56 protein-coding genes and 1 other annotated feature (2 of these 57 only partly in view) are annotated in these 57,671 nt (G+C 46.1%); of the genes, 40 read left to right on the top strand and 16 right to left on the bottom strand.

Annotated elements, in window-relative coordinates:
- From NE665_RS00600 to aspS, 9 genes are all read left to right on the top strand, one after another.
- Positions 1-70, top strand: partial view of a sulfide/dihydroorotate dehydrogenase-like FAD/NAD-binding protein gene (locus NE665_RS00600; protein WP_117441598.1) — the 3' portion only. 773 nt of this gene lie to the left of the window's left edge; the window shows 70 of its 843 coding nt (coding positions 774-843); the start codon falls outside the window, past its left edge; it ends in the stop codon at positions 68-70.
- A gap of 1 nt (position 71) precedes the next feature.
- Complete coding sequence (gene gltA, locus NE665_RS00595; RefSeq protein WP_117441599.1) at positions 72-1,457, top strand: NADPH-dependent glutamate synthase; 1,386 nt, start codon at positions 72-74, stop codon at positions 1,455-1,457.
- 354 nt (positions 1,458-1,811) lie between these two features.
- Positions 1,812-2,054 (top strand): hypothetical protein, encoded by a 243-nt coding sequence (locus NE665_RS00590; protein WP_117441600.1) that lies wholly within the window; start codon positions 1,812-1,814, stop codon positions 2,052-2,054.
- 55 nt (positions 2,055-2,109) lie between these two features.
- Positions 2,110-2,308: a binding site (T-box leader), on the top strand.
- A gap of 43 nt (positions 2,309-2,351) precedes the next feature.
- On the top strand, positions 2,352-4,751 hold the full coding sequence (gene leuS / locus NE665_RS00585) for a leucine--tRNA ligase (protein WP_117441601.1): 2,400 nt from the start codon (positions 2,352-2,354) through the stop codon (positions 4,749-4,751).
- 349 nt (positions 4,752-5,100) lie between these two features.
- Positions 5,101-5,967, top strand: coding sequence for a YitT family protein (locus NE665_RS00580; protein ID WP_117441603.1), 867 nt, complete (start codon positions 5,101-5,103; stop codon positions 5,965-5,967).
- A gap of 168 nt (positions 5,968-6,135) precedes the next feature.
- A complete protein-coding gene (locus tag NE665_RS00575) occupies positions 6,136-7,374 on the top strand; it encodes an acyltransferase (protein ID WP_117441604.1) in 1,239 nt (412 codons plus the stop codon).
- Between the two features lie 206 nt (positions 7,375-7,580).
- Positions 7,581-8,318 carry a YebC/PmpR family DNA-binding transcriptional regulator gene (locus NE665_RS00570; RefSeq protein WP_117441605.1) on the top strand — a complete coding sequence of 246 codons (738 nt, stop codon included), beginning with the start codon at positions 7,581-7,583 and terminating at the stop codon, positions 8,316-8,318.
- A gap of 492 nt (positions 8,319-8,810) precedes the next feature.
- Entirely contained in the window at positions 8,811-10,148 is a 1,338-nt protein-coding gene (gene hisS, locus NE665_RS00565; protein WP_117441606.1) for a histidine--tRNA ligase, read from the top strand.
- Between the two features lie 11 nt (positions 10,149-10,159).
- Positions 10,160-11,902 carry an aspartate--tRNA ligase gene (gene aspS / locus NE665_RS00560; RefSeq protein WP_117441607.1) on the top strand — a complete coding sequence of 581 codons (1,743 nt, stop codon included), beginning with the start codon at positions 10,160-10,162 and terminating at the stop codon, positions 11,900-11,902.
- Between the two features lie 323 nt (positions 11,903-12,225).
- On the opposite strand, the gene NE665_RS00555 is transcribed toward aspS, so the two are convergent.
- The 6 genes from NE665_RS00555 to NE665_RS00530 all read right to left on the bottom strand — a co-directional run bounded on the left by NE665_RS00555 (position 12,226) and on the right by NE665_RS00530 (position 17,003).
- A complete protein-coding gene (locus NE665_RS00555) occupies positions 12,226-12,654 on the bottom strand; it encodes a DUF3021 family protein (protein WP_117441608.1) in 429 nt (142 codons plus the stop codon).
- A gap of 11 nt (positions 12,655-12,665) precedes the next feature.
- Positions 12,666-13,106 (bottom strand): LytTR family DNA-binding domain-containing protein, encoded by a 441-nt coding sequence (locus tag NE665_RS00550; protein WP_117441609.1) that lies wholly within the window; start codon positions 13,104-13,106, stop codon positions 12,666-12,668.
- A gap of 11 nt (positions 13,107-13,117) precedes the next feature.
- Positions 13,118-14,020, bottom strand: coding sequence for an ABC transporter permease (locus NE665_RS00545; protein ID WP_117441610.1), 903 nt, complete (start codon positions 14,018-14,020; stop codon positions 13,118-13,120).
- A complete protein-coding gene (locus NE665_RS00540) occupies positions 14,017-14,940 on the bottom strand; it encodes an ABC transporter ATP-binding protein (RefSeq protein WP_117441611.1) in 924 nt (307 codons plus the stop codon). The genes NE665_RS00545 and NE665_RS00540 overlap by 4 nt, the downstream gene beginning before the upstream one ends.
- A 336-nt stretch (positions 14,941-15,276) precedes the next feature.
- Positions 15,277-16,209, bottom strand: a complete 933-nt coding sequence (locus NE665_RS00535; RefSeq protein WP_117441612.1) for an RNA ligase family protein — start codon at positions 16,207-16,209, stop codon at positions 15,277-15,279.
- A complete protein-coding gene (locus NE665_RS00530) occupies positions 16,209-17,003 on the bottom strand; it encodes a Ku protein (RefSeq protein ID WP_117441613.1) in 795 nt (264 codons plus the stop codon). The genes NE665_RS00535 and NE665_RS00530 overlap by 1 nt, the downstream gene beginning before the upstream one ends.
- 568 nt (positions 17,004-17,571) lie before the next feature.
- Between NE665_RS00530 and NE665_RS00525 the strand changes: the two genes are divergently transcribed.
- A complete protein-coding gene (locus NE665_RS00525; RefSeq protein WP_117441614.1) occupies positions 17,572-18,150 on the top strand; it encodes an HD domain-containing protein in 579 nt (192 codons plus the stop codon).
- Between the two features lie 304 nt (positions 18,151-18,454).
- Here NE665_RS00525 and NE665_RS00520 read toward each other — a convergent pair whose 3' ends face one another.
- The gene (locus NE665_RS00520; protein WP_178759737.1) at positions 18,455-19,405 is read right to left on the bottom strand and encodes a tRNA 2-thiocytidine biosynthesis TtcA family protein; all 951 of its coding nucleotides are present in this window, start codon (positions 19,403-19,405) and stop codon (positions 18,455-18,457) included.
- A gap of 110 nt (positions 19,406-19,515) precedes the next feature.
- Here NE665_RS00520 and truB point away from each other — a divergent pair, with 110 nt between their 5' ends.
- The 24 genes from truB (at position 19,516) to NE665_RS00400 (ending at position 44,055) form a co-directional block, all read left to right on the top strand.
- Positions 19,516-20,346, top strand: coding sequence for a tRNA pseudouridine(55) synthase TruB (truB, locus tag NE665_RS00515; RefSeq protein ID WP_178759736.1), 831 nt, complete (start codon positions 19,516-19,518; stop codon positions 20,344-20,346).
- A gap of 8 nt (positions 20,347-20,354) precedes the next feature.
- Positions 20,355-21,299 (top strand): bifunctional riboflavin kinase/FAD synthetase, encoded by a 945-nt coding sequence (locus NE665_RS00510; RefSeq protein WP_117441702.1) that lies wholly within the window; start codon positions 20,355-20,357, stop codon positions 21,297-21,299.
- Positions 21,290-22,666 (top strand): RelA/spoT family protein, encoded by a 1,377-nt coding sequence (locus NE665_RS00505; protein WP_117441617.1) that lies wholly within the window; start codon positions 21,290-21,292, stop codon positions 22,664-22,666. The genes NE665_RS00510 and NE665_RS00505 overlap by 10 nt, the downstream gene beginning before the upstream one ends.
- Before the next feature lie 61 nt (positions 22,667-22,727).
- The gene (locus NE665_RS00500; protein WP_117441618.1) at positions 22,728-23,288 is read left to right on the top strand and encodes a SpoIIIAH-like family protein; all 561 of its coding nucleotides are present in this window, start codon (positions 22,728-22,730) and stop codon (positions 23,286-23,288) included.
- Positions 23,289-23,327: 39 nt separating this feature from the next.
- Positions 23,328-23,657 (top strand): Asp23/Gls24 family envelope stress response protein, encoded by a 330-nt coding sequence (locus tag NE665_RS00495; RefSeq protein WP_002609026.1) that lies wholly within the window; start codon positions 23,328-23,330, stop codon positions 23,655-23,657.
- Positions 23,658-23,709: 52 nt separating this feature from the next.
- The gene (locus NE665_RS00490; RefSeq protein ID WP_117441619.1) at positions 23,710-24,621 is read left to right on the top strand and encodes a 5'-nucleotidase; all 912 of its coding nucleotides are present in this window, start codon (positions 23,710-23,712) and stop codon (positions 24,619-24,621) included.
- A 66-nt stretch (positions 24,622-24,687) separates the two neighbouring features.
- Positions 24,688-25,065: a transcription antitermination factor NusB gene (gene nusB, locus NE665_RS00485; RefSeq protein WP_117441620.1), complete on the top strand. Its 378-nt coding sequence runs from the start codon at positions 24,688-24,690 to the stop codon at positions 25,063-25,065.
- Entirely contained in the window at positions 25,062-26,390 is a 1,329-nt protein-coding gene (xseA, locus tag NE665_RS00480; RefSeq protein WP_117441621.1) for an exodeoxyribonuclease VII large subunit, read from the top strand. The genes nusB and xseA overlap by 4 nt, the downstream gene beginning before the upstream one ends.
- Complete coding sequence (gene xseB / locus NE665_RS00475; protein WP_117441622.1) at positions 26,390-26,602, top strand: exodeoxyribonuclease VII small subunit; 213 nt, start codon at positions 26,390-26,392, stop codon at positions 26,600-26,602. The genes xseA and xseB overlap by 1 nt, the downstream gene beginning before the upstream one ends.
- Positions 26,595-27,437 (top strand): polyprenyl synthetase family protein, encoded by an 843-nt coding sequence (locus NE665_RS00470; RefSeq protein WP_117441623.1) that lies wholly within the window; start codon positions 26,595-26,597, stop codon positions 27,435-27,437. The genes xseB and NE665_RS00470 overlap by 8 nt, the downstream gene beginning before the upstream one ends.
- Before the next feature lie 13 nt (positions 27,438-27,450).
- A complete protein-coding gene (gene dxs, locus NE665_RS00465) occupies positions 27,451-29,328 on the top strand; it encodes a 1-deoxy-D-xylulose-5-phosphate synthase (protein WP_117441624.1) in 1,878 nt (625 codons plus the stop codon).
- Positions 29,325-30,104: a TlyA family RNA methyltransferase gene (locus NE665_RS00460; RefSeq protein ID WP_117441625.1), complete on the top strand. Its 780-nt coding sequence runs from the start codon at positions 29,325-29,327 to the stop codon at positions 30,102-30,104. Before dxs ends, NE665_RS00460 begins: the two co-directional genes overlap by 4 nt.
- A 4-nt stretch (positions 30,105-30,108) precedes the next feature.
- Positions 30,109-31,770 (top strand): DNA repair protein RecN, encoded by a 1,662-nt coding sequence (recN, locus tag NE665_RS00455; RefSeq protein ID WP_117441626.1) that lies wholly within the window; start codon positions 30,109-30,111, stop codon positions 31,768-31,770.
- A gap of 51 nt (positions 31,771-31,821) precedes the next feature.
- Complete coding sequence (locus NE665_RS00450; protein WP_117441627.1) at positions 31,822-32,823, top strand: SpoIVB peptidase S55 domain-containing protein; 1,002 nt, start codon at positions 31,822-31,824, stop codon at positions 32,821-32,823.
- 184 nt (positions 32,824-33,007) lie between these two features.
- Positions 33,008-33,841: a sporulation transcription factor Spo0A gene (spo0A, locus tag NE665_RS00445; RefSeq protein ID WP_117441628.1), complete on the top strand. Its 834-nt coding sequence runs from the start codon at positions 33,008-33,010 to the stop codon at positions 33,839-33,841.
- Between the two features lie 52 nt (positions 33,842-33,893).
- Positions 33,894-35,075 carry a DNA polymerase IV gene (gene dinB / locus NE665_RS00440; protein WP_117441629.1) on the top strand — a complete coding sequence of 394 codons (1,182 nt, stop codon included), beginning with the start codon at positions 33,894-33,896 and terminating at the stop codon, positions 35,073-35,075.
- Positions 35,076-35,168: 93 nt separating this feature from the next.
- On the top strand, positions 35,169-35,792 hold the full coding sequence (locus NE665_RS00435) for a stage II sporulation protein M (protein WP_117441630.1): 624 nt from the start codon (positions 35,169-35,171) through the stop codon (positions 35,790-35,792).
- 37 nt (positions 35,793-35,829) lie between these two features.
- Positions 35,830-36,492 carry a methyltransferase gene (locus NE665_RS00430; protein WP_117441631.1) on the top strand — a complete coding sequence of 221 codons (663 nt, stop codon included), beginning with the start codon at positions 35,830-35,832 and terminating at the stop codon, positions 36,490-36,492.
- Positions 36,489-37,412 carry a tyrosine recombinase gene (locus tag NE665_RS00425; protein WP_117441632.1) on the top strand — a complete coding sequence of 308 codons (924 nt, stop codon included), beginning with the start codon at positions 36,489-36,491 and terminating at the stop codon, positions 37,410-37,412. Before NE665_RS00430 ends, NE665_RS00425 begins: the two co-directional genes overlap by 4 nt.
- 493 nt (positions 37,413-37,905) lie before the next feature.
- Positions 37,906-38,742 carry an Mrp/NBP35 family ATP-binding protein gene (locus NE665_RS00420; protein WP_117441634.1) on the top strand — a complete coding sequence of 279 codons (837 nt, stop codon included), beginning with the start codon at positions 37,906-37,908 and terminating at the stop codon, positions 38,740-38,742.
- A 291-nt stretch (positions 38,743-39,033) separates the two neighbouring features.
- The gene (locus NE665_RS00415; RefSeq protein WP_117441635.1) at positions 39,034-40,335 is read left to right on the top strand and encodes an adenylosuccinate synthase; all 1,302 of its coding nucleotides are present in this window, start codon (positions 39,034-39,036) and stop codon (positions 40,333-40,335) included.
- 146 nt (positions 40,336-40,481) lie between these two features.
- Positions 40,482-41,738 (top strand): glutamine synthetase family protein, encoded by a 1,257-nt coding sequence (locus tag NE665_RS00410; protein WP_117441636.1) that lies wholly within the window; start codon positions 40,482-40,484, stop codon positions 41,736-41,738.
- 16 nt (positions 41,739-41,754) lie between these two features.
- On the top strand, positions 41,755-42,321 hold the full coding sequence (locus NE665_RS00405) for an ANTAR domain-containing protein (protein ID WP_178759872.1): 567 nt from the start codon (positions 41,755-41,757) through the stop codon (positions 42,319-42,321).
- A gap of 129 nt (positions 42,322-42,450) precedes the next feature.
- On the top strand, positions 42,451-44,055 hold the full coding sequence (locus NE665_RS00400) for a CTP synthase (protein ID WP_117441638.1): 1,605 nt from the start codon (positions 42,451-42,453) through the stop codon (positions 44,053-44,055).
- 430 nt (positions 44,056-44,485) lie between these two features.
- Here the strand turns inward: NE665_RS00400 and purB are convergent, their stop codons facing one another.
- A complete protein-coding gene (gene purB / locus NE665_RS00395; protein WP_117441639.1) occupies positions 44,486-45,916 on the bottom strand; it encodes an adenylosuccinate lyase in 1,431 nt (476 codons plus the stop codon).
- Positions 45,917-45,954: 38 nt separating this feature from the next.
- The gene (gene purC / locus NE665_RS00390) at positions 45,955-46,662 is read right to left on the bottom strand and encodes a phosphoribosylaminoimidazolesuccinocarboxamide synthase (RefSeq protein WP_117441640.1); all 708 of its coding nucleotides are present in this window, start codon (positions 46,660-46,662) and stop codon (positions 45,955-45,957) included.
- A gap of 311 nt (positions 46,663-46,973) precedes the next feature.
- Here purC and NE665_RS00385 point away from each other — a divergent pair, with 311 nt between their 5' ends.
- The 6 genes from NE665_RS00385 (at position 46,974) to NE665_RS00360 (ending at position 51,197) form a co-directional block, all read left to right on the top strand.
- Positions 46,974-48,308 carry a Mur ligase family protein gene (locus NE665_RS00385; protein WP_117441641.1) on the top strand — a complete coding sequence of 445 codons (1,335 nt, stop codon included), beginning with the start codon at positions 46,974-46,976 and terminating at the stop codon, positions 48,306-48,308.
- Position 48,309: 1 nt separating this feature from the next.
- The gene (locus tag NE665_RS00380; RefSeq protein ID WP_117441642.1) at positions 48,310-49,050 is read left to right on the top strand and encodes a glutamine amidotransferase; all 741 of its coding nucleotides are present in this window, start codon (positions 48,310-48,312) and stop codon (positions 49,048-49,050) included.
- A 337-nt stretch (positions 49,051-49,387) separates the two neighbouring features.
- On the top strand, positions 49,388-49,708 hold the full coding sequence (locus NE665_RS00375; protein WP_117441643.1) for a PadR family transcriptional regulator: 321 nt from the start codon (positions 49,388-49,390) through the stop codon (positions 49,706-49,708).
- A gap of 4 nt (positions 49,709-49,712) precedes the next feature.
- Positions 49,713-50,072 (top strand): DUF6120 family protein, encoded by a 360-nt coding sequence (locus NE665_RS00370; protein WP_117441644.1) that lies wholly within the window; start codon positions 49,713-49,715, stop codon positions 50,070-50,072.
- Between the two features lie 272 nt (positions 50,073-50,344).
- Positions 50,345-50,785, top strand: a complete 441-nt coding sequence (locus NE665_RS00365; protein ID WP_117441645.1) for a LytTR family DNA-binding domain-containing protein — start codon at positions 50,345-50,347, stop codon at positions 50,783-50,785.
- A 10-nt stretch (positions 50,786-50,795) separates the two neighbouring features.
- Positions 50,796-51,197 (top strand): DUF3021 domain-containing protein, encoded by a 402-nt coding sequence (locus NE665_RS00360; RefSeq protein ID WP_117441646.1) that lies wholly within the window; start codon positions 50,796-50,798, stop codon positions 51,195-51,197.
- 216 nt (positions 51,198-51,413) lie between these two features.
- On the opposite strand, the gene NE665_RS00355 is transcribed toward NE665_RS00360, so the two are convergent.
- The 7 genes from NE665_RS00355 to NE665_RS00325 form a co-directional block, all read right to left on the bottom strand.
- Complete coding sequence (locus tag NE665_RS00355) at positions 51,414-51,719, bottom strand: DUF3795 domain-containing protein (protein ID WP_117441647.1); 306 nt, start codon at positions 51,717-51,719, stop codon at positions 51,414-51,416.
- Between the two features lie 81 nt (positions 51,720-51,800).
- Positions 51,801-52,991 carry a hypothetical protein gene (locus NE665_RS00350; protein ID WP_117441648.1) on the bottom strand — a complete coding sequence of 397 codons (1,191 nt, stop codon included), beginning with the start codon at positions 52,989-52,991 and terminating at the stop codon, positions 51,801-51,803.
- A 313-nt stretch (positions 52,992-53,304) separates the two neighbouring features.
- Positions 53,305-54,009 carry a zinc metallopeptidase gene (locus NE665_RS00345; protein WP_117441649.1) on the bottom strand — a complete coding sequence of 235 codons (705 nt, stop codon included), beginning with the start codon at positions 54,007-54,009 and terminating at the stop codon, positions 53,305-53,307.
- A gap of 171 nt (positions 54,010-54,180) precedes the next feature.
- Positions 54,181-54,465 carry an HU family DNA-binding protein gene (locus NE665_RS00340; protein WP_002609057.1) on the bottom strand — a complete coding sequence of 95 codons (285 nt, stop codon included), beginning with the start codon at positions 54,463-54,465 and terminating at the stop codon, positions 54,181-54,183.
- Positions 54,466-54,584: 119 nt separating this feature from the next.
- A complete protein-coding gene (gene spoIVA, locus NE665_RS00335) occupies positions 54,585-56,063 on the bottom strand; it encodes a stage IV sporulation protein A (protein ID WP_117441650.1) in 1,479 nt (492 codons plus the stop codon).
- 93 nt (positions 56,064-56,156) lie between these two features.
- Entirely contained in the window at positions 56,157-56,339 is a 183-nt protein-coding gene (locus NE665_RS00330; RefSeq protein ID WP_117441651.1) for a (2Fe-2S)-binding protein, read from the bottom strand.
- Positions 56,340-56,494: 155 nt separating this feature from the next.
- Positions 56,495-57,671 carry the 3' portion of a peptide chain release factor 3 gene (locus NE665_RS00325; protein WP_117441652.1) on the bottom strand. It continues 416 nt past the right edge of the window, so 1,177 of the gene's 1,593 nt are visible here — the last part of the coding sequence; its start codon lies beyond the right edge, outside the window; its stop codon occupies positions 56,495-56,497.

Genomic DNA, 57,671 nt, shown 5'->3' with positions numbered 1-57,671 from the left:
AACGTATCGTGATTTTGAAGCACATGCCAGAGATGCTGCCTGCAATCTGATGAATAAGGAGGTACGCTGATATGCCGAACATGTCATTAAAAAAAGTGGAAATGCCTGTCCAGGACGGAGAGGTCAGAAGAAATAATTTTGAAGAGGTAGCTTTGGGCTATACAAAGGAAATGGCGATGGAGGAGGCGCAGCGCTGTCTGCACTGTCCGACAAAGCCATGTATCAGCGGTTGTCCAGTCGCTGTTAATATTCCGGATTTCATCGAACGGGTGAAGGAAGGAAGCTTTGAAGAAGCCTATCAGATCATTCATGAAACTAGCTCACTGCCTGCTGTTTGCGGACGTGTGTGTCCGCAGGAGAAGCAGTGTGAGGCAAAATGTGTACGTGGTGTTAAGGGAGAAGCTGTGGCAATCGGACGTCTGGAGCGCTTTGTGGCTGACTGGCACAGAGAAAACGTGAAGGATGAGCTGCAAAAGCCGAAGAGCAACGGACATAAGGTTGCTGTCGTAGGGGCAGGACCCGCGGGTCTGACCTGTGCCGGAGATTTGGCGAAGAAAGGATATCAGGTATCCGTGTTTGAGGCACTGCATGTTGCCGGTGGTGTATTGATGTATGGAATTCCGGAATTCCGTTTGCCAAAGACTGTCGTGCAGACGGAAATCGAAGGGCTGAAGCAGATGGGCGTCGATATTCAGACCAATATGGTCATCGGACGCAGTGAATCTGTCGATGATCTGTTTGATGCTGGATATGAATCCGTCTTTATCGGAAGCGGTGCAGGACTGCCAAGCTTTATGAATATGCCGGGTGAAAACCTGAAGGGTGTTTACTCCGCAAATGAATTTTTGACCCGCTGCAATCTGATGAAGGCTTATAAGGACGGTGTGGATACGCCGATCCAGCATCCAAAACGGGCTGTTATCGTCGGCGGTGGTAATGTTGCGATGGATGCGGCACGCTGTGCAAAGCGTCTGGGTGTTGAGGAAGTGACCATCGTATACCGCAGAAGCATGGAAGAGCTGCCTGCCCGTAAGGAAGAGGTGGAGCACGCCATGGAAGAGGGAATCATCTTCAAGCTGCTGACCAACCCGGTTCGTGTGCTGGGAAATGAAGACGGCTGGGTATGCGGCATGGAATGTGTATCCATGGAGCTGGGAGAGCCGGATGCCAGTGGAAGAAGACGTCCTGTGGAAATCAAGGGCAGCAACTTCGTGCTGGATGTGGACTGCATGATTATGGCCATCGGAACATCGCCGAATCCGCTGATTCGCTCCACTACAAAGGGGCTGGAAACCAATCGCAAGGGATGCCTTGTAGCGGACGATAACGGAGCAACTACAAGAGAAGGCGTATTCGCCGGTGGTGATGCTGTCACCGGTGCCGCAACGGTTATCCTCGCAATGGGAGCTGGAAAGACAGCGGCAGCAGCTATCGATGATTATATCCAAAAGAAATAAAGAAATCAGATAAACCCGGGAATTGTCTCTTCTTCCCGAGTTTTGTGGAAAGAGAAAGAAAAAACGTGGAAGGGTTTACAATCGGAGTAAAAAATGTTATTATATAGATAGGAAATAAGTACCTTATTTCTGTTATCATGATATTGGCTCTATTGTGATAACCTTGAAAGTTGTGTATTCTTTACATTCCTTCCTTTTATTGTAAACTACACGATTTCAATTACTTTTATTCATATCGATTTCCTTTCGATAACCTAATGAAAAAGGACGTGGTGATGCGCGTCCTTTTTCAGTTGTATGCAATTACGGTTGTTTTTCTTTCCGAATTCTGCTATTCTAGTTTCAGGTGATGCTATGAAATCCAAAAGAAATAAACTGATCATCGGCGGTGTGGCCGGGATCGTCGCTATGTTTCTGCTGTCGCTTTTCCTTCCTGCTTTCCAGCCGGTTGCCAAGGCAGGGGCATTGCTGATCTATGCACTGGTAAACTATGTGCAGATCAAAGAGATGAAGCAAAACGGACAGGATATCGAAAAACCGGCACTTTTTACGGCAGCGGTGTTGATCATCATCGGATATCTGTTGTTTTTCACCTAGAAAATGTCCGAGAACGATTGACAAAGGATACGCAAATTGGATATACTAATGAAGTATAAAGGCTGAGAATTAAAGTAGTACCTTGTGGAAGTGTCACAGAGAGTCGATGTTGCTGAGAATCGATACATGAAAGCTTGCGGAACTTGTTAAGGAGCTGATAGCTTGCTATCCGTTTAACTTCGCGTTAAGAAGAAATGAAGGGCACTTGTACAAGTGAACTAAGGTGGTACCGCGTTAATTATGACGTCCTTAGAGATAAGGGCGTTTTTTATTTGATATGTAAAGGAGAATGCAGTTATGAATTACAACCATCAGGAAGTAGAAAAAAAATGGCAGAGCTACTGGCTGAACAACAAAACCTTTGCCTGCGATGCATGGGATTTTGATAAGCCGAAGTGCTATGTACTGGATATGTTCCCGTATCCAAGCGGAAACGGTCTTCATGTCGGACATCCAGAGGGCTATACCGCAACGGATATCGTATGCCGTATGAAGCGTATGCAGGGGCACAATGTCCTGCACCCCATGGGCTGGGATGCCTTTGGCTTACCGGCAGAACAGTTTGCCATCACAACAGGAAATCATCCTGCAGAATTCACAAAGATGAATATTGATCATTTCCGTGAACAGATTCGCTCGCTGGGCTTTTCCTATGACTGGGACCGTGAAATATCCACGACGGACCCCAGCTACTACAAGTGGACACAGTGGATTTTTCTGAAGCTGTATGACAAGGGACTTGCCTATGTGGATGAAATCCCTGTTAACTGGTGTCCGGAGCTGGGAACCGTGCTTGCCAATGAAGAGGTCATCGACGGCAAGAGTGAGCGTGGAGGCTTCCCGGTTATCCGCAAGCCGATGCGCCAGTGGGTGCTGAAAATCACAGAATATGCAGAGCGTCTGCTGGAGGATTTGGAGCTGTGCGACTGGCCGACATCTACCAAGGAAATGCAGATCAACTGGATCGGAAAGTCCAAGGGTGCTAATGTGGTGTTCAAAATCAAGGATACCAAGAAGGAATTTACCGTGTTTACAACACGCTGCGATACCCTGTTCGGTGCTACCTACTGTGTCATGGCACCGGAGCATCCGTATGTGGATGAAATCACGACACCGGAGCAGAAGGAAGCAATCCATGCATACAAAGCGTCCTGTGCTACGAAGTCCGATCTGGAGCGTACGGAGCTGAACAAAGAAAAAACCGGTGTTTTCACCGGAGCATATGCAATCAATCCGGTAAATGGAAAAGAGGTTCCAATCTGGATTTCCGATTATGTACTGGCGAGCTATGGAACAGGTGCCATCATGGCGGTACCTGCTCATGATACCCGCGACTGGGAGTTTGCCAAGAAGTTTGGTATCGACATCATTCCTGTACTGGAGGGCGGGGATGTGACGCAGGAAGCTTATACAGAGGATGGCGTACATATCAATTCCGAATTCCTGAACGGTATGGGAAAACAGGAGGCAATCGACACGATGATCGCCTGGCTGCAGGAGCATGCATGCGGCTGTGCTAAGACAACCTATAAGCTGAGAGACTGGCTGTTCTCCAGACAGCGCTACTGGGGAGAACCGATTCCCATCATTCACATGGAGGATGGTACCACACGTACTGCTGATATCGACGAGCTGCCGCTGGAGCTGCCGGAAACCAAGAACTTCAAGCCGAGTGGTTCCGGAGAATCACCGCTGGCACATTGTGAGGACTGGCTGAATGTGGAAATCGATGGTGTCAAGGGAAAACGCGAAACGAATACGATGCCGCAGTGGGCAGGGTCCTGCTGGTATTATCTGCGATATATCGACCCGAAAAACGATGATGCAATCGCCGCACCGGAGCTGCTGAAGCACTGGCTGCCGGTCGATTTGTATGTCGGTGGAGCCGAGCATGCCGTTCTGCATCTGCTGTATGCACGATTCTGGCACAAGGTGCTGTATGACTGTGGTGTTGTGCCGACGAAGGAGCCGTTCCAGAGACTGTTCCACCAGGGAATGATTCTGGGGGAAAACAATGAAAAAATGTCCAAATCCAGAGGCAACGTTGTAAATCCGGATGACATTGTAGAAAGCCATGGTGCCGATGCACTGCGTGTCTATGAAATGTTCATGGGACCTCTGGAAGCAGCTCTGCCTTGGAGTACAACCGGTCTGGACGGAGCAAGAAGATGGCTGGATCGTGTATGGAGACTGTATACAGACTATGATAAATTCACAGACACAAATGATGGAAGGCTGGATAAGGTTTATCACGCAACAGTCAAGAAGGTAACCAGCGATATTGAAACGCTGAATTTGAATACTGCCATTTCACAAATGATGATTTTTATCAATGAATGCTATAAAGCAGAAAGCATCTATGTGGAATATGCCAAGGGCTTTGCCAAGATGTTTGCCTGCTTTGCACCGCATATGGGTGAGGAAATCTGGAGCAGGGTATTTGGCGGAACCGGAACGATCACCTATGAGCCATGGCCGACCTATGATGAATCCAAACTGGTGGAGGATGTCATTGAGGTCATTGTGCAGGTAAATGGGAAGCTGCGCGGAAAGTTCACGACAGATGCCGGAAGTGATGAGGAAAGCTTGAAGAAGCAGGCGATGGCAATCAGTGCAGTTGCGGCTCAGATCGAAGGGAAAACCGTTCGGAAGATCATAGTGGTAAAGGGCAAGGTCGTTAATATCGTTGCCAATTAAATACATCGCGCTTGCTGGATTCATGAGAATGCAGGAGGATGAAAAGCGGAGAGACTTCATGAGATAAGGGAGAACTCCGCTTTTTTGCGTTCCTTCTTCAAACGTTGAGAAGCGCGTGCTGTTTCTTAAAGGAATGCAGGATATCGTTTACCGATAAACAGGAAAATTTCAAGGGTTTCATTGGCTGCTGAAACCCTGTACACAGCAATGCATGTTGTATATCTGCCTTAGAGCCATCCAACATATTCATACGCAATGAAAAAAATATACCGGAAGCAAATAGAAGCACCCCCTGCAGGAATACTAAAAAGAGATACATTTAGTTTCTTTCAGAATAGGAGATGGCGATATGAGAAAACAAAAGACAGAGCTGTCAAAAGCGGCTGTTACACTGGGCTGTGTCCTTGCATCTGCTTTGCTGCAGACCTATGTCATTCAATCTATGATGCAGCCGACGGGGCTGTTATCGGGTGGCTTTACCGGGCTGGCCATACTGCTGGATCGCATTGCCGGCGTTTTCGGCTTTCCATTCTCAGTTTCCGCTGGTATCCTTATGCTGAACATACCACTAGCACTGCTGTGTTATCGAAGGCTCAGTAAACGCTTTACCCTCTATTCCAGCATTCAGTTTATTTCCTCCAGTGTTTTTTTACAGCTGTTTCATTTTCAACCGCTGTTTCATGATCTTTTGCTGCAGGTGATTTTCGGTGGTTTTTTGTACGGCTTCAGTGCTGTGATTGCCCTGCGTGGGAACGCCTCTACCGGTGGTACGGATTTTATTGCCCTGTATGTATCCAATCGTCTTGGTACATCCATATGGAGCTATGTGTTTATCGGCAATACACTGCTTTTGTGCATATCCGGTCTGCTGTTTGGCTGGCTGTATGCCGGCTATTCTATCATTTTTCAATATATCACAACCAGAACAATCGAAATGTTTTATCACCGCTATGAACGCTTGACGGTTGAGATTATGACAAGGGACAAGCAAGCGATACGGGATGCCTATATTCAGCAGTACGAGCATGGCATCACAATCATACCGGCCTATGGCGGCTACAGTCACCATCGCATGTATCTGCTACGAACGGTAGTGTCCGCATATGAGGTGTATGACATCATACAGCTTGTCAGAAAAACAGATCCGAATGCGCTTGTCAATGTCGTAAAAACAGAGCAGTTCTACGGAGCCTTTTACCAGCAGCCGCTGGAGTAGGTTCACAAGAGGGAAGAGCTGTGCTCACAGGAATCCAAGAAAATACAGAGCCCGCTATTGACAGGAATTCCAATGTTGTGTATGATTGTATTAGTTACTTAATACAGTTGAATGGATGCCGATTGATTTCAGCTTGTTGAATACAAAGCAAATAGCGGAGGGCAGTGTATGACTTGGAGGAAAAGAAATATCATAATCATCAGCATGAGTATACTCGTACTGATGCTGTATATGACGAATATTCTACAGAAGGAAAATCAGCTTGGTCAGCCACTTGCTGTGATTCTGCTTGCCGCTGCAGGCTCTCTGCTTGTCATACGCATGGAAACGCATATGGCATATCATGCGCAGACAGGGCAGCTCCAGTATCAAAACCTTGACCTGTTTCGTTTTATTTCCTCCATCATGATCATCATTCTCCATGTGCGACCCTTTTTTGCAGTTTCCGCTGAGGCGGATATGGCTATCAATAATATCATTGGCAGAATCTGCGTACCGTTCTTCTTTTTGATCAGTGGTTATTTCGCCGCAAAGCAGGAACAGAAAAAACCGGATTACATACGTTCCTATATCCGTTCCATGATTCCGGTATATCTGCTGTGGAGTGCAGTGTATCTGCCATGGTCGCTGTCGCTGGCTGCCCCTTATATAGAACAGGTACAGGGCATGCTGCCTGCTGCTCTTCCTTTCGTTGTGCAGCGTCTGCTTCTGCTTTTGCTGATTCCTCTGGCGGTGATAATCGCCCTGCTGTATTCCGGCGTGTATTATCATCTCTGGTATTTCCCGGCGCTTTTGCTTTCCATGCTTGTTCTGCGCTGGTGGAAGAGGAAGCATTCCCTGAAGGTATTGCTTGCTGTATCCTTTGTTTTGCTGCTGTTTGGTGCTACGGAAACCTATTACGGCTTTTGCGGTCAATTCTTCCAATCCCTGCTTCACTATTATTATGCCGTCTTTTTCACGACACGCAACTTTCTATTCTTCGCTTTATTTTATGTCACGCTGGGCTATTATATGGGAAAGCAACAGCAGCCGGCCTCATCCCTGTGCTTTTTAAAGCTGCTGCTCAGTATTGCGGCTTTAATCGGGGAAGGACTGCTGCTGCAGACAACCGAGCGATTGGACAGTAATATTCTGCTGGCTTGTGTACCGCTGGTCTATTATTTATTTTCCTGCCTGCTGTATACGAATATCAGGCTTTCCTGGATCTCAGAGCTTCCGTTTCGGACGATATCAAAATACTATTATCTCGTGCATCCGCTGATGATTCTATTTGTCCATGCCTGGTTTCCGCAGGTTGATTCCATCTGGCTGGCCCTCATCAAGGTAGTATGTGTGCTGTGCTGTACACATGTATGCTCTTTGCTGCTCATGCAAATGAAAAAGCGCTTTCCTGTGATACCACTGTGAGTGTGCAGCCTCTAACGTCATAGCATCCCATGTGTTAAGAAGCATACCTTGATTATGAAAAGCAGCAAATTTCGGTGGAAATTGCTTATGGAGCGATGCATCGTAACCTATTCCGCACGGTCAATCCTGCATCTTTTTGATATTTTATTGTCACGATATATAAATTCTGCTATAATGGTAAAGGAAATTTGGAAGGTGATTAAACAATGGGTAGACATTTTGAAGTGCGTGCCGCTTCCATGGCAAAAACAGCAGCGGTAAAAGCTAAACTATATTCCCGTTATGGAAAAGAAATTCTGATGGCGGCAAAAGCAGGTGTACCTGACCCTGACATGAATGCGTCTTTGAAAAAAGTAATCGAGCGTGCCAAGGCGAATCAGGTACCGGCGGATGTTATTAAGCGTGCGATTGAAAAAGCCAAGGGTGGTACCAATGAGAACTATTCAGCTGCTACATATGAAGGCTTTGGTTCCGGTGGTCAGGCAACGATTATTGTGGACTGTCTGACAGATAATGCAAATCGTACAATAGCCGACTTACGTGGCTGCTTTAATAAATCTCATGCAAAGCTGGGTGTCAGTGGCTGTGTTTCCTTTAACTATGAGCATGTGGGATTGATTTCCATAAAATATGACGATGAAGAAGCGATGATGGACGCGTTGATCATGGCGGAGGTCGATTTAAAGGATATTGAGGTTGAAGAAGGGCAGATGACCATTACGGTTGAGCCTACAGAGCTGAACAAAGCTAAGGATGCCATCGAAGAACTGATTCCTGAAGTTACGTTTGATATTCTGGAGGACACAATGCTTCCTAATGAATATGTAGAGCTGCAGGGTGAGGAGCTAATGCTGTTTCAGCGTTTGGTAAACCTGACGAACGAGGTTGATGATGTACAGCAGGTATATCACAATGTTCGTAATATAAACGATTCTGTGGAATAGAAACAAAAGACGGTAATGCACAGGCATTACCTTTTTTGATATCGTTTGGATACAACACAAAAAGGCGGGATTGCAAATGGAAGGCTGCATACCTTTTTGATAACGCAGTTTCATGATTTTCGATATGCTGGATCAGGAATCGCAGCAAAAAAGAGGAAGGGGAACATAATCTTTTCAATAAATTATTGACAAAAAAAGATGAAATGAGTACACTATAGGTACATCCGATGAAAAAGAGAGACTTTGTGAAGCATAGTGCAGAGAGAGGGACGGCTGGTGAAAGTCCTTTCTATAAGTAACACAGTCGGACACTTTGGAGGAATTATCAGGAAATGGATAATCGTATGCAACCTGCGTTAAAGGTAAAGCTGCACTCCGTGTGAGTGAAATAAGGTGGTACCGCGTTCCCGACGTCCTTTGTTGGTGGCGCGTTTTTATTTTAATCTGTCTGATTATGGGCAGAATCATAGAAGAGATATAGGAGGAAACCATATGAGCTATCAGGTACCAAGAGGAACACAGGATATTCTGCCGGAGGAAATCGGCAAATGGCATCGTCTGGAGGAGCTGATTCGTCAGTTTACATACGTTTACAACTATCAGGAAATTCGTACACCGATTTTTGAACATACCAATGTATTTAAAAGAGGAAATGATTCCAGTGATATGGTGAATAAGGAAATGTATACCTTTCAGCTGGAAAACAGTGCTACCTCACTGACCCTGCGTCCGGAGGGAACGGCGGGTGTTGCCAGAGCTTTTGTTGAACATAAGATGTTTGGCTATGCCGATCTGCCGATGAAAATGTATTATGTTGGACCGCAGTGCCGTCATGAACGTCCGCAGAAGGGAAGAATGCGTATCTTTAATCAGTTTGGCGTTGAGGTTATCGGGGCAAAGAGCCCGTTGCTGGATGTGGAAACGATTGCCCTTGGCTGGTCGTTTATATCTGCACTGGGATTACAGGATATGAAGGTGCTGATCAATACGCTGGGGGATGATGCCTCCCGTGCAGCGTATCGTGCAGCCCTGAAGGAGCATTTCAAAAACGATATCGACAGCATGTGTACCGACTGCAAGCGCCGTTATGAGCAGAATCCGCTGCGAATTCTGGATTGCAAGGTGGATCATGAGCTGGCAGTTATGAAAAGTGTTCCGAAGATGGCGGATTATCTGAATGAGGAAAGCAAGGCCTATTTCCAGCAGGTGCTGGATGGTCTGGATGCCCTTGGTATCCCTTATGAGGTGGATGACAAGCTGGTGCGTGGGCTGGATTACTATACGCACACCGTATTTGAAGTCGTATCCGTCAATAAGGAGATGGGTGCGCAATCAACGGTATTTGCCGGCGGACGCTATGATGGTCTGGTGGAATATTTCGGAGGTCCGGCAGGAATGAGCGGCATCGGCTGGGCGATGGGTCTGGAACGTCTATTGATTGCCCTGGAAGCGGAAGGAATTTCGCTGGCTGATGAGGAAGGTCTGGATGCTTATGTCCTCTGTCTGTCTCCTAAGGTTGCGACCATCGCATTACAGATTGTAACGGAGCTGCGTGCTGCAGGCTATCGCTGCGATACCGATTATCTGAACCGCTCCTTCAAGGCACAGTTTAAAACCGTGGATCGCAAGAAGGCGAAGGTGGCTATCATGGTTGGCGAAAAGGATATCTTAAACGGCACCGTGACAATGAAAAACATAGAAAAGCAGGAACAGAGCAATGTGGCGCTGGATGCGGTTGTCGATACGATGGATGCCATGTTTGGTGAAACAGAGGATGCACATATTTGCACATGCGGGGAAGAGAACTGCACCTGCAATCATGAAGAATAGGGAGTGAGGATATGAACAGAACACATACAAATGGAGAACTGCGTTTATCCGATGCAGGCAAAGAGGTGACCCTGATCGGATGGGTTGCGAAACGAAGAAATTTCGGATCGCTGGTATTTATCGATCTGCGGGATCGCAGCGGAATTACACAGCTGGTGTTTGATGAGGGGATTGCTGAACAGATTCGGGATGTCCGCAATGAGTATATTTTGGAAGTGAAGGGCTGTGTCAGTGAGCGGAAGGATAAGAATCCGAAGCTTGCGACAGGAGATATTGAAATTAAGGTCAGCGCCGTAGCCATTATCAATCGGGCAGAGACAACGCCGATCATTGTTGCGGATGAGACCGATGCGCTGGAGGATACCCGTTTGAAGTATCGGTATCTGGATTTACGAAGACCTGTGATGCAGCAGAAGCTGGTCCTGCGTCATAAAATCACACATAGTATGCGGGAGTATCTGGACAGCAAGGAGTTTATCGAAATTGAAACGCCGATGCTGGGAAGAAGTACGCCGGAGGGTGCTCGTGATTATCTGGTGCCTAGCCGTGTACACCCAGGAAGCTTTTATGCACTTCCGCAGTCGCCGCAGCTTTACAAACAGCTGTTGATGGTATCCGGCTTTGAACGCTATTATCAGTTTGCCCGTTGCTTCCGTGATGAGGACTTGCGTGCCGATCGACAGACAGATTTCACACAGGTCGATCTGGAAACTAGCTTTTTAAGCGATGTGGAAATTCAGACAATGATGGAGGAGATGCTGCAGAAGCTGATGAAGGATGTCAAGGGAATGGATATCAGCATTCCATTTCCGCGCCTGACCTGGACAGAAGCCATGAATCGTTATGGAAGTGACAAGCCGGATAATCGCTTTGGCATGGAGCTGCAGGAAATAACAGAGCTGTTTGAAGGCTGTGGATTCAAGGTGTTTGCGGATTGTATTGCAAGCAAGGGCAGCATCAAGGCTGTTGTGGTTCCTGGAAAAGCCGGCATGACCAGAAAAGAAATTGATAAGATTACCGAACTGGCGAAGAAAAACGGTGCCAAGGGTCTGGTAACGCTGAAATACAAGGATGAGGAATTGAGCGGACCGATCGTGAAGTTCTTAACAGAGGACGAAATACAGGCGCTCGTTACGCGTTTAAGCCTGAAGAATGAAGACCTAGTTCTGATTGTTTCCGATGCATGGAGAACGACCTGTGAGGTACTGGGCGCATTGCGGAATCATTTCGGTGCAGAGCTTGGCTTAAAGAAGTCGGATGAATTTTCATATTTGTGGGTAACGGACTTCCCAATGTTTGAGTACAGTGAGGAAGATGGCCGCTGGTATGCAATGCACCATCCGTTCACGAGACCAAGAGATGAGGATATGCAGTATATCGACAGTGATCCGGGTAAGGTGCGTGCCATTGCGTATGATGTCGTATTAAACGGATATGAGCTGGGAGGCGGGTCTTTGCGTATTTACGACGGTGCCATGCAGGACAAGATGTTTGAGGTGCTGGGCTTTACCGAAGAGAAGATACAGGAAAACTTCGGCTGGTTTGTGGATGCTCTGAAATACGGGACACCACCGCATGGAGGTCTTGCGTTTGGGCTAGATCGTATCGCGATGATTCTTTCCGAGAGTGAGTCCATCCGTGATGTGATCGCCTTCCCGAAAAATGCAAATGCAAAATGTCCGATGAGTGATGCGCCGACACAGGTGGATGCGGCACAGCTGGAGGAATTGCATATTGCAATTACCGAGGAGTAAAGTAAAAAGCGCCTTCATATAGAACGTGTTGCTTGACCAGTACGATAAAAGGAAGAGATTTCAAATGTTATTGTTTGCATTATGAAACAGCATACGAAATCTCTTTTTTTCTTTGCCATATGCCTCCCTTACAGCCTGTATGCTCAGGCAACATGCACTGGGAGCAAAGCTAAGGTGTACAGGTATGGCGAAATAGAGGAATGTCTGAAGAAAGTAAACGATTTTCTTTTCCGTATGTAAAAGGAAGGCGCAGCTATGGTAGTAAAAAAGCGGCAGATATGAGTGAAATCCTCACGAATTCGGAACTCATTTGCCGCTTTTTGTCATGATGCTCTCTTTTTATAATACGTTTGCAGACGTTCATTCATAAGCATCGTATCCCGTTTTGATCGAAGCTGCAGTGTCGTGTATACAATCAGAAAGATACAGGCAATCATCAGCAGCATACTGAGAACCATCTGTATGCTGTTAAGGTAGAACCATTCAAAATACAGTCCGCTCAACAGCACAACTGTGTTGATATACAGATAATGCAGGAAAACGATGCCATAGTACAGCCGTCTGCTTTTGGGTTCTTTGCGGAACAGCAGATTGCCCAAAGTGCACAATAAGCTGCAGACGATAATCTGCCACAGAATGGCACTGCTCAGCTCGGGATTCTTCCAGAATATGCTGATATAAATGGCAGCACCGATAACGGTACAGGTAGTAATTGCAGAAAATGTAAACATCAGTTCTTTTAAAACACGCATAAGCAACCTCCCTATATTTTCAGCAGCACTTTGAGTGCGGCTACATATTGTCTTGATATTATGATTTTTTCATCGTTGAGCAGGGTAGCCTCCAAACGGCTGCCGAGAACAGGAGAAAGGAAGCGGATTTTACTTAGATTTACAATGGTGGATTTCGAGCAGCGGAAGAAATCAAGTCCGGCATAGCTGTCTTCGATTTCGTACAGCTTCTGCCGTATTTCATAGATATCTTTTTCCGTATAGAGGAAGGTCTTGTTATCAACGGATTCAAAATAATAAACATCATCCGGCCGGATTCTGGCGATGGTTCCGTTTTTTGTACAGGTGATTCGCTCATCACCGGCTTTCAGCTGTTGGAGGAGCTTCAGAACGGATTCGTTTAGAGAAGCACATCGGACGATAATGAGGTCTTCATCCTCTCTGGATGTTTTTTCTTCGATGATGATTTTCAAGCTGAGGCCTCCTATCTGTTGAATGTCGTATGTTTGTTCAATAAATATACGGTTATAGCTAAGGCTATTATACCACAAAGCAGCAAAGCGACAATCTGGATGTGGATGGAAAGCGTCTGATTGTTCAAAGAGACTGTGATTCCCATTGCTTCACGATAGGTATTGAAAAGGGAAGCAGGCAGCGTATGAAATAGATCACGCAGGGCTGATGCCGTAAAAATATCACGCATAATTGCTGTTTCATGCAGAAAGGGAAGACTTTTCAAGACGCCCTGTACAGCGCTTGGCAGCATACCGACAGGAAGATAGATGCCACCCAGAAAACCGATGAGAGTACCTGCCAGCGTGGAAAAGGCACCCCAGGCATGGTCACTGTTCACCCAATGCGCAATCAGTGCAACCAGAGCGCTGGATACAAAGGTGCATAGCAGCAACAGACCACAGACCTGCAGGGCCTGAGAAAGATTGAGAAAGGCATAACCGGAAAAGCTTACATAACAAAAGGACAGCACCAACAGCAGGATGCACATGACAAAGCCCATCACCACAGCAGAGAGCAGATAGGACAGCATCAGAATCGAGCGGGGAACACAGGAGCAGTAAAAGCTTTCCAGTTTTTTCTGTTCCTTATCCTGAATGAATATACCGATCATGGTAATAGGGACGGTAAAGGCATTGACAACGAGTATACCCGCGATTGTCCACATGGTAATCAGATGCATAGCATCCGCTTCCTGAATGCTGCCCTGCGCTTGCTGAACCAGCTGCATCAGTTCATCTTTATTCATATCGCCCAGAAATACAAGCATCAGCAGCAGGACAATCAAAACAGAAAGCATGGAAAAGAATACTGCGGAGCGATCACGGACATATAGCAGGATATGTCGTTTGGTTAGCGTATATAACGTTGTCATTGGGCTGCCTCCTTCTCCAGTGCTTTCCCGGTGATATTTAGGAATACATCATCCATCGTCCCCTGCAGCACCTCAAAGCCTTCGATATAGGGCTGTACCGCTGGCAGAATATGCAGGGCGTCCATGGTATTGTTCAACTCTACCAGATAACGTTGGTCATGGTGCTGATAGGAAACCTGCAGACGAGTCAACAGCTTTGCCAGCTTTTCTTGCTTTGCTGCGATGAGGATGAGTCTGTCTTTTGCGTAGCGATCTTTTAATTCATAGGGTGTTCCATATTCCATCAGCTCCCCCTGATCAATAACGGCAATATGGGCTGCCTTTGCGGCCTCCTCCATATAATGCGTTGTGAGAAAAACAGTCATATTGCGGTTTTTCTGCAGCTGCTCAATACAATTCCATACCGACTGCCTCGTTGCCGGATCAAGTCCGGTAGTCGGTTCATCCAGAAATAAAATCTTAGGCTCATGCATCAATGCTGCGGCAATTTCACAGCGCCGCTTCTGTCCGCCTGAAAGATGAGCGTACCGCTTTGCCGCAATTTCCTGGAGTTCTAGCAGCTCACACACCTGTTTTCCGCGCTGTTGTAAAGCGCTGCGGCTGTTTTCATATAAAGCGCCGCGGATCAACAAATTCTCCCGGACACTCAGCTTATCATCCAGACTATTCTGCTGCTGCACGACACCAATACACTTGCGTATTTCCTGATTGTCCTTGCCAAGTCTATGATTGCATATCAGCGCTGTACCCTCATTGGGTCGTAAGAGGGTAGTGAGCATGTGAATCGTCGTTGACTTTCCGGCACCGTTGATACCCAGAAAGCCAAACAGCTCCCCCTCCTTCACGTGAAAGCTAATATCCTTCACTGCAGTAAAATTCCCGTATTTTTTATTCAAATGGGATACGTCGATTACGTTCATAATCATTCCTCCTTGCAGTACCACCTTACAATGAAACCGATATTATATGCAATACGGATAACGGTAAGTGGCACAGTGACAGGGGTAAGTAGGGAAAATTTAGGGATGAGCTGCACAAGAGAAGCTGCGGCATATCATATAATCAAAGCGTACAGGAGAAGGGGACCGCCTTATCTGTGCGCAATAAAACAAGGGATCTTTCCGCATGAGCATTCGCAAATCAACAAACAGCATAAACAAAAAAAGACAATCTATAGGGATGAAAAAGCATCCGGATTCAGATTGTCTTTATTTCAGTCCTGATACATCGTTTGTATGCAGTGTTGCCTTACGTGGTTAGAGCTTGCTTTGACAGTCCGCAATTGCTTTATCCTCACGAAAGCCTTTGAATACCGGCTGTCGCAAGCCGCCCTGTTCTGTATACTGCATGAATTTTACCGTTCCTACCAGTGGCGGATCGATCCATACGGCTTCTTCATTTCCCTCAGGGATCGTTGTTAAAAAGCTGGTATCGGTTTTTTCACTATGTTCCATCAGATAGGGAAGTGATGCACCCATGGTCACATGTCCCTTGTATACCACCTGATGGTGCTGGTCATACTGTGCCAGAATGAGAGACACAATGCCTTTCTCCTTGATAATATAGCCGCAGATGATGAAGTCATCATCCAGCAGATTCTTGCATTTGATCCAGTCCTTCGTGCGCTTTCCACACACATAGCGGCTGTCTTTGCGTTTGGCGACGATTCCCTCAAGACAGCGCTGCTTTGTCAGCTCAAACAGCGCAATACCGTTGGTTTCGATATAGCGGGAGATCGAAAGCCGATCATTTTCCTGAACTGTCTTTTCCAGCAGCTGTTTGCGTTTCATGAGCGGCTGATCAATGACGAATGCATCCTTGTAATAGAGGATGTCAAAGGCGGTGAAGCTGGCAGGGAACTGGCGGGAATGCAAACGGATTTTAAATGGGTCCGAGGTCAGTGTCCGCTTCTGTACCTGAAAGAAATCAGGCTCTCCATCATGAAAAATATACAGCTCACCATCCAGAATGCAGCGCGTTTTTACCTGCCGGTGCAGCTGTGACAGCTCCGGAAATTTAGCATTCAGCTTCAGATTTCGTTTGTTTCTCAGCTCGGTGCTGTCTTTATCCAGATACAACAGACAGCGTACACCATCCAGCTTCCACTCATAGATGTAATCCTCATCATCGAAGGCCGGCTGCTCCAGCCCGATAAGCATCGGAGAAGCATCTCTGGCAGCAAAGTCCATCAGTGCTTCACGCTCCTGCGTCTTCCCTTGGGCTTCATTTCAGAAAGAGACTGCTGCAAGGCCTCCATCAAATCGACTGGAGTCGCAGTATCCTGCTTGCGGTCACTGGCATGTACAATATGCTGACCACTGATTTTTTCTTCGATTGCAGAGCGCAGTCGTTCCTGAAATTCATCATGGTAATCACTGGGGTCAAAGGGCTTGGTCATCGACTGAATCAGCTGCTTTGCCATATCACTTTCTGCCTTGACCAGCTTGGGACGGGCGAAAGCCTTTGGGTTTTCGGCAATCTCTTCCTCATAGAACAATGTCTTCACCAGAATACCGTCATCATCGGGACAGAGCGCCAGCAAAGTTTCCTTTGTGCCGATCACCGTTTTTGCGATTGCGACAACAGACAGCCTTGCCATGGCATCCCGCAACAGCTCATATGCCTTTTCCGCATGCTTTTCTGGCACGGCATAATAGTTTTTCTCATAATAGATATCATCGATTTCCTGCAGCTGTGTAAACTGTAGAATCGTAATCGTGCGATCCTTTTCTGCCTTTAAGGCATCAATCTCTTCATTATCCATAATGACATACTTATCCTTTTCATACTGATATCCCTTTACGATATCGGCTGCCTTCAGCTCCTTATCGCAATGTCCGCAGTATTTTTTATAATGCACACGTTCATGTGTCTTCTTACAGAGCTGGTTGAAGGAAATATCCACATCTCTGGTGGTTCGATACATTTGAATGGGAATATGTACCAGACCGAAGGAAATAGCTCCCTTATGTGCAACTGCCATCATTATCACCTCATCATTAGGTTGTGAAATATCAGTAAAACCTATACAAAAAATGCAGGAAGCCAAATATTTGCATTTTGTATGCAATTCTGATAAAATATCCGATTAAAAATCCTCGAGCATAAGCGGATACAGACAATGAAAATGGAACAACAAAAAAAATAAAGTCAAGAGTATTATTTCCATCAATCCATGATATACTATAGATGTCCAGGAGGTACAAATTTTTCCTACACTTAGAGATAAGGGACTCCGGATGTTGTATTTTGGTGTGAATACCTGCACATCCTAGGTAAGACTGTAGGGATCCTAAAAAATTACACAGGGGACCCACCTGTATTTACAGGGAAAGATCTCTCCTCCTGGGCACTATAAAGCAGATGATGAAAATTCATCTGTTTTTTGTTTTTAGCTATGAATGTCAGAACACTTCAGAAGCCTGCAAAAGCAGCTTAGAGCATTCACGAGATACAATTTGTTTTGTGCTTCGCAGCGTTTTCCTGCTTTTTGTAATTTTCACAGGTAAGAATACCTGTTATAATATTAGTATACGTACGGAGGAACGCTTATGGAGAACAAGGAACGGTTTTTATCAATATACAGGGAGCATATCCATCGGGAGGGCAGCGAGAAGCTACTGGAATACCTGCTGTCGGAGCATAGTGATTTCTTTCGGGCACCGGCAAGTACCCGCTTTCATGGTGCTCATACACAGGGACTGCTGGAGCACAGCCTGAATGTGTACGACTGTTTGAAGGATTATCTGAGCCGTCCAAGGGTAAAGGAATGCTATCATATGGATTATAATGAGGAAACGATTGCTATTGTGGCATTGCTGCATGATATATGCAAGATCAACTGCTATAAGGAAAGCACGCGCAATCAGAAGGTGAATGGACAGTGGGTACAGGTTCCCTATTACGAATATGATGACAGGTTGCCGTATGGTCATGGCGAAAAGAGCGTCTATATCATCACCGGTTTTATGCGACTGAGCAGAGAGGAAGCCTTTGCCATTCGCTATCATATGGGATTCAGCGGCAGTGAAGAGGTGCGAAATGTCGGCGCAGCCTTTGAAATGTATCCGCTGGCATTCGCTCTAAGTACGGCAGATATGGAAGCGACGTACTATCTGGAAGAGAAGTAGGCTGTAAAAAGGGTAAAAAGCAGGGAATAAAGACAGGGGGCTGCCATTCGCCGTATGATTTAGGCCTGCCAGCTTGCTAACAAATTACTCCGAGCGCATCCATATGCATTTTCCTGACGCAATATGCGTGGGCTTATCGCATAAGATTTGCATCGCTGCAATAGCAATATATTCTGCTGCAGGATAGAAGCGTTCCATGTATCAGCAGGACATGTCAGTATAGAAAAAGGAACGATCAAAAGGTAAGGGAACATCTACACATTGTGAACATAGAAAAAAAACGTCTCTGACGTTTTTTTTACTATCAATCCTTCCCAGGAGCATATGCCTCAAAGATTTCCCTGATTGCTGTTCCATCCATGATGGCTTTGCTTTCCTCTTCACGAATTTTCAAATGACGGCGCTGCTTGGGGGTGTCGCTGTGCGAATAGACGATAAAATAATGAACCCCATGGCGTGTCAGCTGCAAATCTCCTTCCTCCTTCAGAAGTACGGACATAGCTTTCGCTTTCTCTGCCTTGTGGTCACCCTCTCTATGCCACAGCTCTACCTGATCCTCGTTGTAAAGCATCCGGATGAAATTTTTCTGTGCCATTGGATAGCTCCTGTAAAATTTCTGCAGCATGTCCTTCATCGCCTGTCGCTCCGTATACCCGTCATTGGGACAGGTGCTTTTCACATACGGAATCTGATTTCGCTCCAGCGCAGATAAAATCTCACTCTCATAGGAATAAACCAGCGGACGGATAAAGGTGGTGTCAGTTCGTGACATATACATCTTGGGTAAAAACGTTGCCAGCTTTCCGCCGTGTATCGCATTCATCAGCAGGGTTTCCACAGCATCATCGCTGTGATGGCCGAATGCCACCTTTGTGCAGTTCAGCTTCTTTGCGGCCTCGATGACCGTTGCCTTTTTAAATTTGGAACAGAGACTGCATTTGATGTTGCCCTCCTTATCCGGATTCCGCTTCAAAATCTCATATACCTTGGAATCAAACTGGTGAAAGGCGATACCGTGGTTTTGGCAGAAAGCCACAACCTCGCTGAAATCCATATTCGGGAAGCCGAGCTTAATGTGAATGCCGACCACCTCGAAATTTCTGTCTGCGAATTTTGAATACATGTGCAGTGCAGTCAACAGCACCATGCTGTCCTTACCACCGCTCACCCCTACGGCAATGCGATCACCGTCATCGATCAGCTGGTAATCCTGATCCGCTTTTCGTATATCCCCTAATATTGTATGTAGCTCCATTTTTTCACATCCTTTAGAAACCGTTTTATTATACCATGCTTTTTTTCACTTTCACATATTCCTCTCATGTTTTGTGAAAAATCTATGGTATAATTAGTGACGGTGATAAGATGGACGGTATTTTACTAATAAACAAGGAACAGAATATGACTTCGCATGATGTGGTGGCACGTCTGCGAAGAATTTTACATACAACGAAAATCGGACACAGCGGCACACTGGATCCGAATGCGACCGGTGTGCTGCTGGTTCTGATTGGCAAGGCCTGCAAGGCACTGCCGTTTCTGGAGGATACAGACAAGGAATACGTTGCGACACTGCAGCTAGGAATGCGTACGATCAGCGATGATATATGGACGGACCCGCTGGAGGAAGCACCGATTCAGCCGATTGATGATTTTCAGGGGGTTCTGGACAGCTTTCGCGGTGTGCAGAAGCAGGTGCCGCCTATGATTTCCAGTGTCCGTGTAAACGGAAGAAAGCTTTATGAATATGCACGGGAAGGGAAAGAGGTAACGCGTCCTGAGCGTGAGGTAACCATTTATGATATTGAAGCACTGGATGCATCGAAGCTGATGTTCAGAGTCAGCTGTAGCTCGGGCACCTATGTGCGCTCTTTGTGTCATGATATTGCACGGAAAACAGGAAATCTGGGATGCATGTCCTCACTGGTACGAACGAAGGTCGGACGTTTTTCCCTTTCTCAATGCGTCACATTACAGGATGTCATGGAGGGACGGTTCCAGCTGCACACACTGCAGGAGGTACTTTCCCATTATGCGCCTGTGGAATATGAAAAGCCTGCGGATATTTATAACGGAAAGAAAATCACACTGCGTTGTGAGGCGGATGATGTCGCCATTACGCATAACGGCAGCATCGTCGCTATCTATCAGCGTGAGGATGCAGAGGTGTTTCGCTGTGTCCGCGGCTTATGGTAGGTGAAGATATGAAGGTACTGCATATAAATGAAACGCAGACTGCGGCTGTGGAAGAACCACTGACAGCCTGTATCGGCTATTTTGACGGTCTGCATCTGGGACATCAGAAGCTGATTGAGGAGGTGAAGCGTGTTGCGAAAAAGCGCAATACCCGCTGTGCCCTGATCACCTTTGATCCCGATCCCTGGTGTGTGATCAAGGGACTGCAGGATATCCCGCACATCACCCCGATGAAGCAGCGGATGCGGATTGCAGAGACGCTGGGGATCGAATACTGGATCGTTCTTGATTTTTCCAAAGAGATGGCGGATTTATCCCCGCAGGAATTTCATGAGAGAGTGCTCAAGCCGCTGCGACTGGATACTCTGGTTTGCGGATATGATTTCCATTATGGAAGAAAAGGGGAGGGGGATGCACAATCTTTGCTTGCACAGACGGATTTTGATGTGCATGTCATCGATCAGGTCAGTAGTGAGCATAAGAAAATCAGCTCCTCGCGTATTGAAGAGCTGATTCAGGAGGGCGATATGGAAAAGGCGGCTCGTTTTATGGGACGCTGGTACGATATGGAGGGAAGTGTCAAGGGGGGCAGTCACGTAGGAAAAAAGAATGGCTTTCCTACGGCCAACCTGCGTCTGAAGGAGCTTTATGTCATGCCGAAAAAGGGGGTTTATGTGGGGGCGGTCAAGGTGCTGGGAACATGGCACAGGGCGATGATAAACGTCGGTAACAACCCAACCTACAATTATCAGGAAACAGGGTCCATTGAAGCACATCTTCTGGATTTTGATCAGGATATCTATGAGTTGCCGGTCATCTTCCGGTTCCTGTCCTATATTCGCAAGGAACAGAAATTTCCGGATGCATGCGCACTTGGTGAACAGCTGAAAAAAGACCTGGCAACGACACGTTCCTATTTTGAAAAGGGAAAGGAGTCAGCCCTATGCGATTAAAGGTATTTGACACGATTGATGAAGCATTAGCCCTGCTTTCAGAAAATAATGAATTTTATCATGGAATTGAACGGGAAATCGAGCAGTATCTGATTGCGGTATTCAAGGAGTCCAGTGAAATGATCGTCGATATCAATTCACGTGTGAAGTCAAAGGAAAGCCTGCGGGAAAAGATCATCCGCAACCGCTTTTATGTGGAAAATGACAGTGCGCAGGGGATTCTGGATAATCTAAGCGATTTGATCGGCTTTATTATCGAATGTCGTTTCATTGAGGATGAATACAATGTGCTCAACAAAATACGGGAAACGCTCACTATCCGCAACGAAGAGGATGGCTTCTATTATAATGAAATCAATCCGAATTTCTTTCTGGACTGTGCCTCACGACAGCCCCAGATTCAGAAAAACGGCTTTGCCATCTACCGCATTGACGGCTATTATCTGAAGGACGGACAAAAGGTCAATGTGGAGCTGCAGATCAAGGCGCTTGTGCATTCCTTCTGGGGTGAAATCGAGCATAAGCTGGTGTATAAGAATACAAATTATTATGTGTATGATGACTTCATGAAGGATCTGCTTGCCAGCATCAAGGCCAATCTGACGATTACCGACCGGCAGCTGAACATCATTTACAATCAGATGCAGGAAACCTCACTGAGTGATGCGAGTATTACGGAAACCAGCTTTGAGAAGCAGATTTCCAAGGCCATCAACGATCTGTTTGCATTGAAGATGAACGAGTCCATCGGCTTTACGATGAATCTGAAAAGTGTGTCTACCATTCTGGGACATTATATCTTCATTAAGGATATTCGCTTTGACGGCGGTAATAATGATCGCATATCCTCTTTATTCCGGACCTTCAAAAAGCTGAATTCCATCCAGATGGATTTTGAAAATGAAATTCTCATGGATGCGGATTTCTATTCAAAGGATGTCTTTGTGCATATTCTGGGGAATTATCTGATTTCCGTGCTGAACCGCGATTATGACTGGTTTGTCTTCTTTAAGATGCTGTTCGCCATCGAGCCGGGAAATAACATGGAGGATTTCTGTCTGTTTTTAAACGTCATCAAGAATTATCTGGTCGACAATTACTGGCTGAATACAAGCTTTGTCCGTCTGCCGATGGATCAAAGCGATCTGCTGCATGAGGAATGCGCCCGCATTCTGGCGAACTCACTGTGCGGAATTGGTACGATTGATATCATTCACGACGATAAAATGGTTGCCATCAACAAGGCGTTTGTACGCTTTATCGAGGAGCTGGAGAACCGTGTGATCTCCTATTCCGACTTCATGCAGTATCGCAGCGCCTATTATGAGGACTGGATGCAGCGCATAAACAATATTTTTCAAAAGTGAAATAACTGGTATAAGAGGTGTTCTTCCTGCATAGGGTGTAATAGCAAGGAGGGCACTTTTTATGAATAAACAAGCACTTGCATTTCTGACCATGTTCTCTCTGATTCTGATGCTGTCTGTCTACTATGTGACACTGCCGGCGGATTCCACCAGTGTCATGGAGGAGCAGGCTCCCCAGTCTGATCAGAATGCAGACAAGGAAAACACAGCTTCAACAAAGACAGAGGATGCGCAGGGCAAGACGGAAGAAGCACAGGAACAGAAGAAAGATACATCAGAATCGGCAGAGGATTCGGCAAAGCTGCAGGATAGCATCGACCAGAAAAAGGAAGAGGAGATCAACCGCAATTCCAGTGTTGTAGCGGATACCAAGAGTGATGACGGCGCAAAGAAAGAAGCACTTGCGGCAATCGATGAGCTGAAGGATGAGAAAAGCATGCAGAAAAGCGTGGTTGACCTGTTGAAGAAGGACGGCTATCAGACAGCAGTGGAAATCAACGGAGATACCTGCATCATTTCGGTTTTTGAACAGAAGGATGACAAAAATATTGCGAAAACGATCATGCAGAAGGCACAGGATGCTACAAATCACAAATATTTGATGGAAGTTACTTTCAAATAGGAAATCTTTTTGGTATAATAAGCCTAGAAGGTGATGAAAATGGCTCAAGAGTATATTGCATTAAAGGAACGAAACAATGCAGGTGTAATCGCACTCAGCAAATCTGCATTCCAGACGATTGCGAAAATCGTTGTCGAAGAGGATGAAAACATTCGGCTGGCGGACAGCGCTACACCGTTTAAATATCCGATCAGCTGCAAAATCGTGAACGATCAGCTGATCTTGTCCATCGACATAAAGGTAAAGTACAGCGTAAACGTAAATGAAGAATCAAGCAAGGTACAGAGTAAGATCTTTGAAAATATTGAACATATGACCGGGTATACACCGGATATCATCGATATCCACGTCGTTGGCTTTATCTTTTAAAGAAATCCTTACGGATTTCTTTTTTTTACTTGAACAGAAGGGATGTGTATACATGGCGGTAAGTCTTGAAGACTGCCTGGTAATCGGGATATCCAGCCGGGCATTGTTTGATCTGGATGATGAAAACTACATATATGAAACCAAGGGATTACAGGCGTATAGTGAATATCAGCTGGCGCATGAGCAGGAAATTTTGAAGCCGGGCAGTGGGTTTGCTCTGGTAAAGGCTTTGCTGAAGCTGAATGAGATAAGTAAGAAGCGAAGAGTTGAGGTGCTGATCATGTCACGCAACAGTGCGGATACCTCTTTGCGCATTTTCTCTTCGATTGCCCATTACGGACTGGATATCACACGGGCAGTATTAAGCGGCGGAGGCGGGTTAACCGGGTATCTGGATGCCTTCGGTGTGGATTTGTTTCTAAGCGCCAATGAGGAGGATGTACGTGCGGCACTGGCTGCCGGCTTTGCGGCGGGACGTATTTATACAAATGCCACTGAGGGCTATGATCCGCTGCAGGATATTGAGCAGATTCGGATAGCCTTTGACGGGGATGCCGTTCTGTTTTCCGATGCGAGCGAACAGATTTATCAAAAGGACGGTCTGGAAGCATTCGCGGAGCATGAAAGAGCCTGTGCCCGTCAGGTATTGCCGGAGGGTCCCTTTGCACATTTTCTCAAGACGATAGCTGCACTGCAAAAGGAATTTGAAGGGCATGCACCGATACGCACCGCTCTTGTGACCGCCCGCAATGCACCGGCGCACGAGCGGGTGATCCGTACGCTAAGAGCCTGGGATGTTCGCATTGATGAGGCCTTCTTTCTGGGCGGTATCACAAAGCGCGAGGTGCTGAAGGCATTTGGTGCGCATATCTTCTTCGATGACCAAAGCAGTCATACGACGCCTGCCAGCAGTGTCGTGCCGAGTGCACAGGTTGTGTATGGCAGCGAAAAGTGTAAAAATTAGCAGGAGCTAAGACTTAAAAGTAACAGTCAAATATGATAAAATAAGAAAGATGAATGGAGGATTTCTATGAACAGCAGACATAAACTACGGGAACTGGCGATGACCAGCCTGTATCAGCATTTTTTATTACAGAAGGATATCAAGGAGTGTGTATACGACAACAGTGAAACCAATGAGATCGATCCGTTTCTATACACGGTGACCATCGATGCCATCCGTTATCAGGATGTCTACATCGATAAGATCAATGCGGCACTTCGCCAGGATTGGACGTTTGCGCGTCTTGGCTTTGTGGAACAGGCCATTTTGATCATGGCAGCATGTGAGCTGGATCTGGAAACGGCACCGAAGGCGATTGTCATCGATGAGGCCATCACGCTTGCGAAAAAATACTGTGACGATGAAACCTATCGTCTGATCAACGGGGTACTGGATCGTCTATGAGTCAGAATGTTTATAGTGTATCCTCGCTGGTTCACTATATCAAGCAGACGCTGGACAATGATATCCGTATCCAGTCCATTCTCATCAAGGGGGAAATCAGCAATTTTACCAATCACCGCAGCGGACACTGGTATTTTACCCTAAAGGATACCCGTGCCAAAATCAGCTGTGTTATGTTTTCTTCCCATGCCAGACGCTGTCATATTCTGTTAAAGGAAGGCATGAAGGTCATCGTAACGGCCTCTGTTTCCATGTATGAGGCAGGGGGAAGTGTTCAGCTGTATGTGACAGCGGTACGCTCGGATGGTCTGGGCGATTTGTTTCTGCAGCTGGAGGAAGTCAAAAAGAAGCTGGCTGCACAGGGCTTGTTTGATCCGCAGAAGAAAAAGCCGCTTCCCTCATATCCGATGAGCATCGGTGTGATCACTGCGAAAACCGGAGCTGCCGTGCAGGATATTCTGACGACGATTTCCCGGCGCTGGCCGCTGGCTGAGGTTGTGGTCTATCCGAGTCTGGTACAGGGCATTCAGGCAAGTGAGGCCATTGTGGATAATCTGCGCAAAGCGGATCAGGGCGGACACGATGTTGTCCTGCTGGCAAGAGGCGGTGGACCGATTGAGGATTTGTGGTGCTTCAATGAGGAAGCAGTCGCCCGCGCCGTGTTTGCCATGCAGACGGTCATCGTAAGCGGTGTCGGTCATGAAACGGATACGACCCTGGTGGATTATGTGTCCGATGCCCGGGCGCCGACACCGACTGCTGCCGCAGAGCTGATCACGCCAGATCTGGAAGAGGTGCGCATGAACGTATCTTTGATGCGGCGGCGTTTAATAAAGGACATGGAAACGCGTTTGCATATGGCAAAACAGGCCCTGGAGCCGATTCGTTCACACCGCTATATGCGCGATCCATTAAGCTACATACGGGAAGAGGAAATGAAGCTTGCCATGCATGTGCAGCAGCTGAGCATTGTGGAAACTACGGTTGCTTCTCTGGCTATGCGGCTGAAGCAGAATTCCCATAAGCTTGCCATACATAGTGAACGCCTGTTTCAAAAGAACACACGCAGCATTGCGGAAAGCAGACTTCGTTTAACACAGGCACTGCACAATTACGATATCCAGCGGAAACGCCAGATGGGAAATATCAGTGCACTGCTGGATGCCTATTCCCCGCTGAAAAGCCTGTCTCGCGGATATGCCATTGCCTATCATGGTGATGAAGTGATATCCAGCGTGGAGGATGTAGAACAACACGATCAGCTGCGCTTGCGCATGCAGGATGGATATTTATATACCAATATTGAGAAGAAGGAGAAACTATAATGGAACAGAAACTGCCGTTTAAGCAATCCATGAGCCGGCTGGAGGAAATCATCGCCGCACTGGAAAAGAATGAAATTGAGCTGGAGGATGCTATCGCCCTGTTTGAAGAGGGCTTACAGCTGGTGAATTCCTGTGATTCACAGCTGAAAAATTTTGAGAATCGTGTGCAGGAGCTGTTAAATACCTATCAGGAGGGCAGCGACAATGCCTGATTTTGAAAGCTATCTGTCCCATTGTCTGGATACGCTGGAGCACAGCAGAGTCCGTGAGGCGATGCAGTATTCCTTGATGGCAGGCGGCAAGCGAGTACGCCCCAAGCTGCTGCTGGCAGTGCTGCGTGCCTATGGTCTTGAGGAGTCGATCGGCTATCCTGTAGCCGCTGCGATTGAAATGATCCATACCTATTCCTTGATTCATGATGATCTGCCGGCGATGGACAATGATACACTGCGCAGAGGCATGCCGACCTGTCATGTGAAATATGGCGAGGATGTTGCCATTCTGGCAGGGGATGCCCTTTTGACGCAGGCCTTTCATACAGCAGCAATGTGTACTTGCCGCGCAGAGGTGCTTGTAGAGATTTTAAAGCTGCTTTCCGATTTCAGCGGAGCAAACGGCATGATACTTGGACAGATCAAGGATCTGGAGGGTGAGGCAAATCCAAGCATTGATCACGCAGGACTGCAGGATATCCATTACTATAAAACCGGAAGACTGCTGAGTCTGCCGCTCGTCTGTGCCGCGTTGATTGCGGAACGCAATGAGGATGTAGCGGTGTGGGAGCGCATTGGGGCGGATACCGGACTATCCTTCCAGATACAGGATGATATATTGGATGTTACCAGCACTGTTGAGGAGCTTGGAAAAAACATCAACAGTGATGCGGAAAATGATAAAACAACCTACGTTACGCTGATGGGAATCGAGGCTGCCCAAAAGGAAGCGGACGTCTATTACCAGCGGGCCCTTGCGCAGCTCGCTACGCTGCAGTTGGATGCAGCACCGGTAAGAAAGCTGTTTGACCAGCTGATGAAACGAAAGAACTGAGAGGAGCGGTTGCATGAACATCTACGATATCAAACAGCCAAAGGACATCAAGGAATGCTCCATCGCGCAGCTGCAGGATCTGGCACAGCAGATACGTGTCTTCCTGATTCAAAGCATTGCCAAAACCGGAGGACATCTGTCCAGCAATCTGGGAGTGGTGGAGCTGACGCTGGCCATGCATTATGTCTTTGATTCTCCAACGGATAAATTTATTTTTGATGTCGGTCACCAGTCCTATGTACATAAAATTCTGACCGGTCGGGGAAATCAGTTCGCAAGTTTGCGACAGTATAAGGGAATCGCCGGTTTTCAGAAGCGCAAGGAAAGCGAGCACGATGTCTGGGAGGCCGGACATTCCTCCACCTCGCTGTCTGCGGCACTGGGCATGGCGGTAGGACGCGATCTGCATAAGGATACCTATCAGATCGTACCGGTCATAGGAGATGGTGCATTGAGTGGTGGTATGGCGATGGAAGCATTGAATCAGATCGGCAGTGAACAGCGTAATATGGTCATTATTTTTAACGATAACAATATGTCCATATCACAAAATGTGGGTGCGATGGATGAAGCGTTTACCAAGCTGCGGACCAGCAAGCCCTATACGACATTAAAGGAAGACTTAAAGGGTGCATTATCCACCTCCCGTATGGGTTCCTCGTTACTGCATACCATGAAAAGCATGAAGAATGCGGTCAAGGAAAATGTGGTGGATACCTCTATATTCGGTGATTTTAATCTGGATTATATCGGTCCGGTGGACGGGCATGATTTAAAGATGCTGATCAAGGTGCTGAAAATTGCCCGACAGCATGAGGGTCCCATCGTCGTCCATGTGATAACAAAAAAAGGCAAGGGCTATCGCTATGCGGAAGAGGATCGGGAAGGGAAATGGCACGGTGTCAGCCAATTTGATCCGGAAACCGGAGAATCTCTGGCAAAGCTTCCAGCCGGACACAAAAGCTGGAGTGAGGTCATTTCTGCAACGCTGATGGAGCTGGCCGAACATGATGAACGCATTGTCGCCATTACGCCCGCTATGAAATCCGGCAGTAAGCTATCTGCATTCTTTGACCGCTATCCGATGCGTTCCTTTGACTGCGGTATTGCAGAGGAGCACGCAATGACATTTGCGGCAGGGCTTTGTACGCAGGATATTCGTCCGTTTATCTCTGTGTATTCCTCCTTCCTGCAAAGAGCCTATGACCAGATCAGTCACGATGTGGCACGTATGCAGCTGCCGGTTGTCATCGGTATCGATCGCTGCTCGCTGGTCGGTGAGGATGGTGAAACGCATCACGGTGTTTTCGATATCGCCATGCTGCGGCCCATTCCAAATATGATACTGGCCCAGCCCAAGGATGCGCTGGAAGCACAGAATCTGCTGTATTCTGCGTTTGCGCAGAACGACCATCCCTATGCGATACGCTATCCTAGAGGAAATGTATCCTATCAGCCTGTAAAGCAGTATACGTATATATCATCGGGAAGCTGGACACAGACTGTGATTCGTGAGGATTATGAGCTAACGATCATCACCTACGGACCCGATGTGGATCGCATCATTTCCAAGGCAAAAGTGAATCAGCTGCCGATTCGGGTAATCAATGCACGCTTCTTTAAGCCGCTGGATGAGGAACTGCTAACCTCTGTCTGTGAGGAGGATCAGCCGGTGATCATCTTTGAGCCGGATATGCTGTGCGGCGGCTTATCCAGTGCCATCACTGAATTCGCCAATGACCATCAGTATACGACGCATTTTGTACGAATGGGCATTGATGATCATTTCGTAGAGCACGGCTCTTTGCCGCAGCTGCGAAAGCTGGAGCATCTGGATATGAATACCCTGTTTGAAATCATCACAAGCTATCTGAGGCCTGGAAAGCAATGAGACTGGATGTATATTTAAGTACGCAGGGTCTGTGTGACAGCCGTGCAAGAGCACAGGATGCCATACAGGAGGGAAGAGTGCTAGTGAACGGGAGGGCTGCTAAAAAATGCAGTATGCCGGTGGATGAATCCATGGATATTCAGCTGGAAGAGGCGGAAACAGCCTTTGCCTCCCGCGCAGGCTTTAAGCTGTATGACGTACTGGAGCCCTTTGCTATCGATTTGAAGGGGCGCGTTGTTCTGGATGTCGGCGCAAGTACCGGAGGCTTCAGCGATGTCTGCCTGCAAAACGGAGCACGTCTTGTCTACGCTGTGGACGTTGGAAGGGATCAGCTGCTCGAACGGCTGAAAAACGATGCACGCATCGTCAATATGGAGGGCATCAACTGCCGCTATCTGAACAAGGATATGTTTGATCCACGTCCGGATTTTGCCTGCATGGATGTATCCTTTATCTCCATACGGCAGATTTTGCCGGTGCTGGCGGAGCAGTTTGCCGATATGGAAATCGTTGCCCTGGTAAAGCCGCAGTTTGAAGCAGGCAGAGCAAACGTCGGCAAGCATGGAATCGTAAAAAATGAAAAGGTGCATATCGAGGTTTTACAGTCCATGTGTGACTATGTGAAAACGCTCGGCTTGTATGTACATCATCTGTGTGCCAGCAGTGTACTGGGCAGGGATGGCAATAAGGAATTCGTCATGCATTTAAAGCATACGGAAGCACATAAGGTTTTTCCCATTCGGGAAATTGTTAAAAACTATACAGTAAAGAGGTGAGAATATGCTTACACAGATCTATGTGAAAAATTTCATACTGATGGATGAGGTGCAGCTGGAGCTGCATGACAACATGTCGGCCTTTACCGGAGAAACCGGTGCCGGAAAATCTCTGTTAATGGATGCCATCGGAATTCTGAAGGGAGATCGTGTCAACAGCGACATGATCAAGGAAGGCTGTGACAGGGCAGTGATTGAAGGCGTTTTTGAAATTGCAGCGCAGCATCCCGTGCTGCAGCTGCTGCAGGATGCCGGTTATGAAAGCGAGGATGGCCTGCTGATCGTTACCCGTGAGGTAACGAAGGAGGGAAGAAGCATTGCGCGGATCAATCAGCGCACGACGACTGTTTCCTTTTTAAAGCAGATTGTTTCTCAGCTGATCGATATTCATTCCCAGCATGACACACAGTATCTGCGTAATGCGGCTTCTCACCAGCTGCTGCTGGATCGCTTTGCCCAGGATGAAGATTTGCTGGCAAAGACAAAGCAAAGCTATCAGCTTTATCGTTCGATGAAGGATGCACTGGAGGAAGCACTCCATAGTGATTATAATGAGGACGATCTGGAATTTCTGACCTTTCAGCTGAATGAAATTGATGATGCACAGCTGCAGGAAGAAGAGCTGGAGGAGCTGGAGCAGGAACAAAAGCACATGATGGCCTATGAAAAGCTGAGCTCCTCAGCTGCCCAGGCTGTTGCACTGCTGGATGAGGGGACGATTTCTTCCATTTACGAAAGCTATCGCCTGCTGCATCCGCTGACGGAGGATGAAACCTTCACGGACGCGGCTGCACAGCTTTTGGATGTATACTATGCGCTGGATGAGCAATGCTCGCGTGTCCGTACCCATCTGGAGGAGCTGGAATTCGATGAAGAACGCTTCCATGAAGTTCAGGAAAGAATTTTTCTGATACACAAAATTCAGCGAAAATATGGCGGCAGCTATGCGGCAGTCATGGAAAAGCGCAGCTTTCTGGAAAAGAAAATTGACAGTATTCTGCACCGTCAGGATTTTATCACAAAATCCGAAAAAGAGCTGGAAAAGGCTAAAAAGGTATATGAAGCAGATTGTGCCCGTCTGCATCTCCTGCGTGAAAAAAAGGCGAAGGAGCTGGAGCAGCTGATTCTGCAGCAGCTAAAGGACTTACAGCTGCCCAATGCACGCTTTCACGTCGCACTGGAGCCCTTTGATGGGAATGCACAGGGAAACGACAGGATCACCTTTCTGGTATCCATGAATGCCGGCGAGCGGCTGCGTCCTTTACAGGCTACAGCCAGCGGCGGAGAACTTTCCCGCTTCATGCTGGGGTTGAAAAGTGTCTTCACCAGGCTGACGGGAATCGATACGATCATCTTTGATGAAATTGATACCGGCGTCAGCGGCAGTGTTGCTTTTTCCATCGGAAAGAAAATGCGTCAGCTCGCCCAGCAGACACAGGTGTTCTGCGTAACGCATCTGGCAAGTGTTGCGGCCTGTGCCCAGCAGCATTATGTTGTTGAAAAGCATCAGGAAAGCGGACATACGGAAACAACGATACGTCTGCTGAGCGAGGAAGAGCGCATACAGGAAATGGCAGTGATATCACAGGGCAGTGCCAGTGACAGCGCTTTGCGCGCATCAAGAGAGCTGTATGAGCTTGCGTGCAAGGAAACAGGTAATAATTAACTGACATGACCATCTCCCGAAGAACCACACTATCTTCAGGAGGTGAGCGTTTTGTATAAAAAAATAGTTGCTTTTTTATGTGCTCTGTCCCTATTGCTGCCAACCGGCATTCATGCCAGTGATGAGCTGTATCTGGGCGGAGACAGCATCGGTATCCAGCTGAATTATGATGGCGTGATGATCACGGGTACCTATCCGTTTGTCGTACAGGGGGAAACCTACGACCCCAGCGGCACGATCCAGCCCAGTGACATTCTTGTTAAGGTGAATCAGGTGCCGATATCCTCCATGGATGACTTGTATCAGCAGCTGTCTGCCTTTCAGCAGGCTGTCAATGAAATACCGGTCGAAATACGGCGCGGTTCCAGCACCATACCGATTACTTTGAAAACTACGTATGATGCCTCCACACGTTCATTCAAAAGCGGCTTGTATGTAAAGGATAAAATCGTTGGCGTTGGAACTCTGACCTATTATGATCCCTCCAACAACACCTATGGAGCGTTGGGGCATGAAATTATGGATTCCGACTTAAAGCAGATTGCAGAGGTTCCTTCGGGAAGTCTGTATCCGGCCAATGTTGTATCGATTACGAAGGCACAGGATAACATACCGGGAGAAAAGCATGCGGAGATCGATTTCTCTTCAGCCTTTGCCAATGTGCTGGCAAATACCAATATCGGTATTTATGGACACTATGATTCCATGCTGCGCAATGTGGAGGCTCTGCCCTGGGCGAAGCATGATGAGGTGCATACAGGCGAAGCTGTCATGTATACCGTGCTGCAGGGTAACACGATTGAGCCCTTCACGATTAAAATCACAAAGGTGCATCGGCAGAATACAGCAGATGTCAAGGGTATTGAATTTACGATTGCGGATGAGCGGCTGTCCACTGCATCAAACGGTATTGTGCAGGGAATGAGTGGATCACCGATCGTGCAGGATGGTAAAATCATCGGTGCTGTTACGCATGTGATCACCTCACACCCTTCCAATGGGTATGGTGTCTTTGTCGAATGGATGCTTCAGAAATCCAGAAATATGGCTTAAAATCCGCATAAAACGACATATTTTGAGCAAATGTTATGCTTTGAAACAAAAGGAACGGCGTTTTCGTCGCTCTTTTTCATTTTTTGGAACTTTTTGTGAAATTCTTTTCTTCATTCGACATTTTATCTGAATTTCTGCATCCTGAGGTTCGTATAATGGATGTCAGTAAGGAGAGAGGAAATGTATGAATAACAAAATGAATGTATATTTGGTGGATGATAGCATGGAGATGATCCACAGCATGAAGGAAGCGCTCACAAAGAGCGATGGGTATCAGGTCATCGGAAGTGCCACCAATGGCGAGCAGTGTGTCAATGAGCTGCGCGGCAAGCATCTGGATGTTCTTGTGCTGGATCTGATCATGCCGAAGAAGGACGGCATCAGCGTTTTGCATGATTTAAAGAAGAACCATATTCAGGTGGATCACATCATCTGTACAACACCGTTTGTAAATGATCTCATTGTAGCAGGTGTGCAAAATTACCGTATCGATTATATTCTGATGAAGCCCTTTGAAATTGAGCAGCTGTGTGATAAGCTGAATTTCATCGTTGGCTATACACGGAAGGAGCATATGGCCAGCAATGTGGTGAAGGTCAATCTGGATGATGATGAGAAGGAGCGTCTGCAGAAGCTGGAGCTGGAAAGCGAGATAACAGAGCTGTTGCATGAAATTGGTATTCCTGCCCATATCAAGGGGTATATGTACCTGCGTACGGCAATTCTGGAAACCTATCTGAATGTTGACTTTCTGGGGCAGATTACAAAGGTGCTGTATCCGGAAATCGCCAAGAAATATGCAACCACGGCATCCCGTGTGGAAAGAGCCATTCGACACGCGATCGAGGTAGCATGGAACAGAGGGAATATTGATGCGATTGATGATATCTTCGGATATACGATATCTGCGAGCAAGGCAAAACCGACCAATTCCGAATTCATCGCCATGATTTCCGATAAGCTGCGCTTAGAGCACAGACTGCGCAACAAAAACAATGTGATCAAGACATTCCGCTAGCTTTTCCCCTGAAAATCCAGTATACTATACTGTAAGACAAGGGAGTAGTTTTATGGCAGGAAGAGTTATCTTACATATTGATTTAAATTCCTACTTTGCAAGTGCGGAGATATTGAAAAACTCTGCACTGGAGGGGCAGCCGGTCGTTGTGGCAGGTCTGCACAGGCGAAGTGTGGTATCAACGGCAAGCTATGAAGCCCGAAAGTACGGGGTACACAGCGCGATGCCATTGCATATGGCAATGGAGAAGTGTCCAAATCTTGTTGTTGTTCAGGGCGATTACGGCTGGTATGAGGAATTGAGTAATCGTTTTTTTAAATATCTGCGGCGTTTTTCAAGCCTGATTGAGCCGGCCAGTATCGATGAATGCTATATGGATGTCACCGATGTTATCAAGGACTATAAGCGTCCGCTGGACCTCGCATGGCAGATACAAAAGAGCGTGCTGGAAGATTTGAAGCTCCCCTGCAGTATCGGTGTTGCTCCGAATAAATTTCTGGCAAAAATGGCAAGCGATATGCGCAAGCCGATGGGAATCACGATTCTGCGAAAACAGGAGGTCCAAAAAAAGCTTTGGCCGCTTCCCATCAGTGACATGTGGGGGATCGGAAAGAAAACGGTACCGCTGCTGATGCAGCATGGAATCACAACGATTGGTGATCTTGCGAATCCAGAGAACGAGTCCAAAATCATGACGCTGCTCGGCAAGCATGCCTATACGTATATCCAGAATGCACGCGGTAATGGAAGTGCGCAGCTTTCCTTTAATACCAGTGTGCAGTCCATCTCACAGTCCACAACGCTGGATCGGGATATTACGGATTATGAGGAGGTCAAAACCGTATTGAAGCGCCTGGCGATCACGTTGAGCTTGCGGGCAAGGGCAGAGCATATCAAGGGTTCTCTGATATCCATCAGTATCCGTTATTTTGATTTTACCAATGCCGTTCGTTCCACCAACATCCATTCCTACACCGATGATGCGAATGTACTGCTGGAGCATGCGCTGCTTTTGTTTGACCGTCACTACAACGGCAGGGAAATCCGCCATCTGGGCATCGGTTTGGGATCCCTGTATTCCGCAGAGCGTACGATTGATCAGATCGATTTGTTTCAGCATGAGGTAAAGCCGTTAAACGATGTGGAGGATGTATTGAAGGAGCTGAATGCACAGCTGCCCGGCGCACATTTGATGCGTGCCAGTGATATTCATCCATCCAAAGGGAAGAAATAGGCAGGTAGCTTACATGCGGGCAGGAAGAAGTTTGTCGATAAGTTGGCAGCAAGACTGCCTTCTTTTTTTCATATAGTGTAATGAGGTGACAATATGAAAAAAAACATCCCTCTAAAAAAGAGGCAGGGCTATCATGGATTTCTCAAGAAATACCATAATGTATATCTGTTTATTGCAATTCTTGTCGGCTGCGGGATACTGATGGGCATCATTGTATCCAATTATATCGATGTATCGGACATCAAAAGCTTATCCAGCTATTTGACGACCATCGATTCCGGTGTTGATAAATACGATTACTTCGTATCGCAGTTTTTCAGCGGTATCGTGTTTATTCTGTTTGTGTTTCTTCTGGGAACCTCCCTGATTGGAATTCCCATTATCAGCTTCATCGCATTTACAAAGGGTATGCAAATCGGCTTCTCCTGTGCGCTGTTTGTGTATACATATCATTTGAAGGGAATCGCTGGCATTATCATGACTCTGCTTCCACAGGTGACGATGGATCTGATTGCGACCTTTCTGATCTCTGCCAGCGCCATTCAGCTGTCGATGTATATCATCTATTCCACAACGAATCGGGAGCGGCTCAATTTCAAGCAGCTTGGCAACAATGTATTGAACGATATCTTTATCTGCTTTCTGATCATCCTGGCAGGCAGCTACCTGAAATCGACACTGGTAATCGAATTTATAAAACTGTTTAATTTGATGTGATCTTCCGTTATAATAATAGGGTCAGGGAGGTCGCAGTATGGAAGATTATACGTATGATTATATCAATGGAACGGATCTATATCTGTATCAACATAAACAGATGTTTCGCATCAACACAGACACGGCGCTGCTGGCGCAGTTTATGAGAATCAAAAAAGGGGAACGGGTACTGGATATCGGTACAAACAACGGCGCATTGCTGATTGCGGCACATCGCTATGCCCCCGCATATCTGTATGGTATCGATATCCAGAAGGAGGCTATTGCAGTCGCAGAAAAAAACATGCAGCATCATCACATAACAAATGTAGCGCTTATTGCTCAGGATATTTGCGAGGCTGCTTTGGAAAAGGTAGATGTCATCGTCTGCAATCCGCCATATTTTAAGGTGGATCAGGAAAGCAATCTCAATGAATCACAAAGTCTTCAGATGGCGCGCCATGAACGCTTCCTTACGCTAGAGACCCTGTGTCAGCGGGTCAGTGAGCTGCTGGATGAAAAGGGACGCTTCTATATGGTGCACCGGGCGTCCCGCATCTCGGAAATTGCCTATACCCTGAAACAGCATCGTCTGGAAATTCGCACGCTACAGTTTGTCTACGATGTCAACAGGGAGGAAGCAGTCAGTGTATTGGTGGAGGCGGTAAAGGATGGCAAGGTAAACGCCCATGTGTTGTTGCCGCAAATCATACAGCGATGAAGCTACAGGAGGCTCTGCAGGACTATCTGCATTACATACAGGCGGTCGATCAGAAATCTCTGGCGACGATTCATTCCTATACACAGAATTTACAGGAATACCACAGCTGGCTGCAAAAGCAGGGGAAAAAGGAAATAGAGGATATTCTGCCACAGGATATTCAATGCTTTTTATCCGATATGGAGCAGGGGAAAGGCCACGAGGAAGGACTGTGCTACAAGCGCAGCAGTGTCAATCATATGCTGACCAGCATCCACATGTTTCATCGCTATATCTCGATGAATTATCCCTCGATTCTTGATCCTTCCATCCATCTGCGGGGAGGAAAAAAACAACAGAAGCTGCCGCTGTATTTCAATCCGCATGATATCGAGCTGCTGCTGGACAGCTTTGGACAGGATGCGCAAGGTCTGTATCAGAAGGCAATTCTGGAGCTGCTGTATGGCTGCGGTCTGCGTGTCAGTGAGGTTTGTGATCTGCGAATCAACCAGGTACATCTGGAGCAGGGATATCTGCGGGTGATCGGTAAAGGGGATAAGGAGCGCATGGTGCCCATGCACACACGCTGCGTTCGTGCGCTGCGTGCGTATCTGACACAAATTCGTCCCACATGGGAAAAACGGAAAAGTACACGTGTTTTCCTAAACAGCAGAGGAAATGTCCTGACACGGCAGTATGTTCATACGCTGATCAAGCAGCGCCTGCAGGAATTGGGGCTGGATGAGCGCCTGTCTGCACACAGCTTTCGTCATAGCTTTGCGACACATCTGCTGGATGGCGGGGCAGATTTGCGTGTTGTTCAGGAACTGCTGGGACATAGCGACATTGCAACTACACAGATTTATACCCATGTCCAGAATCGACGGCTGAAGGAAGCTATCGATCAATACCATCCCCGCTCCGTTAAAAAAAAGAAATGATAACGCTAAAGATTTTGTACATGCTATCTACGAAATGGGAAGAGTGCTATGTTTCATTTCCTCTCGTTCTTGCACGGCATGGGTTGGCAGAAACATCTCGTGCAGCCGGGCGAGGAAGCGGTTTGGATACATATGTAGATGGTTGCAGCAGCAATCACTTCCTAGCGTTCATGGAGACATTGGATGCTCTTAAGGCTTTGCTTGGAATCTCGATTCTTGGTGAAATGTTAGCTTATGAGCTGCTGTATAGCGCTGTGAAAATCATAAAGCCTAAAAGAACGATTGTTACATAAAGTGGTTATAAGCAAAGGGGTATGATAAGCTAGGCTTTGCCTGTGAGCATGATAATACATGGGCTTATGCCTTGGTTGATTGCTTACCTGCAGCTTATACCTTTCATTTCACGTAAAAAGTGAAGCGAAACCATTGGAAAACAACACAAAAAGATGTAAAATAAGATAGGTTATACAGGATAATATAAGGAGAGCTGAATATGAGTAACTGTACATCATGTCCCAGCAAGGGAACCTGCGGCAAGCAGGCTGACAGCTGCGGCATCCAGAATAATGAACGTAATAAAATCCGTCACGTCATCGGTGTGATGAGCGGCAAGGGCGGTGTAGGAAAATCCAGTATGAGTGTACTGATGGCAAAGGAAATGGCCAGAAGAGGCTTCCGTGTCGGAATTATGGATGCGGATATTACAGGGCCGAGCATTCCACGACTGATGGGATTGGAGCATGCACAGGCATTTGGTACGAATGATGCTATTGAGCCGGTTGTGGATAAGGATGGTATCAAGGTCATGTCCCTGAATTTTCTGATGGAGGATGAAAACCAGCCGGTCGTATGGCGTGGCCCGATTGTAGCGAATGCAGTCAAGCAGTTCTGGACAGACGTCGTATGGGAGGAACTGGACTATCTGTTCATCGACATGCCTCCAGGAACCGGTGATGTTGCACTGACTGTGCTGCAGAGCTTACCGGTCAGCGGTGTCATCATGGTCTCCACCCCTCAGCCGATGGTATCCATGATTGTATCCAAGGCAATCAACATGTGCAAGCAGGTCAAGGTTGAGGTACTGGGTATTATTGAGAATATGAGCTATGTCGTTTGTCCGGATTGCGGTAAGCGAATCGAAATTTTCCAGCATCGCAATGTGGAGGATTTTGTAAAAGAGAATGAGGTTCCTTTATGGGCGGAGCTTCCTATGATGGATAGCATTTCCAGAATTTACAAGGATGATGATTTCGATGCAAAAACGGCACAGCAGATGTATGCATGGATTTCACCTGCGGCAGATCAGCTGATCAAAAAAATGGGAGATTAATGAAATTCTTTCACAGACATAAAGTGTGATAAAAAAGAAGGATGATGAACGCAGCACGAAAGGGGAAGGTGTTGACTGCCATCACCTTCTTTTTTTCGTGAGCTTTGCTACGATTAGTGACCCTACCATACAAGGTTTTTACGTATATAGCTGGAAATCCTTTCACTCATCTTAGATGAAACAATTTTCAAAAAAAGATGTTTATTTTTTACATGAAGTGTGCTATATTAGTAAAGGATTTTTTTAAAAGTATCAAACTGCTTTGAAAATACCCGTTAGGAGGAATTTTTTATGCCAGGATATGTAGTCGTCGGAACCCAGTGGGGAGATGAAGGAAAAGGCAAGGTTGTAGATTATCTGGGATCACGCATGGATGCGGTCGTGCGTTTCCAGGGAGGAAACAATGCGGGCCATACTGTCGTTGTACAGGATATACACACAAAACAGAATCAGCAGGTGGTGCTTCACCTATTGCCAAGCGGTGTGCTGCAAAAGGCTGCCTGCATCATCGGTCCAGGGGTTGTCGTTGATCCGTTTGTCTTTTTGGAGGAAATCAAACAGCTGGAGGAGCGCGGATTCAATACAGATCATGTCAAGCTCAGTGATTGCTCTCACATCATTATGCCCTACCATGTACGGCTGGATGCGATGATTGAAGCGAGTCTAAAGGATCACAAGATCGGAACAACCAAGCGGGGAATCGGTCCCTGCTATGCGGATAAATATTCCCGTCAGGGACTGCGTATCGGAGACTTGCAGGATTTTGAAAGCTTTAAGAAAAAGCTGAAGCTTGCAGTGGATATGAAAAACATCACCTTTCAGAAGGTATATGAGGATCCGGGCTTTTCCTATGAGGAGCTGGTAAAGCAATTTGCACAGATACGGGAGGCACTGCTGCCGCGTATCATCAATGCACAGATTGTAATCAATCAGGCTCTGGATGCACAGAAGCAGGTGTTATTTGAGGGTGCACAGGCCGCCATGCTGGATATCAACTACGGCAACTATCCGTATGTGACAAGCTCCTCGCCAACCTCTGCCGGTGTTTGTACCGGTGCCGGCGTTTCACCAAAGAAGCTGGATGTCATCATCGGAATCGCAAAGGCGTATTCCACAAGAGTCGGAGAGGGACCGTTTGTGAGTGAGCTGTTCGACGATATGGGGGCGTGGCTGCGTGAACAGGGACATGAGTTTGGGGCAACCACCGGACGTCCAAGACGCTGCGGCTGGCTGGATGTGAATGTTGTGCGTCATGCGGCTATGATCAATGGATTGAGCGATCTGGTCATCACCAAGCTGGACATTCTGAGCGGTCTGAAGAAAATACGTATGTGTGTTGCATATGATATTGACGGTGTCCGCTATGATTATATCCCAAGCAGCATGGAAGAGCTGCAGAGGGCAAAGCCGATATATGAAGAGTTTGACGGCTGGGAGGAAGATATCTCCACGATGAAGACCTACGAGGAGCTGCCTGAAAACTGCAAAATCTATCTGCGACGCATCGAAGAGCTGTGCAATACGCGAATCTCCATGATTTCTGTTGGCCCGGAGCGTAACTGTAATATTTATCTTCATGAAATGCTGAAATAGTTGACAGCAGCACAGCATTTTTGTAATATAATACTGGTATCGGAACAAAGGCGTTCTACAGGCGGAAAACATAGCTTTTCCAGGTTTGTAGACGTCTTTTTCGTATAAGCGATCAGATGCCACACAGGATAGTAAGGAGGATGCATATGGTGACAAGAGAACGTGAAATTATGGAATTCATCGAGGAATACGATGTAAAATTTATTCGGCTTGCTTTTTTTGATTTGTTCGGCAAACAAAAAAACATCTCCATCATGCCGCAGGAGTTGAAGCAGGTATTTGCCCATGGCTTGAGTTTTGATGCAAGCGCGATCCATGGATTTTCCCAGGGATCACGATATCCGCAGGAGCACACATCTGATTTATTTCTGTTTCCGGATATATCCACGCTGACTATCCTCCCATGGCGTCCGCAAATCGGGCGCGTTGCCCGGATGTATTGTGAGATACGAAATCCTGACGGAAGTGTGTTTGCTCTGGATGCGCGCTCCCTGCTGCACCGTATGATCAAGCAGGTGAGTGGCAAGGGTGTGCAGATCATGGCAGGCACAGAATGCGAGTTTTACCTGTTTGAGCGTGACGAAAACGGAAAGCCGACAACGATTCCCTATGATGAGGCCGGGTATTGTGATATTGCTCCTCTGGATAAGGGAGAAAATGTCCGCCGGGAAATCTGTCTTGCTCTGGAGGAGATGGGCATTCATCCCGAAAGCTCGCATCATGAACAGGGACCCGGTCAAAATGAAATCGACTTCCGCTTTGACGAGGTTATGACCTGTGCCGATAATCTGATGACCTTTCGCAACGTCGTGGATATGGTTGCTCTTTCCAGCGGTCTGCATGCAAGCTTCCATCCGAAACCGCTCCAGCAGCAGCCGGGGAACGGCCTGCACATCAATCTGTCTCTGTTTCAAAACAAAGAAAATCTGTTTGCTCAGGAGCATGGGCGATACATGGAAGCTTTTCTTGCTGGAATACTTCATCGTATCCGGGAAATCACTCTGTTCTTAAATCCTGAACCAGCATCCTATCTGCGGCTGGGGGAGGAGAAGGCACCGAAATATATTTGTTATTCCCGCAGTAACCGTTCCGCACTCATCCGCATACCGGCAGCAGATGAGCATCGCACGCGCATTGAGGTGCGCAGTCCAGATCCTTCCTGTAATCCCTATTTGGCACTGGCATTGTTGATTGCGGCAGGTATGGAAGGGATAGACAAGGGAGCAAGGGCAGAAGAGGCTTATGGAAATATTTATGTACAGCATGAGGGTCTGCTGGAGCTGCCCAACTCGCTGCAGGAGGCACTGCAGCTTGCACAAAACAGCAGCTTTGCGAAACGTGTTTTGAAAGACGAGCTGCTGCAAGGCTATCTGAACGCGAAGAAAAAACAGCTGCGTATATAAGGAAGGGGGGCTGGTCATGTTAAACGTGCTTCTCGTCAGCGCAAGTGAGAAAACCACAGAATTTCTAAAAGAATATCTGAATATGGAGGATGGGATGAATATCACAGCCTGCAAAACGGCATCCAGGGCACGCCGAACAGCTCTGGAAACAGCCTTTGACATGATCATCATCAATTACCCACTACCGGATGAAACCGATTATGCTCTGCCGCAGGATTTAGCAGAAAAAAGTGATGCCTCTCTCATGCTTATGGTATCAAGTGAGGTCTTCGATATCATCACAGACCGTATGGAAAAAGCGGGAGTCTTTGTATTTTCAAAGCCCGTCAATAAAACGGTATTACTCTCTGTTTTACGCTTTGCTGTTTTGACGCAAAAGCGCCTTCGCGGCTTGCGTACAAAAAACCGCTCGCTGCAGGATAAGCTGGGAGAAATCAAAATCATCGATCGGGCAAAATGTCTGCTTATGGAGCAGGAGCAGCTCAGTGAAGCACAGGCGCACCGGTATTTGGAAAAGCGTGCTATGGATTCACAGATGAGCCGGCTGCAGGTGGCAGAGCAGCTGTTAAAAAAATATAAGTAGCCCTGACTGTTAAGAAAGCGTTGCATTATCAGCGTTTCTTTTTCTGTTGACTGTTTTGCATATTGCGGTCAGCAGGTATGTTCAGTAGTAGTATCAATCAAGGAAGCAATCGAAAAAGGAAGGTCATATATGAGTAAATTTATATTTGTAAGCGGCGGTGTCGTATCCGGACTGGGAAAGGGTATCAGTGCGGCATCCCTTGGCAGACTATTAAAAGCAAGAGGACTGAAGGTCAGTGCAATGAAGCTGGATCCCTATATCAATATCGATCCGGGAACGATGAGTCCCTACCAGCATGGTGAGGTATTTGTGACTGAGGATGGAAGTGAAACGGATCTGGATCTTGGTCATTACGAGCGTTTCATTGATGAAAATCTGAATCGTTACTCAAATGTGACGAGTGGCAAAGTATATTGGAATGTCTTAAACAAGGAACGCGAAGGGAAATATCTGGGAGAAACCGTACAGGTTATTCCGCATATCACCAATGAAATCAAGGATTTTATATATAAGGCACAAAAGGAAAGTAACGCCGATATCATGATCTGTGAAATCGGAGGAACGACTGGTGATATAGAGAGTCTGCCTTTTCTGGAAGCAATTCGTCAGGTTGCACAGGATAAGGGCAGAGAAAACTGCCTCTTTCTCCATGTTACACTGATTCCTTATTTGGAAAGCAGTCAGGAGCATAAGACAAAGCCTGCCCAGCACTCTGTCAACCAGCTGCAATCCTATGGAATCTTTCCGGATATCATCATCGCGCGCTGCAGTCGACCATTGGAGGAGGGGATTCGAGATAAGCTGTCGCTGTTTTGCAATATACCGAAGGATTGTGTATTTGAAAACAGAACGATGCCTTCTCTGTACGAGGTGCCCTATATGCTGCAAAAGCAGGGGCTGGACGATGTCGTATGCCGTAAATTTCACATAAATGCCCCACAGGCAGATTTGCGCTCCTGGAGTGCGCTCATGGAGCATGCAGGGGATGTGAAAGAAGAGGTTACGATTGCTCTGATTGGAAAATATGTTCGCCTGCATGATGCCTATCTGTCTGTTGTAGAAGCGCTGTATCATGCGGGATTGAAAAACAATGTAAAGGTCCGAATCAAGTGGATCGATTCGGAGAAAATAACGGATGGCAGTATCCGGGAGCTGCTGCAGGATTGCAGTGGCATTCTGATTCCGGGAGGCTTTGGTACGCGCGGAATTGAAGGGAAAATACGGGCAGCCACCTATGCCAGAGAGCATGATATCCCTTATCTCGGTATCTGTCTGGGTATGCAGATTGCCGCAATCGCCTTTGCAAGAAGCGTACTGGGCTACAGCGATGCCAATTCCTATGAATTTCAGCCTGACAGTTCTCATCTTATTATACATTATATGGCGAATCAACATGATGAACAGGATATGGGAGGTACCATGCGTTTAGGTGCATATCCATCCAGAATAAAGGAAGGAACACAGCTGTATCGCGCTTATCAGACAACTGAAATTTCAGAGCGTCATCGTCACCGCTATGAATTTAATAATCAGTTCCGTGAGGAATTCATACAAAACGGAATGGATATCACAGCTACCTCACTGGACGGTTCTCTGGTGGAAGCTGTAGAGTGTGGCAGCAATAGCTTCTATGTCGGTGTACAGTTTCATCCGGAATTCAAAAGCAGACCAAACCGTCCACATCCGTTATTCATCGATTTTATCGCCTATGCTAAGGCAAACAGATCACGCTGAGTCTGCTTTTCTTTCATATGCTTGCTGGATACGCGTATGGCATGGTGAAGGAATGAGGCAGTGTATGAAGCGCCTGCAAAAGCTCTCCGAATTGCGGAGGCTTTTTTATCCATAGCATACAGTCCGCAAAATGTTTTTGTTCTTCATAAAGGACTTCGTTTTCTTGTCTTCCTGCTGTTTGTGTGATATGTCCGTTTTCTGTAATCGAAACAGGGAAGGGAAGTACTAATCAAATACGAGGCATCGCTTCCTGCAAATCTGAAAAGGGGTAAAAGACTCTGATCTGTTTTCATTCTTCTTTGGATAGGGGTATGGATGCCGCAGAAAAAAAGAAGAAATAATACTCCTGAATTAGGGATTTATTTCTTCTCTTTTCGCTTTTTTATATTTTTTATACCTGTCCCCTGATACAATCAACGTCGTCCATCCGTTATACGTTGATCTCCGCATGGAGCCCCAGCGCATCCTTTTCTGCTTCCAGAATCGGATCTATGCATTCACTGAAAAATTCAACCGTCTGGCTTGGGGCGCGTCCAACAAAGTTGATGGGAGACATGATAGCCTTCAGCTGTTCCATATTCATAGGGAACAGCGCATCCTCAGCAATACGATTAAGCAGATCATTTTCCAATCCCTCTTCCTTGACAACTCTACCGGCAGCCATGGAGTGAACACGGATTCGCTCATGCAGCTCCTGACGGTCACCACCAGCCTTAACAGCATCCATCAGAATCATTTCCGTTGCCATAAACGGCAGCTCCTTCATCAGGTGGGATTCGATAACCTTCGGATACACAACCAGACCATCGGTGATATTCAAATATAAATCCAGAATACCATCCACTGCAAGGAATGCCTCCGGAATGCTGATACGCTTGTTTGCAGAATCATCCAGCGTACGCTCAAACCACTGTGTAGCTGCTGTAATTGCCGGATTCAAGGTATCTGCAATCACATAGTTTGCCAGCGAAGCCATACGTTCACTGCGCATTGGATTGCGCTTGTAGGCCATCGCACTGGAACCGATTTGTCCCTTTTCAAACGGCTCCTCCACTTCCTTCAGATTCTGAAGCAAACGGATATCGTTTGAGAATTTATGTGCACTCTGCGCAATGGATCCAAGTGCATTCAGAATACGGGAATCCACCTTACGAGAATACGTTTGTGTGGAAACCGCAAAGGATTTTTCATATCCCATCTTTTGAGCAACCATCTGATCCAGCTGCTTCACCTTTGCTTCATCATTGTCAAACAGCTCCATGAAACTTGCCTGTGTACCTGTTGTCCCTTTACAGCCGCGCAGCTTTTTGTTTTCCAGAAGGAAGCACAGCTCTTCATAATCCAGCAGCAGATCCTGTGCCCAGATGGCAGCGCGCTTTCCTAAGGTCGTAGGCTGTGCAGGCTGAAAATGTGTGAAGGCCAGCACCGGCAGATCCTTGTGCTCCAAAGCAAACTTTTTCAGCTCGGCAAGGACGTTAACCAGCTTCTTCTTCACCAGCTCCAGCGCTTCGTACATGACAATTAAATCCGTATTGTCACCGACAAAGCAGGAGGTTGCGCCCAGATGAATGATTCCTTTCGCATTTGGACACTGCTGTCCATAGGCGTATACATGGCTCATGACATCGTGACGGACAATTTTCTCCCGCTCTCTTGCGACATCATAGTTAATGTCCTCTGCATGTGCCTTTAATTCATCGATCTGTTCCTGTGTGATAGCAAGACCCAGCTCCTTCTCGCTTTCTGCCAGGGCAATCCACAGCCTTCTCCATGTACGGAATTTCTTGTCATTGGAGAAAATGCGCTGCATCTCTTCACTGGCATAGCGCTGTCCCAGAGGGCTTATGTATTTATCGTTCATCTGAAAACATCCTTTCTATGTATGCGTGTGTTGTTCGATTATTCAATTCCCAGTCTTCTATAGACTTCCTGATATGCGTCCTCTACATTGCCAAGATTTCTTCTGAAACGATCCTTATCCAGGTGATCATGCGTATGAATATCCCAGAAGCGGCAGGTATCCGGAGAAATTTCATCAGCTAAAACGATACCGTCCTGAAAACGACCAAACTCCAGCTTGAAGTCAATCAGCTCAATATCAACCGCTGCGAAGATGCTCTTCAGCTCTTCATTTACAGCAAAAGCCAGCCTTGTGATCTCATCGATTTCCTCCTGTGTGGAAATACCGACAGCAAGAGCCATGTAATCATTGATCATTGGATCTCCTAAATCATCATCCTTATAGCTGAATTCCAGAATCGGACATTTCAGCTCCATGCCTTCCTTCAATCCCATACGCTTTGCGAAGCTTCCGGCAACCTTGTTACGGATAATAACCTCCAAAGGAACAATTTCCACCTTTTTAACAAGCGTTCTGCGATCGTCCAGTTCCTCAATCAGGTGTGTTGGAATTCCTTTATCCTCCAGCTTTTTGAACAGGAAGTTTGTCATTTTATTGTTGACAACGCCTTTTCCGAGAATCGTACCTTTTTTCTGACCGTTGAATGCCGTAGCATCATCCTTATAATCTACGATGACCTGATCCGGATTCTCCGTTGCGAATACTTTCTTTGCTTTACCTTCGTACAGCATTTCTAACTCTTTCATTTTGTTCTTTTCCTCCTGCTAGTTAAATTTAACTTCAGCGCAAGAATGGGCAGATTCTGCCTTTTTTTCTTACCATATTATTATAGGTCAGCCCCTCATGCAAGTCAAGAATGCGCAGGATATTTGAAAACATTTTTCAAGCCCCTGCAGCATGCCTGTAAAATTCTTGTGCATCCATTGAAAAACTTCACCAAAACAGCTATTTTTCCTGTATAATAGAGAGGTGTTTTAAACATATGCAGGAGTGGACATCCTATAGATAGATGCTATGGATCGATTTGCCCTGCGGGGTATATATAGGAGGCTGATTTATGACGACGTTTGCAATACTGATAACAAAACTGGCCGGTGCTATGCTGCAGCTGATTCATCGCGGCGGCTCGCTGCCGGGACAGATTGGGCTGAAGCTGTGCCCGGATATACTGAAAAAGCTGCGCATCGACTGTCCGCTGATTCTGGTGACAGGAACCAACGGCAAGACTTCAACCAGCAATATGATAGCGGCTATGCTAGAGCAGGAGGGCCGCACTGTCGTAAACAACCGTAAGGGAGACAACCTGAAGGAGGGTATCACAACGGCTTTGCTGATGCATACAACACTTGGTAAACGGGTGCAGGGGGATGCTATCGTTTTGGAGGTGGATGAGCTGAACATTCCATTTATCATGCGAAATCTGAAAGCAGATGCGCTCGTTGTAACAAACTTTTTCCGCGATCAGCTCGATCGTGCACGGGAGATGGAGCAGCTGATTGTTAAAATTGAACAGGCGATTTCCGATTTTGAGGGAACCCTTGTTTTAAATGGAAATGATCCCAACGTAGTGCGATTACAGGATGCAGCACCCAAAGCATCCATGCTTTCATTCGGTATGGAGCGCTGCACTTCCAGCAGCGAAACAACAGGGGAAGCAAGTGAGGGAAAATTCTGTCCGCGCTGTGGAAGCAGACTGGAGTATGCATTCTATCAGTACTCTCATATCGGTGTATTTCACTGCAGCGGCTGTGATTACCGGACGCCGGTGCTGGATGCAACAGGCGTGGTGGAAAGCATTCCAAAGCGGATTTTCCGCTATGAAGGCAAAGCATTCAGCGCACCACAGGGCGGTTTGTATACCATGTATAACTGCATGGCTGTACTGGCAGTTGCAAAGCTTTTGGCTGTGGATACAAGCTATGCGGCAGCGGCCTTTACAAGCAGCAAGGTTCCGGATGGACGAAATGAAGCATTTACATATAAGGAGCAAACCTGTGTGCTGAATCTGGTGAAAAACCCGACCGGTGCTAATGAGGTCATGAAGGTGATTGAAGAGGATGAAAACGAAAAAAGCATCCTCATCATTTTGAATGACAATGCACAGGATGGAACTGATGTATCCTGGATTTATGATACCTTTTTTGAAAAGCTTATGCAGCAGACGACAAAGCGCATGATTGTTTCCGGAAGCCGCTGCTATGATATGGCACTGCGTTTAAAATACGGCGGCTATACAGGAGAGCTGGAGGTTCAGGAGCAGATGAAGGAAGCAGTAACGGCACTTCTGAAGTCAAAGGAAACGATGTATGTGATAGCAACCTATACCGCTTTACAGCCGGTGCGCAATCTGCTGCTCGCGCAGGGTGTGCAGGAACAAAAAGGAGGCGCATAATATGGAGCTGAATGTATGCTGGATGTATCATGATATTATGGATCTCTATGGTGATAAGGGAAACATGATGGTTTTACAGAAGCGCTGTGAGGAACGTGGTATTTCCATTACCATAGACACCTTATCCATTGGAGATCAAAAGGACCTGTGTGCCTATGACCTTCTGTTTCTGGGAGGTGGTGCCGATAAGGAACAGATGATGCTGATTGACGATCTGCTTTCCAGAAGAGAAAACATCGCGCAGGCGATGGAGCAGGGGACCTTTGTTTTATTGATCTGCGGCGGCTATCAGCTGTTTGGACAATATTATATCAGTGCGGACAACGAAAAAATCGAGGGTCTGAAATTTTTCGATTATTATACAACTACCGGAAGCAATGGAACACGCTGTATCGGCAATATCGCCATACGCTGCAATCTGGACGGTCAACAGGTCACTGCTGTAGGCTTTGAAAACCACGGCGGACAGACCTGCAATGTAGCAACACCGCTGGGTTCAGTCATCAGTGGCTATGGAAACAGCTTTGACGGTGGACAGGAGGGCTTTTATAACGGAAGTGTACTTGGCACCTATATGCATGGTCCGCTTTTTCCAAAAAACCCTGAAATCGTTGATTTTGTTATCTATAAGAGCCTGAAAAAACAGCACCCGGAATTTCAGCTGAAGGATTTAAAAAAATTGGATGATACACTGGAACAGAAAGCAAAGGAAGCTATGCTAAAGCGTCTTCAGGTGCAGTAGTCCGAAACCGATTTCTTATATGCTATAAGAGTCGGTTTTCTTATACGTCCAACTATTATTTTAATCTATACATATATTATAGAAAATAGTTGATTAACATAATATATAATGTTATAATTGCATACGAGGAGATAATACTTGTCCCATTATCACTCAAACGGAGGTTGTTATGCAACCTCTTTTCACAATGAGGCATGCAAGGATTGTCTGCATGCAGATGCTATGCAAACGATATAGCTGCCTAAACAATGCCAGATCCACACAAATCCAAAAATACAAACGGTACGGATGGCAGGCTGCTAATATATATAATAAATGAACAAGAGGGGATGCTGTCATGGCTAAGGAAAACAATTTTTTTAAAATGGAAATGCTGATTCTCCTGATATTGAAACAAGGGAACTGTTATGGATATGAGCTTGCCGGCATTCTGAAGGAACAGACAGCAGGAATTATCGATATAAAGATGGGAACCCTGTATCCAATTCTCTATAAGCTGTCAGATGAACAGTGCATAACGGGTATGGAAATCAAAGAAGGACGCAGAACAAAAATCATTTATAAGCTGGAGCCCAAAGGAGAAGCTTTGCTTACTCAGCTGCAGGAGCGTTATACAGCCTGGATTCAGGCAATTGACATGATTATGAAGGGAGCATAGAGCGATGGCAGGGAAAGAGAGATACAAGCGGGAAATTGCATTGCTATTCCCCTATAGGTCAAAAAAGGAAAAAGTGTTTTTAAATACTTTTATGCAAAATATCGAGGATGCTGATTATAAGGAAATCGTTGAGGAATGGGGAGCACCGATAGCGGTTGTTTATTCCTATATTGAAGCGCAGGATACAGAAATTATAATGAAGAGGTTAAACAGAAGAAAGCTTTTAAAGACTTTTCTGTCTGTTGCCTTACTGCTGCTCACTGCAACACTTGCAATCTATACGTATTTTCTAAACAAATCCTATCAGGCGGTTCGTGATACCATCCCCAATGAAATAAAGGAAACTTTGATTATTGAGGAATAACCTAATACAGGATATTTCGGCAATTATAGGAGCAACGACTTCGCTGCTCTTTTTTAATTTCATTGGATAAGCAGATTCTATTAGATTTAAAATATTACATAATATACATTATGCGAAGTAAATTGTAAATACATATGTATTCAAAATCAATCATATCACGAGTACTTTATAAAGCATTTGGCAGTTTGTATACCACTTTGGGCAACTTATCGGCATATCGTTGCATTTATATTGCGCGCCCTTTATACTGATAGCAACAGGAGGAATACAGAATGAAGCTTACCATACTTCAGGATGACGCAATAGCAGAAGATGAAATCATCATCAAAACAGCAGCATGTCATCCACGCTTAGAAGGATTGATCGATTTGATAAAGCAATACAGCATCACCTTAAAGGCTTATCACAGCAATCGGGAATATTATCTTCCCATAGAGACGATTTACTATGTTGAATCCGTAGATGGAATCACGTATCTGATAACGGAGAAGAATTCCCTGTCATGCAAAATGTCTCTTCGTGAAATTGAGGATATTGTACAGCATACCTCGTTCTGTAGGATAAGCAAGCATATGATTGTAAATACAGCGCATTTGAAGGCTGTACAATCATATGCAAACCATCGGCTGCTGCTGTTGCTGAAGAATGATGATAAAGTACTCGTAAATAGAAATTACGTAGAGCATCTGAAAAAACAGATAAAAAAATTATAGGAGGATGAATATGAAAACCTTTTTAAAAAATTATGTACCCTATGGATGCATGTGCTTCACTGCAATCTTACTGATCAATGCATGTGCTGCTGTATTTCACAATACACCACTCATTCTGGATGCTACCAGTCTGCTTAAGGATTTTGGAATATGTATGCTTCTTATCCTTGCCGATTACTTCATCAATGAATATATGGAGTTCAAAACATATCGAAGCTTCGTCATAACAGAATTTGTCATACTCACAGGACTTTATCTAGTCTTGAGCAATGCCGGACATCTGCATACTCTCCATGTGCAAGCGATTGTTTCTCAAATTTTGAATATGGCTCTGCTTCTGGGCGCAATACGTCTGTATGTTTCCTATAGCTTCCGAAAAGAAATCGATGATTTGAATGCGCATCTGAAATAAGCAGTGATGCCCAGTTCTTTAAATTTTAAATTTCAAACGCCTAACCACCAATACCCTTACGCGTATCCCTATAACCTTATAGCTAGACAGCCAGTAGTGCTAAGAAAATAATAAAAAGTGTCTGTAGATTCCTTATTACGCAGGGATACAGGCACTTTTAACTAACGAATACCTAAATGATATGTTCTGTAGTACGATTTCTTCTTGGATGAAAGCCTACTGTGCTTCGGTAAGGTTTTTCATTTGTGTGAGAAAATCCTTCTGGTTATCCGCTTCACTTTTTGTTGGGTCCTGAGCTTCATATAAAATACACGGCAGCTCATGGCAGTGTCCGCAATGCTTCAGCTTTTTGCGTTGCTTGCAGCATTCATAAATATCACAGGCATCCATTTCATCCACATATTGCAGCCAGTATGGCTTCCCTTTCAAAGCCTTACACCCCAAGCAGGTGTTTGGATAGTGTTCACAAGCATCACACTGTACACCACATACACTCATATTCCTTGTTTTAACCGCCTCCATTGCAATTCCTCCTTTCACAATCTATGGTTTCTCCTCTACCCTAACCATATCATAGAAAGATACATATTGCCATTCTTTTCGCTATTGCTCTGCTTTCTTTGCACTGACCTCTGCATAACACAATGTAATAGATGTCTCTGCGGGAACAATTTTCTTATATAAGTTACCCTCCTCATCTCTATAATCCATGATTTTTGTCGATGAGGTATCAAAAAATTCACTTGCTACCCGCTCACCTCTACGATTGATGAAGCTTTGCCATAATACCACATGCGAATCCTTTTGGGTGGGCTTGATCTCTGTTATGAAATCCTCCTGCGGCATATAAAGGACTGTATAATCTGCTTTCTTTTCAATCGTCAATGCTTCTGAGAAGGCATGAATTTTATAGTTCTTTTTCATATCCTGAAAATCTGCAGGGTTCACTTTCTCCTTCCGAAGGTTGATGGAATCTCCTGTGTCTACACCATTGCGATCGAAGGAATAATACCGGATATTACCAATATAGCGTGGAGTATCGCTTGTATGATAGTACTCCCCCTTTGTATGCAGGACAGAATCCTTCAAATCTGCCGCAAACTGCTTCTGAATATCGGTGTATATGGTATCCAGGCGATTGCTGTAGGATATATTCTCTGCCTGAAGATAATGCTTCGCTCCTTGTTCTGATTTGAAGTTCAACAGGATAAAATCAATATTCTTCAGCTGCGGGTGTTCTTTGAGCGTTTTCAGCTTCTTTTCCTTTATTGTATACAGCTGTGCCCTGACTTGAACATTTGTCAGAAATGCATCCAGCTTCCCTTCCTCATACAATTTCTCCTTGGGAATCATATTATCAGCTTCATACCAGCCATCCTCATCCACAAAGGAAAAATCCATTGTATAGATATATAGGTCTGTATCCAGCTTCAGCAGTGCCGCAAGCCTTTGCCTGTATGCCTCCTGTAGATCAGGTATCTGATAGTCATCACTTCCATCCTGGTTTTTTTCATCTGTGAATACCTTTACTGTAAACGTTCTTCCCTGATACATCATTTCAACCTGTGCTGTCCCATCCGTTTTGCGTTTGAAGCTGGGAATCGGTGATGTATCAACATATCCCAGACGGATATTTTTAATCGTGGGCTGGATGCCATACTTATCCTTCATATAAAGAAGAGCATTCACTTTCCCCTGTTGTTCTTCCCTATTCAGCTCCTGTTTCTCCTCCTTGCTGGTACAGGCACTCATACAAAGCAGCATCAGCACAATCAATAAGCATTTCTTCACCATAGACGGACTCTCTTTCTAAGCCTGATTATTATTTTCATTCGCTATTTTCTTAGCTAAATTATACCACATGCTTTTCTCGAAAAACAGCATCGTCATGCATGCTAGATATAAATATGCGCCTGCTTCCAGCTAGGACGTATTGCCAATGCGACGTGCAGCTATATTTGTTGATTCCTTACGATGCGTTATGCGCAAATGTCCGCTCCTGTGCCTCAGTCATGAAAAGTCTGTCATACGCCTTCTCTTGTATTGCAAAGCTTGAAAGTATTCAGATGCAAACTAAAGTACAAAAAAAGAACCCCAGGGGATTCTTTCAATCATCATCTCTTCTGCCTAGCACCATGAGTAGAATACGTAAGATTTGTGCCAGTGTAGAGAGCACTGCTGCCACATAGGTGAACGCTGCTGCACGAAGCATTCCTTTCACGTCGTAGCGCTCATGTTCACTGATCATGCCATACATGGCAAGCTGCTTCACTGCGCGGCTGCTGGCATTGAATTCCACCGGCAGTGTCACAATCTGAAACAGCAGGATGACACAAATCATGGCGATACCGGCATAAAGAATAACCGGTGTGGAGGCGAAAAGAAATAAGCCGAGCACTAGCACAACCCAGCCAAGCTGAGAAGCGATGTTTGCCATCGGCAGCAGACGGTTGCGCAAACCGATTGCTCCATAATGCTCCTTGTGCTGAATGGCATGCCCTACCTCGTGTGCAGCGACGCTGAGGGAGGCGATGGAGGCATTATAGAAGATATCGGGAGACAGACGCACAACATGATGAACGGGATCGTAATGATCAGAGAGCATGCCGCCCTTAGCTACCTCAACACGGATGCTTTGAAGATTGTTCATATCCAGAATTCTGCGGGCTACAGCCTCGCCACTCAGCCCGCGTTCGTTTGGAATTTCTTTATATTTGTGATATGCAGCCTGTACGCGGGACTGGGCAATCATCACAACTGCAAACGCCAGAATATACAGAAAATACTGAGACATATATGAGTTATTAAACATTGGTATCCTTCCTTTTCTATATGTATGTGTTAGTTATTATATCACAACTGCATATGAATTATCAGCAAGTTTGCATAAAGTTGCAGGAAATCTGCTTCGTTTATACGTTGTCTTTGAGAATATGAAAAAAAGGATATCTGTAAATGATCCCAGATATCCGTTTTGAGCCTACTATTTTACTGCTTCCTTCAATGCTTTTGCAGCTTTGAATTTTGGCGCCTTTGAAGCGGCGATTTCAAGAGGTTCCTTAGTGGCAGGGTTGATTCCCATACGTGCAGGACGTTCGCTGATTTCAAATTTTCCAAAACCAGAGATATCAACTTTTCCGCCTTCAGATAAAGTCTTTGCAATTTCATCGAAAACAGTTTCTACTGCTACAGTTGCATCTTTCTTTGTCATTTCCAATTTCTCAGCAACGACTTCTACTAAAGCTTTTTTATTTAAAATTTCACTCATGTTCATTACCTCCAACATAGCTATATGATACCATCTGGAAGCTTATATTTCAACATTTTTCTCAAAAAAAGATGGTTTTAAACACCCATTGTTTCTGCGGTTTTCAAATGCCGATATTTCTAGAGAACAATGGCAATCACGTTGCCTTTCCCCTTATTTACAAGTTTTGTAAGAATGTCCTGCAGCCTGGCTCTGGCTGCTTCCGGTATCATAGAAAGCTTGGCATTGAGGCCGTCCCGGATCAGATCCGACAGCTTGCGCCCGAAGATATCGCTGTCCCAGATGCTCTGATCATCATTTCCATCATCCCGCAGCAGATAACGAATCAGCTCTTCACTTTGTTCCTTGCTGCCGATAATCGGCTCAAAGGTGCTTTCCACATCCACCTTGATCATATGAATGCTTGGAGCGATTGCCTTCAGCTTAACTCCATAGCGGCTTCCCTGCTTCACAACCTCCGGCTTACTGAGCTGAATATCCTGCAAAGAGGCACTCGCAAAGCCGTATCCGGTCTGCTTGACCATTTTCAATGCGCTTTCTACAGCATCATATTCCCGCTTCGCCTTGCTGTAATCCTGCATCAGAGAAATCAGCTCCGCCTTATCCTTGATCTCGTGGCCGATAATTTCCTTCAGAATTTCATTATACAGCCCCGGCTTCACTGTGATGTCTACATTGACAATTCCCTGTCCTGTATCAATGGTGGCAAGATTGCTGCCGTCGATATATTCATTTTCATTTAACACATCGGTGATATTTTCCACCTCGCGAAGACGGTCCACACTGGACATGCTTTCCTGAATCGTATCATGGAAGCTTTTCTTCAGCCAGTGATCATCACTTAATACCGCAATCCACTGTGGCATATTGATATTGATTTCCGATACCGGGAATTCATACAGTGCTTCCCGAAGGATATCATGAACATCCTCCTCACTCATATGATTTACTGCGATTGCAAGCACCGGCACCTCATATTTTTCCTTAAGCTTGTCAACGACAGCTTTGCAGGCCGGGGAATGCACGTCCGCACTGTTGACAATGACGATAAACGGTTTGCCAATCGCCTTGAGCTCATCAATGACCTCTGCTTCGGCTTCAATATAGGCTTCTCGTGACAAATCGGAAATCGTACCATCCGTCGTCACGACAATGCCAATCGTGGAATGATCCTGAATAACCTTCTGTGTACCGGTCTTGGCAGCTTCATTGAATGGTACCGGTTCATCATTCCAAGGGGTGCGTACCATGCGGATTCCATCCTCATCCTTATAGCCCTTTGCTTCCGGAATGACATAGCCTACACAGTCCACCAAACGGACATTCACGGTAAACCCGTCATCAAATTCGATTGTTGCGGCATTATTCGGCACAAATTTCGGTTCGGTGGTCATAATCGTTTTACCAACTCCTGCCTGTGGCAGTTCGTCAATCATGCGTGATTTTTCAAATTCATCACTGACATATGGAATTACTGCTCTTTCCATAAACTCCTTGATGAAGGTTGATTTGCCGACGCGTACAGGACCCACGATCCCTAAGTATATATCGCCACCGCATCTTTGTGCTATATTCTTTAAAATCTCTGTGGTATTCATTGTTTGTCCTCCCTTAGTCATTCTAAACTTATGATGAATGGAAGCACTTTATGCCTAAACAGACAAAAGAAGAAAAAGAAAAACAGACGGATTTCATCTGTTTCTCAGTAATTGCTCAACAACGCCTTCCAGGACATCATTGCAGGCGCCGCAGACGGTTCCTGCTCCGGTAGCATCCTGCACCTCCTGAAAGCTGGAAGCCCCTGCCTCAATCGCTGTTTTGATATCACGAACAGAGACACTCATACAGGTACATACGATATCTTCATCATGCATATAGCTTACACCTCACTGTCAGTTAGGATACCCGTTTCTGTCAATACCATACAGCATTCCCTGAAAAAGGTACTTCAAAAAAAAGGAAGAGCCGAAGCCATCGATTTCGGCAGTCCTCCTGTTAGGTAAATGCTTGCTGATTATGTATTTTGTATTTACTCGGCAGTACCCACATCACTCAGTGTCAGACCCTTGTTTTGTTCCAGTGCCCACTTGATGCCCCAGTTGTTCATGAAGATAATCAGATTTCTACCCTTTAAATCACGTACACGCTTGGAATCACTGGTAAGATTCAGCGTATTTGGATCTAATGACTGATCATCAATCCAGCGAACGCACTGGAAGGGCAGGATTTCAAGCTTGATATCCACATTGTATTCACTTTTCAAGCGCTGTTCCAGCACCTCAAACTGCAGCACGCCGACACCTCCGACGATGATTTCCTCCATTCCGATATTGATTTCCTGAAATACCTGAATGGCACCTTCCTGTGCAATCTGCGTAATTCCCTTAGTAAATTGCTTTCTCTTCATAGTATCCTTTTGCGTAACACGGGCAAAATGCTCTGGAGCAAAGGTAGGTATCTTTTTGAATTCAAACTTCATCGAGGGATCACACAGCGTGTCTCCTATGGAGAAAATTCCCGGATCGAATACACCGATCACATCTCCCGCATATGCCTCTTCGACAATTTCGCGATCCTGTGCCATAAACTGCTGTGGCTGTGAAAGCTTAATTTTACGGTTTTGCTGCATATGCATAACCTCCATTCCCTTTTCAAAGCGTCCGGAACAGATACGCATAAAAGCAATACGGTCACGATGTGCCTTGTTCATGTTTGCCTGAATCTTAAAGACAAAGGCAGAAAAGCGCTCATCCATCGGATCAATTTCGCCCTGTGAGGACTCTCTTGGCAGCGGAGAGGTTGTCATATCCAGAAAATGAGAAAGGAATGGTTCCACACCGAAGTTCGTCAGTGCACTACCGAAGAATACCGGCGTCAGCTCGCCCCTTGAAATGAGCTCCTGATCAAATTCGGTGCTGGCGATATCCAGCAGCTCACTATCCTCACGCAGCTGTTCAAAGAAATGGTCACCCAGTATCGAACGAAAGGTTTCATCCTCCAGCGTACCTTCGCTTACCTCAGCAGCCTTCTGTCCGTGATCGCCTCCATGAAAGGCGATGATCCGATGATGATCACGTTCATAAACGCCCTTGAATTCTTTTCCGGAACCGATTGGCCAGTTCATAGCATAAGTCGCGATTCCCAGCTCGCTTTCGATATGCTCCAGCAGCTCAAACGGGTTCATAGCAGCACGATCCATTTTGTTG

Origin of the sequence: Clostridium sp. DFI.1.208 (assembly GCF_024463855.1) — a bacterium.
Classification (GTDB): Bacteria; Bacillota_I; Bacilli_A; order Erysipelotrichales; family Erysipelotrichaceae; genus Clostridium_AQ.
This window is presented reverse-complemented; position numbering and strand designations above follow the sequence as displayed.

What these genes read in the sequence shown, in the direction of transcription:
- spo0A (WP_117441628.1), top strand. Translation starts at nt 33,008, where the DNA reads ATGAATAACAAAATGAATGTATATTTGGTGGATGATAGCATGGAGATG.
- NE665_RS00360 (WP_117441646.1), top strand. Translation starts at nt 50,796, where the DNA reads ATGAAAACCTTTTTAAAAAATTATGTACCCTATGGATGCATGTGCTTC.
- NE665_RS00460 (WP_117441625.1), top strand. Translation starts at nt 29,325, where the DNA reads ATGAGACTGGATGTATATTTAAGTACGCAGGGTCTGTGTGACAGCCGT.
- NE665_RS00580 (WP_117441603.1), top strand. Translation starts at nt 5,101, where the DNA reads ATGAGAAAACAAAAGACAGAGCTGTCAAAAGCGGCTGTTACACTGGGC.
- nusB (WP_117441620.1), top strand. Translation starts at nt 24,688, where the DNA reads ATGAACAGCAGACATAAACTACGGGAACTGGCGATGACCAGCCTGTAT.
- truB (WP_178759736.1), top strand. Translation starts at nt 19,516, where the DNA reads ATGGACGGTATTTTACTAATAAACAAGGAACAGAATATGACTTCGCAT.
- hisS (WP_117441606.1), top strand. Translation starts at nt 8,811, where the DNA reads ATGAGCTATCAGGTACCAAGAGGAACACAGGATATTCTGCCGGAGGAA.
- NE665_RS00420 (WP_117441634.1), top strand. Translation starts at nt 37,906, where the DNA reads ATGAGTAACTGTACATCATGTCCCAGCAAGGGAACCTGCGGCAAGCAG.
- gltA (WP_117441599.1), top strand. Translation starts at nt 72, where the DNA reads ATGCCGAACATGTCATTAAAAAAAGTGGAAATGCCTGTCCAGGACGGA.
- spoIVA (WP_117441650.1), bottom strand. Translation starts at nt 56,063, where the DNA reads ATGAATACCACAGAGATTTTAAAGAATATAGCACAAAGATGCGGTGGC.
- NE665_RS00340 (WP_002609057.1), bottom strand. Translation starts at nt 54,465, where the DNA reads ATGAGTGAAATTTTAAATAAAAAAGCTTTAGTAGAAGTCGTTGCTGAG.
- NE665_RS00370 (WP_117441644.1), top strand. Translation starts at nt 49,713, where the DNA reads ATGGCAGGGAAAGAGAGATACAAGCGGGAAATTGCATTGCTATTCCCC.
- recN (WP_117441626.1), top strand. Translation starts at nt 30,109, where the DNA reads ATGCTTACACAGATCTATGTGAAAAATTTCATACTGATGGATGAGGTG.
- aspS (WP_117441607.1), top strand. Translation starts at nt 10,160, where the DNA reads ATGAACAGAACACATACAAATGGAGAACTGCGTTTATCCGATGCAGGC.
- NE665_RS00575 (WP_117441604.1), top strand. Translation starts at nt 6,136, where the DNA reads ATGACTTGGAGGAAAAGAAATATCATAATCATCAGCATGAGTATACTC.
- NE665_RS00570 (WP_117441605.1), top strand. Translation starts at nt 7,581, where the DNA reads ATGGGTAGACATTTTGAAGTGCGTGCCGCTTCCATGGCAAAAACAGCA.
- NE665_RS00505 (WP_117441617.1), top strand. Translation starts at nt 21,290, where the DNA reads ATGCGATTAAAGGTATTTGACACGATTGATGAAGCATTAGCCCTGCTT.
- NE665_RS00425 (WP_117441632.1), top strand. Translation starts at nt 36,489, where the DNA reads ATGAAGCTACAGGAGGCTCTGCAGGACTATCTGCATTACATACAGGCG.
- xseB (WP_117441622.1), top strand. Translation starts at nt 26,390, where the DNA reads ATGGAACAGAAACTGCCGTTTAAGCAATCCATGAGCCGGCTGGAGGAA.
- NE665_RS00530 (WP_117441613.1), bottom strand. Translation starts at nt 17,003, where the DNA reads ATGGCAGTTGCACATAAGGGAGCTATTTCCTTCGGTCTGGTACATATT.
- NE665_RS00510 (WP_117441702.1), top strand. Translation starts at nt 20,355, where the DNA reads ATGAAGGTACTGCATATAAATGAAACGCAGACTGCGGCTGTGGAAGAA.
- NE665_RS00495 (WP_002609026.1), top strand. Translation starts at nt 23,328, where the DNA reads ATGGCTCAAGAGTATATTGCATTAAAGGAACGAAACAATGCAGGTGTA.
- NE665_RS00540 (WP_117441611.1), bottom strand. Translation starts at nt 14,940, where the DNA reads ATGAACGTAATCGACGTATCCCATTTGAATAAAAAATACGGGAATTTT.
- NE665_RS00330 (WP_117441651.1), bottom strand. Translation starts at nt 56,339, where the DNA reads ATGCATGATGAAGATATCGTATGTACCTGTATGAGTGTCTCTGTTCGT.
- NE665_RS00435 (WP_117441630.1), top strand. Translation starts at nt 35,169, where the DNA reads ATGAAAAAAAACATCCCTCTAAAAAAGAGGCAGGGCTATCATGGATTT.
- NE665_RS00380 (WP_117441642.1), top strand. Translation starts at nt 48,310, where the DNA reads ATGGAGCTGAATGTATGCTGGATGTATCATGATATTATGGATCTCTAT.
- leuS (WP_117441601.1), top strand. Translation starts at nt 2,352, where the DNA reads ATGAATTACAACCATCAGGAAGTAGAAAAAAAATGGCAGAGCTACTGG.
- purB (WP_117441639.1), bottom strand. Translation starts at nt 45,916, where the DNA reads ATGAACGATAAATACATAAGCCCTCTGGGACAGCGCTATGCCAGTGAA.
- NE665_RS00415 (WP_117441635.1), top strand. Translation starts at nt 39,034, where the DNA reads ATGCCAGGATATGTAGTCGTCGGAACCCAGTGGGGAGATGAAGGAAAA.
- NE665_RS00430 (WP_117441631.1), top strand. Translation starts at nt 35,830, where the DNA reads ATGGAAGATTATACGTATGATTATATCAATGGAACGGATCTATATCTG.
- NE665_RS00350 (WP_117441648.1), bottom strand. Translation starts at nt 52,991, where the DNA reads ATGGTGAAGAAATGCTTATTGATTGTGCTGATGCTGCTTTGTATGAGT.
- dinB (WP_117441629.1), top strand. Translation starts at nt 33,894, where the DNA reads ATGGCAGGAAGAGTTATCTTACATATTGATTTAAATTCCTACTTTGCA.
- NE665_RS00590 (WP_117441600.1), top strand. Translation starts at nt 1,812, where the DNA reads ATGAAATCCAAAAGAAATAAACTGATCATCGGCGGTGTGGCCGGGATC.
- NE665_RS00410 (WP_117441636.1), top strand. Translation starts at nt 40,482, where the DNA reads ATGGTGACAAGAGAACGTGAAATTATGGAATTCATCGAGGAATACGAT.
- NE665_RS00400 (WP_117441638.1), top strand. Translation starts at nt 42,451, where the DNA reads ATGAGTAAATTTATATTTGTAAGCGGCGGTGTCGTATCCGGACTGGGA.
- NE665_RS00345 (WP_117441649.1), bottom strand. Translation starts at nt 54,009, where the DNA reads ATGTTTAATAACTCATATATGTCTCAGTATTTTCTGTATATTCTGGCG.
- NE665_RS00490 (WP_117441619.1), top strand. Translation starts at nt 23,710, where the DNA reads ATGGCGGTAAGTCTTGAAGACTGCCTGGTAATCGGGATATCCAGCCGG.
- NE665_RS00555 (WP_117441608.1), bottom strand. Translation starts at nt 12,654, where the DNA reads ATGCGTGTTTTAAAAGAACTGATGTTTACATTTTCTGCAATTACTACC.
- NE665_RS00375 (WP_117441643.1), top strand. Translation starts at nt 49,388, where the DNA reads ATGGCTAAGGAAAACAATTTTTTTAAAATGGAAATGCTGATTCTCCTG.
- xseA (WP_117441621.1), top strand. Translation starts at nt 25,062, where the DNA reads ATGAGTCAGAATGTTTATAGTGTATCCTCGCTGGTTCACTATATCAAG.
- NE665_RS00520 (WP_178759737.1), bottom strand. Translation starts at nt 19,405, where the DNA reads ATGGAGCTACATACAATATTAGGGGATATACGAAAAGCGGATCAGGAT.
- NE665_RS00545 (WP_117441610.1), bottom strand. Translation starts at nt 14,020, where the DNA reads ATGACAACGTTATATACGCTAACCAAACGACATATCCTGCTATATGTC.
- NE665_RS00470 (WP_117441623.1), top strand. Translation starts at nt 26,595, where the DNA reads ATGCCTGATTTTGAAAGCTATCTGTCCCATTGTCTGGATACGCTGGAG.
- NE665_RS00500 (WP_117441618.1), top strand. Translation starts at nt 22,728, where the DNA reads ATGAATAAACAAGCACTTGCATTTCTGACCATGTTCTCTCTGATTCTG.
- NE665_RS00355 (WP_117441647.1), bottom strand. Translation starts at nt 51,719, where the DNA reads ATGGAGGCGGTTAAAACAAGGAATATGAGTGTATGTGGTGTACAGTGT.
- NE665_RS00405 (WP_178759872.1), top strand. Translation starts at nt 41,755, where the DNA reads ATGTTAAACGTGCTTCTCGTCAGCGCAAGTGAGAAAACCACAGAATTT.
- purC (WP_117441640.1), bottom strand. Translation starts at nt 46,662, where the DNA reads ATGAAAGAGTTAGAAATGCTGTACGAAGGTAAAGCAAAGAAAGTATTC.
- NE665_RS00525 (WP_117441614.1), top strand. Translation starts at nt 17,572, where the DNA reads ATGGAGAACAAGGAACGGTTTTTATCAATATACAGGGAGCATATCCAT.
- NE665_RS00365 (WP_117441645.1), top strand. Translation starts at nt 50,345, where the DNA reads ATGAAGCTTACCATACTTCAGGATGACGCAATAGCAGAAGATGAAATC.
- NE665_RS00385 (WP_117441641.1), top strand. Translation starts at nt 46,974, where the DNA reads ATGACGACGTTTGCAATACTGATAACAAAACTGGCCGGTGCTATGCTG.
- dxs (WP_117441624.1), top strand. Translation starts at nt 27,451, where the DNA reads ATGAACATCTACGATATCAAACAGCCAAAGGACATCAAGGAATGCTCC.
- NE665_RS00535 (WP_117441612.1), bottom strand. Translation starts at nt 16,209, where the DNA reads ATGGACTTTGCTGCCAGAGATGCTTCTCCGATGCTTATCGGGCTGGAG.